At 73.2% G+C, this 55,769-nt stretch carries 50 protein-coding genes and 1 pseudogene (2 of these 51 running past the window's edge); 22 read left to right on the top strand and 29 right to left on the bottom strand.

The window, feature by feature from the left end; all coding sequences use genetic code 11:
- The 3 genes in view from ACZ3X1_RS01880 to ACZ3X1_RS01870 are tightly spaced (each overlapping or abutting the next) and all read left to right on the top strand, a layout consistent with a single transcriptional unit that may run on beyond the window.
- Positions 1-617, top strand: the 3' portion of a protein-coding gene (locus ACZ3X1_RS01880) for an ABC transporter substrate-binding protein (protein WP_356814938.1). 379 nt of this gene lie to the left of the window's left edge; only the last 617 of its 996 coding nucleotides appear in the window; the start codon falls outside the window, past its left edge; the stop codon is at positions 615-617.
- The gene (locus ACZ3X1_RS01875; protein ID WP_467275624.1) at positions 614-1,642 is read left to right on the top strand and encodes a FecCD family ABC transporter permease; all 1,029 of its coding nucleotides are present in this window, start codon (positions 614-616) and stop codon (positions 1,640-1,642) included. The genes ACZ3X1_RS01880 and ACZ3X1_RS01875 overlap by 4 nt, the downstream gene beginning before the upstream one ends.
- Positions 1,639-2,448 (top strand): ABC transporter ATP-binding protein, encoded by an 810-nt coding sequence (locus ACZ3X1_RS01870; RefSeq protein WP_356814940.1) that lies wholly within the window; start codon positions 1,639-1,641, stop codon positions 2,446-2,448. The genes ACZ3X1_RS01875 and ACZ3X1_RS01870 overlap by 4 nt, the downstream gene beginning before the upstream one ends.
- Here the strand turns inward: ACZ3X1_RS01870 and ACZ3X1_RS01865 are convergent.
- The 9 genes from ACZ3X1_RS01865 to ACZ3X1_RS01825 all read right to left on the bottom strand — a co-directional run bounded on the left by ACZ3X1_RS01865 (position 2,418) and on the right by ACZ3X1_RS01825 (position 13,062).
- Positions 2,418-2,822 (bottom strand): VOC family protein, encoded by a 405-nt coding sequence (locus ACZ3X1_RS01865; protein WP_356814941.1) that lies wholly within the window; start codon positions 2,820-2,822, stop codon positions 2,418-2,420. The two genes, ACZ3X1_RS01870 and ACZ3X1_RS01865, sit on opposite strands and share 31 nt — an antisense overlap.
- Positions 2,823-3,048: 226 nt before the next feature.
- Entirely contained in the window at positions 3,049-4,677 is a 1,629-nt protein-coding gene (locus ACZ3X1_RS01860; RefSeq protein ID WP_467275621.1) for a N,N-dimethylformamidase beta subunit family domain-containing protein, read from the bottom strand.
- A 145-nt stretch (positions 4,678-4,822) separates the two neighbouring features.
- Entirely contained in the window at positions 4,823-6,643 is a 1,821-nt protein-coding gene (locus ACZ3X1_RS01855) for an alpha/beta fold hydrolase (RefSeq protein WP_467275619.1), read from the bottom strand.
- A 504-nt stretch (positions 6,644-7,147) separates the two neighbouring features.
- Entirely contained in the window at positions 7,148-7,786 is a 639-nt protein-coding gene (locus tag ACZ3X1_RS01850) for a hypothetical protein (protein WP_467275617.1), read from the bottom strand.
- Positions 7,787-7,892: 106 nt separating this feature from the next.
- The gene (locus ACZ3X1_RS01845) at positions 7,893-8,333 is read right to left on the bottom strand and encodes a hypothetical protein (RefSeq protein WP_467275615.1); all 441 of its coding nucleotides are present in this window, start codon (positions 8,331-8,333) and stop codon (positions 7,893-7,895) included.
- 533 nt (positions 8,334-8,866) lie between these two features.
- Entirely contained in the window at positions 8,867-9,688 is an 822-nt protein-coding gene (locus tag ACZ3X1_RS01840) for a DUF2637 domain-containing protein (RefSeq protein ID WP_467275613.1), read from the bottom strand.
- Between the two features lie 2,139 nt (positions 9,689-11,827).
- On the bottom strand, positions 11,828-12,148 hold the full coding sequence (locus ACZ3X1_RS01835; RefSeq protein WP_356814948.1) for a peptidase inhibitor family I36 protein: 321 nt from the start codon (positions 12,146-12,148) through the stop codon (positions 11,828-11,830).
- Positions 12,149-12,340: 192 nt separating this feature from the next.
- Positions 12,341-12,577 carry a helix-turn-helix domain-containing protein gene (locus ACZ3X1_RS01830; RefSeq protein ID WP_467275610.1) on the bottom strand — a complete coding sequence of 79 codons (237 nt, stop codon included), beginning with the start codon at positions 12,575-12,577 and terminating at the stop codon, positions 12,341-12,343.
- Positions 12,577-13,062, bottom strand: a complete 486-nt coding sequence (locus ACZ3X1_RS01825; RefSeq protein WP_467275608.1) for a DUF2975 domain-containing protein — start codon at positions 13,060-13,062, stop codon at positions 12,577-12,579. The genes ACZ3X1_RS01830 and ACZ3X1_RS01825 overlap by 1 nt, the downstream gene beginning before the upstream one ends.
- Before the next feature lie 597 nt (positions 13,063-13,659).
- On the opposite strand from ACZ3X1_RS01825, the gene ACZ3X1_RS01820 reads away from it, so the two are divergent.
- The gene (locus tag ACZ3X1_RS01820) at positions 13,660-14,166 is read left to right on the top strand and encodes an allene oxide cyclase barrel-like domain-containing protein (protein ID WP_467275606.1); all 507 of its coding nucleotides are present in this window, start codon (positions 13,660-13,662) and stop codon (positions 14,164-14,166) included.
- Between the two features lie 358 nt (positions 14,167-14,524).
- On the opposite strand, the gene ACZ3X1_RS01815 is transcribed toward ACZ3X1_RS01820, so the two are convergent.
- The 3 genes from ACZ3X1_RS01815 to ACZ3X1_RS01805 all read right to left on the bottom strand — a co-directional run bounded on the left by ACZ3X1_RS01815 (position 14,525) and on the right by ACZ3X1_RS01805 (position 15,730).
- On the bottom strand, positions 14,525-14,716 hold the full coding sequence (locus tag ACZ3X1_RS01815) for a hypothetical protein (protein ID WP_467275604.1): 192 nt from the start codon (positions 14,714-14,716) through the stop codon (positions 14,525-14,527).
- Positions 14,717-14,883: 167 nt separating this feature from the next.
- On the bottom strand, positions 14,884-15,333 hold the full coding sequence (locus tag ACZ3X1_RS01810; protein WP_356814952.1) for a PRC-barrel domain-containing protein: 450 nt from the start codon (positions 15,331-15,333) through the stop codon (positions 14,884-14,886).
- A gap of 223 nt (positions 15,334-15,556) precedes the next feature.
- Complete coding sequence (locus tag ACZ3X1_RS01805) at positions 15,557-15,730, bottom strand: CsbD family protein (protein ID WP_356814953.1); 174 nt, start codon at positions 15,728-15,730, stop codon at positions 15,557-15,559.
- Positions 15,731-15,961: 231 nt separating this feature from the next.
- Between ACZ3X1_RS01805 and ACZ3X1_RS01800 the strand changes: the two genes are divergently transcribed.
- A complete protein-coding gene (locus tag ACZ3X1_RS01800; protein ID WP_356814954.1) occupies positions 15,962-16,219 on the top strand; it encodes a hypothetical protein in 258 nt (85 codons plus the stop codon).
- Here the strand turns inward: ACZ3X1_RS01800 and ACZ3X1_RS01795 are convergent.
- Together ACZ3X1_RS01795 and ACZ3X1_RS01790 are read right to left on the bottom strand one after the other, a co-directional pair.
- Positions 16,203-16,616 (bottom strand): TraR/DksA family transcriptional regulator, encoded by a 414-nt coding sequence (locus ACZ3X1_RS01795; protein ID WP_467275600.1) that lies wholly within the window; start codon positions 16,614-16,616, stop codon positions 16,203-16,205. The genes ACZ3X1_RS01800 and ACZ3X1_RS01795 overlap by 17 nt on opposite strands.
- 539 nt (positions 16,617-17,155) lie before the next feature.
- On the bottom strand, positions 17,156-17,434 hold the full coding sequence (locus ACZ3X1_RS01790) for a GlsB/YeaQ/YmgE family stress response membrane protein (protein ID WP_356814956.1): 279 nt from the start codon (positions 17,432-17,434) through the stop codon (positions 17,156-17,158).
- Positions 17,435-17,768: 334 nt separating this feature from the next.
- On the opposite strand from ACZ3X1_RS01790, the gene ACZ3X1_RS01785 reads away from it, so the two are divergent.
- The gene (locus ACZ3X1_RS01785; protein WP_356814957.1) at positions 17,769-18,719 is read left to right on the top strand and encodes an aldo/keto reductase; all 951 of its coding nucleotides are present in this window, start codon (positions 17,769-17,771) and stop codon (positions 18,717-18,719) included.
- Positions 18,720-18,819: 100 nt separating this feature from the next.
- On the opposite strand, the gene ACZ3X1_RS01780 is transcribed toward ACZ3X1_RS01785, so the two are convergent.
- Complete coding sequence (locus tag ACZ3X1_RS01780) at positions 18,820-19,692, bottom strand: ABC transporter permease (protein WP_362631583.1); 873 nt, start codon at positions 19,690-19,692, stop codon at positions 18,820-18,822.
- On the bottom strand, positions 19,689-22,502 hold the full coding sequence (locus tag ACZ3X1_RS01775) for an alpha/beta fold hydrolase (protein ID WP_467275597.1): 2,814 nt from the start codon (positions 22,500-22,502) through the stop codon (positions 19,689-19,691). Before ACZ3X1_RS01775 ends, ACZ3X1_RS01780 begins: the two co-directional genes overlap by 4 nt.
- 185 nt (positions 22,503-22,687) lie before the next feature.
- Here ACZ3X1_RS01775 and ACZ3X1_RS01770 point away from each other — a divergent pair, with 185 nt between their 5' ends.
- The 6 genes from ACZ3X1_RS01770 to ACZ3X1_RS01745 all read left to right on the top strand — a co-directional run bounded on the left by ACZ3X1_RS01770 (position 22,688) and on the right by ACZ3X1_RS01745 (position 27,609).
- Positions 22,688-24,223, top strand: coding sequence for an ATP-dependent DNA ligase (locus ACZ3X1_RS01770; RefSeq protein WP_467275596.1), 1,536 nt, complete (start codon positions 22,688-22,690; stop codon positions 24,221-24,223).
- Positions 24,224-24,461: 238 nt separating this feature from the next.
- Positions 24,462-25,085, top strand: coding sequence for an HPP family protein (locus ACZ3X1_RS01765; RefSeq protein ID WP_467275594.1), 624 nt, complete (start codon positions 24,462-24,464; stop codon positions 25,083-25,085).
- An 82-nt stretch (positions 25,086-25,167) separates the two neighbouring features.
- Positions 25,168-25,800, top strand: a complete 633-nt coding sequence (locus ACZ3X1_RS01760) for a helix-turn-helix domain-containing protein (RefSeq protein WP_362631591.1) — start codon at positions 25,168-25,170, stop codon at positions 25,798-25,800.
- Positions 25,801-25,815: 15 nt separating this feature from the next.
- Positions 25,816-25,980, top strand: a complete 165-nt coding sequence (locus ACZ3X1_RS01755) for a DUF6126 family protein (RefSeq protein WP_167751146.1) — start codon at positions 25,816-25,818, stop codon at positions 25,978-25,980.
- A 70-nt stretch (positions 25,981-26,050) separates the two neighbouring features.
- Entirely contained in the window at positions 26,051-27,133 is a 1,083-nt protein-coding gene (locus ACZ3X1_RS01750; RefSeq protein ID WP_467275592.1) for an NAD(P)H-dependent amine dehydrogenase family protein, read from the top strand.
- A complete protein-coding gene (locus tag ACZ3X1_RS01745) occupies positions 27,130-27,609 on the top strand; it encodes a carboxymuconolactone decarboxylase family protein (RefSeq protein ID WP_356815503.1) in 480 nt (159 codons plus the stop codon). The genes ACZ3X1_RS01750 and ACZ3X1_RS01745 overlap by 4 nt, the downstream gene beginning before the upstream one ends.
- Before the next feature lie 97 nt (positions 27,610-27,706).
- Here ACZ3X1_RS01745 and ACZ3X1_RS01740 read toward each other — a convergent pair whose 3' ends face one another.
- The 3 genes from ACZ3X1_RS01740 to ACZ3X1_RS01730 all read right to left on the bottom strand — a co-directional run bounded on the left by ACZ3X1_RS01740 (position 27,707) and on the right by ACZ3X1_RS01730 (position 31,159).
- Positions 27,707-29,359 carry a GMC oxidoreductase gene (locus ACZ3X1_RS01740; RefSeq protein ID WP_467275590.1) on the bottom strand — a complete coding sequence of 551 codons (1,653 nt, stop codon included), beginning with the start codon at positions 29,357-29,359 and terminating at the stop codon, positions 27,707-27,709.
- A gap of 91 nt (positions 29,360-29,450) precedes the next feature.
- On the bottom strand, positions 29,451-29,636 hold the full coding sequence (locus ACZ3X1_RS01735; RefSeq protein WP_467276284.1) for a DUF6629 family protein: 186 nt from the start codon (positions 29,634-29,636) through the stop codon (positions 29,451-29,453).
- On the bottom strand, positions 29,633-31,159 hold the full coding sequence (locus ACZ3X1_RS01730; protein ID WP_467275588.1) for an MFS transporter: 1,527 nt from the start codon (positions 31,157-31,159) through the stop codon (positions 29,633-29,635). The genes ACZ3X1_RS01735 and ACZ3X1_RS01730 overlap by 4 nt, the downstream gene beginning before the upstream one ends.
- 179 nt (positions 31,160-31,338) lie before the next feature.
- Between ACZ3X1_RS01730 and ACZ3X1_RS01725 the strand changes: the two genes are divergently transcribed.
- The 4 genes from ACZ3X1_RS01725 (at position 31,339) to ACZ3X1_RS01710 (ending at position 38,811) form a co-directional block, all read left to right on the top strand.
- A complete protein-coding gene (locus ACZ3X1_RS01725) occupies positions 31,339-34,947 on the top strand; it encodes a S8 family serine peptidase (RefSeq protein WP_467275586.1) in 3,609 nt (1,202 codons plus the stop codon).
- 147 nt (positions 34,948-35,094) lie between these two features.
- Complete coding sequence (locus ACZ3X1_RS01720) at positions 35,095-35,997, top strand: hypothetical protein (RefSeq protein WP_467275584.1); 903 nt, start codon at positions 35,095-35,097, stop codon at positions 35,995-35,997.
- Between the two features lie 136 nt (positions 35,998-36,133).
- Positions 36,134-37,759: a cytochrome P450 gene (locus tag ACZ3X1_RS01715; RefSeq protein ID WP_467275582.1), complete on the top strand. Its 1,626-nt coding sequence runs from the start codon at positions 36,134-36,136 to the stop codon at positions 37,757-37,759.
- A gap of 89 nt (positions 37,760-37,848) precedes the next feature.
- A complete protein-coding gene (locus ACZ3X1_RS01710) occupies positions 37,849-38,811 on the top strand; it encodes a hypothetical protein (RefSeq protein ID WP_467275581.1) in 963 nt (320 codons plus the stop codon).
- A gap of 16 nt (positions 38,812-38,827) precedes the next feature.
- Here ACZ3X1_RS01710 and ACZ3X1_RS01705 read toward each other — a convergent pair.
- Together ACZ3X1_RS01705 and ACZ3X1_RS01700 are read right to left on the bottom strand one after the other, a co-directional pair.
- Positions 38,828-39,547: pseudogene (locus ACZ3X1_RS01705) on the bottom strand (GntT/GntP/DsdX family permease); the annotation flags it as partial.
- A gap of 9 nt (positions 39,548-39,556) precedes the next feature.
- Positions 39,557-40,078 (bottom strand): gluconokinase, encoded by a 522-nt coding sequence (locus ACZ3X1_RS01700; protein WP_356816028.1) that lies wholly within the window; start codon positions 40,076-40,078, stop codon positions 39,557-39,559.
- 128 nt (positions 40,079-40,206) lie between these two features.
- Here ACZ3X1_RS01700 and ACZ3X1_RS01695 point away from each other — a divergent pair, with 128 nt between their 5' ends.
- Together ACZ3X1_RS01695 and ACZ3X1_RS01690 are read left to right on the top strand one after the other, a co-directional pair.
- Entirely contained in the window at positions 40,207-40,929 is a 723-nt protein-coding gene (locus ACZ3X1_RS01695) for a FadR/GntR family transcriptional regulator (protein ID WP_467275579.1), read from the top strand.
- A 172-nt stretch (positions 40,930-41,101) separates the two neighbouring features.
- Positions 41,102-41,449: a hypothetical protein gene (locus ACZ3X1_RS01690; protein ID WP_356816027.1), complete on the top strand. Its 348-nt coding sequence runs from the start codon at positions 41,102-41,104 to the stop codon at positions 41,447-41,449.
- Positions 41,450-41,530: 81 nt separating this feature from the next.
- Here the strand turns inward: ACZ3X1_RS01690 and ACZ3X1_RS01685 are convergent, their stop codons facing one another.
- Both ACZ3X1_RS01685 and ACZ3X1_RS01680 read right to left on the bottom strand, forming a co-directional pair.
- The gene (locus ACZ3X1_RS01685) at positions 41,531-41,917 is read right to left on the bottom strand and encodes a VOC family protein (RefSeq protein WP_356815947.1); all 387 of its coding nucleotides are present in this window, start codon (positions 41,915-41,917) and stop codon (positions 41,531-41,533) included.
- 7 nt (positions 41,918-41,924) lie between these two features.
- Complete coding sequence (locus ACZ3X1_RS01680; protein ID WP_362631616.1) at positions 41,925-43,838, bottom strand: ABC transporter ATP-binding protein; 1,914 nt, start codon at positions 43,836-43,838, stop codon at positions 41,925-41,927.
- 169 nt (positions 43,839-44,007) lie between these two features.
- On the opposite strand from ACZ3X1_RS01680, the gene ACZ3X1_RS01675 reads away from it, so the two are divergent.
- On the top strand, positions 44,008-46,062 hold the full coding sequence (locus ACZ3X1_RS01675) for an AMP-binding protein (protein WP_467275575.1): 2,055 nt from the start codon (positions 44,008-44,010) through the stop codon (positions 46,060-46,062).
- A 14-nt stretch (positions 46,063-46,076) separates the two neighbouring features.
- On the opposite strand, the gene ACZ3X1_RS01670 is transcribed toward ACZ3X1_RS01675, so the two are convergent.
- Positions 46,077-47,924, bottom strand: a complete 1,848-nt coding sequence (locus ACZ3X1_RS01670) for a GNAT family N-acetyltransferase (RefSeq protein WP_467275574.1) — start codon at positions 47,922-47,924, stop codon at positions 46,077-46,079.
- Positions 47,925-48,017: 93 nt separating this feature from the next.
- Here ACZ3X1_RS01670 and ACZ3X1_RS01665 point away from each other — a divergent pair, with 93 nt between their 5' ends.
- A complete protein-coding gene (locus tag ACZ3X1_RS01665) occupies positions 48,018-48,440 on the top strand; it encodes a DUF350 domain-containing protein (RefSeq protein WP_356815906.1) in 423 nt (140 codons plus the stop codon).
- 141 nt (positions 48,441-48,581) lie between these two features.
- Here the strand turns inward: ACZ3X1_RS01665 and ACZ3X1_RS01660 are convergent, their stop codons facing one another.
- The 4 genes from ACZ3X1_RS01660 to ACZ3X1_RS01645 form a co-directional block, all read right to left on the bottom strand.
- Positions 48,582-49,823: an acyltransferase family protein gene (locus ACZ3X1_RS01660; protein ID WP_467275572.1), complete on the bottom strand. Its 1,242-nt coding sequence runs from the start codon at positions 49,821-49,823 to the stop codon at positions 48,582-48,584.
- The gene (locus ACZ3X1_RS01655) at positions 49,820-50,908 is read right to left on the bottom strand and encodes an alpha/beta hydrolase (RefSeq protein WP_467275570.1); all 1,089 of its coding nucleotides are present in this window, start codon (positions 50,906-50,908) and stop codon (positions 49,820-49,822) included. The genes ACZ3X1_RS01660 and ACZ3X1_RS01655 overlap by 4 nt, the downstream gene beginning before the upstream one ends.
- Before the next feature lie 131 nt (positions 50,909-51,039).
- Positions 51,040-51,720, bottom strand: a complete 681-nt coding sequence (locus ACZ3X1_RS01650; protein WP_356815909.1) for a response regulator transcription factor — start codon at positions 51,718-51,720, stop codon at positions 51,040-51,042.
- On the bottom strand, positions 51,717-53,132 hold the full coding sequence (locus ACZ3X1_RS01645) for a sensor histidine kinase (RefSeq protein ID WP_467275568.1): 1,416 nt from the start codon (positions 53,130-53,132) through the stop codon (positions 51,717-51,719). Before ACZ3X1_RS01645 ends, ACZ3X1_RS01650 begins: the two co-directional genes overlap by 4 nt.
- Positions 53,133-53,215: 83 nt before the next feature.
- Here ACZ3X1_RS01645 and ACZ3X1_RS01640 point away from each other — a divergent pair, with 83 nt between their 5' ends.
- Entirely contained in the window at positions 53,216-54,163 is a 948-nt protein-coding gene (locus ACZ3X1_RS01640; protein ID WP_467275566.1) for an AEC family transporter, read from the top strand.
- An 80-nt stretch (positions 54,164-54,243) separates the two neighbouring features.
- The gene (locus tag ACZ3X1_RS01635) at positions 54,244-54,636 is read left to right on the top strand and encodes a hypothetical protein (protein WP_362631630.1); all 393 of its coding nucleotides are present in this window, start codon (positions 54,244-54,246) and stop codon (positions 54,634-54,636) included.
- On the opposite strand, the gene ACZ3X1_RS01630 is transcribed toward ACZ3X1_RS01635, so the two are convergent.
- Positions 54,590-55,769, bottom strand: the 3' portion of a protein-coding gene (locus tag ACZ3X1_RS01630) for a trypsin-like peptidase domain-containing protein (protein WP_467275564.1). The gene runs 17 nt beyond the window's last position; 1,180 of the gene's 1,197 nt are visible here — the last part of the coding sequence; the start codon falls outside the window, past its right edge; it ends in the stop codon at positions 54,590-54,592. The genes ACZ3X1_RS01635 and ACZ3X1_RS01630 overlap by 47 nt on opposite strands.

The following is a 55,769-nucleotide window of genomic DNA, read 5'->3' as shown; positions in this document are numbered from 1 at the left end:
ACGGCGGCTATGCCAGCGCCTTCGACAAGACGCAGGGCCGCGACCGCGAGGGGCTCGCCACGTCCGGCATCAACTCCCGCCTCAACGTGGAGTACTGCACCGAGGGGACCGTCGGCCTCGACCAGCTGAAGACCGAGATCACCGAAGTCGCGCGGACCTTCGGCGTGCCCGAGCGCGGCGCGAAGCTGATCGAGGACGAGCAGCGCCGCATCGACGCCGTGACCAGCCGCGTTCAGGACAAGCCCCGGCCGACCGTCTTCGCCTACGACTCCGGTGAGGCCTCCGCCTCCACCTCCGGCGGCAACGGCATAGGCAACGAGATCATCTCCCTCTCCGGCGGCACGAACGTCTTCGCCGACCTCAAGGACACCTTCGGCGACGTCGCCTGGGAGAAGGTCATCGAGCGCAAGCCGGAAGTCGTCCTCATCTACGACTACGGCGGCACCACGGTGGAGGCCAAGAAGCAGCGCCTGCTGAACGACCCGGCCCTCGCCGACGTGCCCGCCGTCAAGAACCGGCGGTTCGTCGTCCTGCCGCTCTCCTCCGTCGTCCTCGGTGTCCGGGTGGCGGACGCCGTGGAGGCGCTGGGCGGCCAGCTCCACCCGAACGCCGCGTGAGGCTCCGGACCGGGGCGGTCCTCGCGGTCCTCGCCGCCGCGCTCGCCGTCTCGGCGATCGCCGGCCTGGCGCTGGGCCCCGTACGGATCGCCCCCGACCGGGTCTTCGACATCGTCCTCGGCGGTCTGACGGGGAACCGGCCCACCGGAGCCTTCGCCTCCATCGTGTGGGACGTGCGCATGCCGAGGCTCCTGCTCGGCGCCGTCGTGGGAGCCGGACTCGCCGTGGCGGGCACCGTGCTCCAGGCACTCGTACGCAACCAGCTCGCCGACCCCTTCCTCCTCGGGGCCTCCTCCGGGGCCTCCGCCGGAGCCGTCCTCGTGATCGTCTTCGGCACGGCCGCGGCCGGCTTCGGCATGGGCGTGCCGCTGGCCGCCTTCACGGGTTCCATGGCCGCGCTCGTCGCCGTCTACGCCATGGCCCGCCGCGGCGGCACCATGACCACCGGCCGGCTCATCCTGGCCGGCGTGGCCGTCCAGTACATCCTGTCCGCCTTCACCAGCCTCGTCCTCGTGCTCGCCGCGCACCCCGACCAGATCCGCTCCGTGCTCTTCTGGACCCTCGGCGGACTCGGCGGGGCGCGCTGGGACGAACTGGCCCTGCCCACCGTCGCGCTGCTCGCCGGCGGCGCACTGCTCCTCGCCCTCGCCCGGCCGCTCGACCTGCTCCTCGCCGGGGAGGAGGGCGCGCACACCCTGGGCCTGGACACCGGACGCTTCCGCGCCGCCGTGTTCGTCCTGACCTCACTCGTCATCGGCGTGCTCGTCGCCTGCAGCGGGGCGATCGGCTTCGTCGGGCTGATGGTCCCGCACGCCGCCCGGATGGTCGTGGGCGCCGGACACCGGGCACTGCTGCCGGTCGCGGCGCTCGGCGGTGCGGTGTTCCTGATCCTGGCCGACCTGGTCGCCCGTACGGCCGCCGCCCCCGAGGAGATACCGGTTGGTGTGGTCACCGCCCTCGTCGGAGGGCCCTTCTTCCTCTGGATGCTGCGCCGCTCCGGCCGTACCGAAGGGGTGACGGGATGACGGCAGGGACCGGACCGGTCCGGCCGGTGGAACTCGCCGTCGAGGGAGTGCGCTACGAGACCGACGGGCACACCCTGCTGCACGGGATCGACCTCACCGCCCGGCCCGGCGAGACGGTGGGGGTGGTCGGCCCCAACGGCAGCGGCAAGACCACCCTGCTGCGCTGCGTCTACGGCACCCTGCGGGCGACCGCCGGCCGGGTGCTGCTGGACGGCGCGGACGCGGGCGCGCTCACCGTCAAGGAACGGGCGCGGCGCGTGGCGGTGGTGCCGCAGGACGCGAGCGGCACCTTCGGCCTGACCGTGCGCGAGGTCGTCGCGATGGGGCGCAGCCCGCACAAGCGCTTCTGGGAGCAGGACGGTCCGGACGACGTACGGCGCGTCACCGGGGCCCTGGAGACCGTGGGCGCCGGCCCCTTCGCGGCCCGCCGCTTCGACGAGTTGTCCGGGGGCGAACGGCAACGCGTGCTGGTGGCCCGGGCCCTCGTCCAGGACCCGGGACTGCTCGCCCTCGACGAGCCGACCAACCACCTGGACATCCGCTACCAGCTGGAGGTCCTCGGCCTGGTCCGGGCGCTGCCCGCGACCAGCCTGCTCGTCCTGCACGACCTCAACCTCGCCGCCGCCTTCTGCGACCGGCTGTACGTCCTGTCGGGCGGCCGCGTCCTGGCCTCCGGGCCGCCGGGGGAGGTGCTCACCGAGGAACTGCTGGCCGAGGTGTACGGGGTGCGCGCCCGGGTCGGGGTCCACCCCGACACGGGCGCGCCCAACGTGGTCTACCTGCCGGTCGCGGCGGGCTCCTGGTAGCCGTAGGGGCGTGTGATGATCTCCATCCCGTGCCCCGCGGGGTCCGTGAAGTAGACGCCGCGGCCCCCGTCGTTGTGGTTGATTTCGCCGGGGAGCCTGCCGTGCGGGTCGGCGAAGTACGCGACGCCCGCCGAGCGGATCTTCCCGAACGCCACGTCGAACTCCTCCTCGGAGAGGAGGAAGGCGTAGTGCTGCGGGGTGATGGACTCGGCCGGGAGGGTGGCGAAGTCCAGGGTGACGCCGTTGGCGGTGACGACGGGGATGAACGGCCCCCACTCGGCCCCGACCTCCAGGCCGAGGACGTGCGCCAGGAACTCGGCGGACTCCCGGTTGTCACGGGAGTGGACGATCGTGTGGTTCAGCTGTACGGACATGGGTGAATGCCTCCGGAAGGCACCTCACGGGCACCTCCATGCCTCACCCGGTCGGTGACCGACACGCGATGCCGTGCTCGCGATCATAGGCCGTGTCGTCAAAGTCCCGCCTGGCCTTCGGGCGGTCGACGCTGCTTTGACGACACTCCCCAGGCACCGGGCCGGGGCGGGGCCAAGCGCCTTCCGCGTGCGCGCCGCCCCGGGCGCCGCCCGGTTCCCCTAGGGGTCAGGACTTCCCGTACACCGCCTTGACGTTGTCCTGCGCCGGATGCGACCGGCCGGCCGGGCCCGCCGCGAACACCCGCAGGAGGTTCTCCGTCACCCGGGTGGTCAGCGCCCCGGACCGCGCGTCGAGCCCGTGGTTGCGTCCGCTGCGGCCGTCGCCCGTCGCGTCCAGCGCCTCCACCCACCGCATCGTGCCGGTCGCGAAGACCCCCGCGCCGCTCGGCACCGAGTAGTAGGCGGTGTCCTGGTGGCTGGGGCGGCCCTCGCACACCACGGGTGAGTGGGCCAGTATCTCGATCGGCCGGGGCGTCGTGAAACCGGTGTCGACCTTGTCGTACTCCACGCCCACGAGGTGTTCGAAACGGTCGCCCGCCTTCGCGCCCGTACCCTCGAACAGCCAGTGGCCGGGGTTGGTCACCACGTACGGGGCGTCCACCGGATAGCCGTCGTAGATCACACCGAGCAGGGAGCTCTCCGGGTCGGCACCGGGAGCGGAGCGGAAGTCCAGCGTCGCGGGATGGCCCCGCTTGAAGCCCGGGTCCTGTTCGTAGGAGGACTTGTAGCAGACCAGGGTCCGGTCCGGCCCCAGCTCGGAGGCCTCCAGCCGGATCCGGCGGAAGCAGCAGTTCGCGCCCAGGATCGCGATGTTGGTTCCGGCGTCGCGGGCGGCCGTGAAGTGGGCGCGCTGTTCCGGCGACCAGTACTCGTCGTGCCCGAGCGAGAGCACCGCCGCGGCTCCCTCCAGGAGCCGCTTCTCCCGCGCCACGTCCGTGGTGGTCGCGTAGGCGAGGGGTATGCCGAGCCGTTCGGCCAGGGCGATCAGAGGGGCCTCGTACACCAGGAACAGGCCCGCGCCGTCGTCGTACTCGTACGGCCGGTCGAAGGAGACGGAGAGGGAGCGCGAGGCGTAGCCGCCGCTGGGGCCGTCGTAACTGCCGTAGCCGCCCCAGCGGTTGTAGGCCTGCCAGGTGGCGACCGCGTTGACGACGACGGTACGCCCGGCCGTCGCCGCCGACCGGACGGTGACCGGCACGAAACGCTGGCCGCCCTCGCCGCCCTGCGCGTCGAGGCGCAGCAGGTAGCTGCCCTCCGGCCAGTCCTTCGTCTCGACCGTGGTGGTGCGGGACCAGCGCGTGCGGACCATCCGGGTGTCGGAGTCGACGGTGTGCTCCGGCTGCCGCACCCCGGGCAGGGCCTCCGAGCGCCACACCAGCCGGGCGCGGGCGCCGCCGTACCAGCCCATCCGGTAGGCGGAGACGGTGAACCGGGGCGCGGTCGTCGACACGTACAACCCGAAGGACTCGCCGGGGAGCACGCTGACCCTGTCGGCGAAGCCCTCGACGGCCCGGGCCGGACCGGCCTTCGTCACGGCCCAGTCGGCATGGCCGGCGCGGGCGTTCTCGGCCTTCACGTCGAAGCCGTGGCCTCCCGGCGCCGACGGCTTGCCGTCCGGTGCCGGGGCTCCGTTCTTCCCGTCGGCGCCGCGGTCGCCGACGTCGTCCCCGTCCCCCTTCGCGCAGCCGGCCACCGCGCCGAGTCCCGCGGCCGTCGCGGCGCCGGTCGCGATCGCGAGGAACCGCCGCCTGCCCGCGCCGTCGCCGGCCGGCCCCGCTATGTGCTCCTGATCCATGAGGGGCACGCTATGTCACGCTTCGCGCTCCGCCTCCACCGCCCCGACCCTGCTGACCTGGTGATGTGCGGTCGGCGGGCCGGGACGGCGTCGGGGGCGCGGGAGCGGGGCGGGCGTGTCGGGCCGGCCCGCTCCCGCCCGGCGACTACCCGAGGGGCAGTTCCAGCTGGGCGACGCTGTCGTCGGCCGAGGTGATCGTGGTGGTGCTGCCGTCGGTGTTCGCGTCGGAGTAGAGCCGGTCCTCGCTGTTCACGACCAGCATGAGCCGGTGGTTCGGGGCGAGGTCGTAACCGGCGGCCTGGAGCTGCCAGGCGACCTGGCGGTCCTCACCGGGGGAGAGCTCCCGCAGGGTGAAGGGCTCGTGCGTGATGATGCGGGCCGTGTCGTCGGGGCCGACGTCGAACAGGTAGGCCACGAGGGTCGTGGCGGCGCAGGAGCTGCGGACGTTCAGGGTGAGCCGCGGCACGCCGCGGATGCGGCGGGCCGTCTGGAGCGGGCCGCTGCTCCACACGGCGAGGTGCGTGCGGTCGAAGGTGCTGGTGAAGTACGTCTTGGGGTTGCCGTTCCATTCCGCCTGGCCCGTCGTGATGACGGCGTCCACGGCGGTGGCGGAGGTGAGCTGCCCGGCGGTGAACTCCCTCTTCCAGCCCGTCTCCGGCGCGGTGCCGAGGCCGCCGTCGCGGCGGTCCGTCGCGCCGGCGGTGAGGTACCAGCATTCGGTGGAGGTGGTGACGTCCGCCCAGGACCGTGCGGGCTCGCGGACCGCAGGTTCGATGATGACGTCCTGTCCCGACTCCGGGTCGGGCTTGGTCTTGTACGTGAACATGATCTGGCTGCTGACCGGCTCCCACCCGGGAACGCCGTTCGGGGCCCCGAGGATGTGGTGGTCGAGCCAGGCGAAGGCCTCCTCGACGGGCAGGTTCGGCCCGCTGAAGGGGATGGTGAGGCCGGCGCCCTCCGGCGCGGCGTGGTCGCCGATCCAGAGGTTGAGCCGCTTGGGGACCGTCAGCCGCTCGAAGTGCGCGATGGCCTGGTTGGCCGGGAACAGCGTCTCGTGCCAGGTGTTGGAGATGAACGTGGGAACGCCGCGGGCGTTGGTCCGGTCGGCGTACGACGACGGGGAGCGCTCCTTGCCCCACGCCACCACCTTGTCGAGGTTCTCGCCGGCCAGGAAGTCCTTCAGCATCTGCTGGGTGGCCGGGTCGAACTTCCTCTCGATCGGGCCGCCGGTGAAGTCGATCAGCTTCTGGACCGCCTCCAGGTGCCTGGTGTCGTTCTGGTAGAGGCTGTCGGCCAGGTCGCCCCACGTGCTCAGGGCGACGACCGCGTCCACGCGGGCCGCCGGGTCGTGCGCCGCGACCAGCTGGCTGATGCCCGACCCGTAGGACTCGCCCAGGAAAGCGACCTTGCTCGGGTTGAAGTGCCGCTCGGCGTAGTCGATGACGGTGGAGCCGTCGGTCCAGTCCGAGGGGCCGCCCACCTGGATCGTGCCCCCGGAGGTCCATGGCGCGTCGAGGTAGCCGCCGTCCGGCAGGGCGGAGGTGAGGCCGATGCCGCGAGGGGTGTAGGCCAGCACGTGGTACCCGCGCAGCGCCAGCTGGAGGTACGCGTACTCGAAGAGGATCCAGCCGAAGGGGGTCCAGCCCGCCGGCACGATCACCACGGGGCGGGGCTCCGAGGTGGTGAGCTTGATCGTGTGCGCGGAGAGCTTCACCCCGTCGTCGGCGGTGATGCGGGGGAAGCCGAAGGTCGCCTTCTGCCGGACCTGTTCCGTGAGCTTCTGGAGGTCGGGGGTGAGCAGCGGCGTCTCGGCCGTGCCGTTCAGCGTGGCGACCAGAGCCTCGGCGATGTTGACGGCGGCCGGGTCGATGGCGGTGGCCGAGCTGTAGATGCCGTGCCCGGCGATCCGGTTCAACTGTGGCGCGGTGACAGGGGTGATCGGGTTGTCGTCCTGCGAGTGGCTCACGGAGGGGTCCTCTCGAAATCGCCGACCGGGTGTGCCGGTCGGTGCCGTGGGGGCACCCGTTCTAACCCGGCCGGGACACGCCACAGGGCATATCAGGACATCTGCGCTCTTGGTGGAGGTCGGCGGGCTTCACCCGTCCAGACGGTTTGAACGCACCCGGCCGTCCTGGGCCGCGGAGAACGATCAGCGTCCGCCGCCGGGTGATCGGATACGGTCCCCGAGGGGCCGGGAGTGATCGACTTGATCCGGTCCCAGCCGTGCCGCAGAACGGGGGAGAGGGCCTCCCGCAGCGCACTCGGGCGTTCTAGGCTGACCCTTTGTCGTTTCCGAACACCAACCGGTCGCGGTGGTGCACGAGATGGCGCACTGCGGCGTAGGTGAACGATTCAGCACAGGAGGGGCCGGCTACGCCAAGAACGAGATCGCCGTCCTCGAACTGGAGCGCCCCGGCTCCCCCTGCGCGCCCACCGGGACCTCGGCCGCACCACGGTCGTCACCCTCTGGTCAACGCCATGTGGGCTCCGGCCCGTCAGGGGGCTCTGTGCGTTCGACGGTGGAGTGCACCCGTACCAGTGCGGGTGACGCGGGGGCCGACGCGAAGCCGAAGCGGACGGGCGGGACGACGGGGGCCGGGGCGCCGAGGTCGGTGCCGTCGAAGGAGGCCCGGGCGGCGGTGATCGGCCACAGGCCGCCTGTCGCGTACCACTGGCGGCATCCGGGGCGCGAACTGCCCCGGGTCCGTACGCCGGCCATCAGGCGGGCGGGCACGTCGGTCGCGGCCGCCCACAACGGCCGGCGGGCGAGCGGCCGGGGGACGGCCCGCAGGGCCAAGCCGAGCACTCCCTGCCGCCCGACCCGGAAGCGCAGCTGGAGAGGGCCCGCCGTGACGTCCCACCGGCCCTCACGGATCCGTACGTCCACCGGGTCCGTTCGGACCTCGTCGAAGTGGTAGACGCCGGCGATGTACTCGGCCGTGCGGGTGGTGGGGGCGATCAGCGTGCGCCAGCCGTCGGCGCGCTCCAGCATCACGTCGCTGAACGGCCCGAAGGGCGACCGCGGCCAGTGGCCCACGACCACACGCGTGCCCGAGCCCGTCCCGACGGCGGCGATCCAGCCGTCGAACGTCAGCCGTTCGCGTCCCACGCCCCACGGGTACCCCGCGACACGGCCGCGCACACTGGAGCTGCCGCATGCGCTGTTCGCGGCGGTTCACAGCCGGCCGAAGCCAAGGCCGTCAGCGCGCGGGGCTTCAGTGGGCCAGCGATGCCCTTCGGTCCACGCAGGCTGGATGCCCGGGGGTGTCGCGCACGGCAAGGAGGAACGCGGCGATGGGGTCCGGTACGGGCGGGACTTCGGCGCGCAGAATCCGGTAGCCGTCGACTTCGACGCCGTGGACGGCGGGCTGTCGCTGCAGCCCTTCCTGAAGCCGTTCCACCGTGCTGGCCCTCCGACGACATCGCAGGGCGTCGGCACCCGCGGCGACGACTTCGGCGAGCCGGTTGGCGAAGTCCGCGTTGCATCCTCCGAGCCGGACGAAGCCGTGGCCTGCCACCGGCCCGTCGTTGCTCAGGGAGGGGAGGGTCAGGTCTGCGAGCGCGAGCGCCGCCCGAAGGTTGGTGACAGCATCCTCGCCGGCCTGGTAGGCGGCGTCCTGGCGCCGCTTGTACTGGACTCGCTCTGCGTGGGTCATTTCGTACATGCTGCTGACCTTTCGTGACGGGAGTGGAGGGGAGTGGAGTGGAGGGCAAGGGAGGGGAGGCTCCGGAGCGCGTTGTGCCCTCGGTTCAGCGAGGTGTGGCCTTCCGCCCGGCGTGTCGGGCCCGCATGGGCTCGCGACGGGGCACGGGCGGGTAGACCGTAGGACTGAGTCTGCGTGCGGCCCGTGACCATCGGTTTGGATCTTCGTTTCAAAGGTGCAGGCGAACACCCCTTTGACGTGTGGGAAGGACCGGGTTGGCAAGGGAGTTGGCGACTGCTACCGCCTTTGTTCTCCGCGGTCGCCGCCCTTGGGATGCTCGGCCCTCCGACGGGGGCCCACCGAGTCCTGTGCACAAGACGATTGAAGAACCCCGAGGCTGTTCCCCTGCCGTCGGCACGACATCGACCGTTGTGGGGGTACCCGGGTGCCACCTCGCCCGTCACGGGAGTCGCAATCCATCGCCCTGGCCGAGAACCGCAGCTCTGACCTGCGTCGCAGCCGGCACCGCCGCGTCCGTGGGGCCGTCATGCGCCGTACCCGAATCTGTGACCGCCGGACGGAGGCTGGGCAGCAGTCCTCTTTCCTGCCATGAGGTAGCCGGGCGGGACGCCTTCCGGGCCGCGCCCGCCGGTGGTCGTCCGGCCGAGCGCGGAGGCGGGCAGGTTCCGGTGACGTGGCGAGGACTGGCGCGGCGGCCGCGTGAGGGTGATCTGGCGGACCAGCTGCTGGAAGCAGGCCAGCGCGGCGACGGCTGGAAGGGCGGACGCCGTTCCAGCCGCGATCGTTCTGGGTGCCTGGGCAACGCACAGGAGCGTGGCCAGGGTGGAGAACAGCAGAACGATGGACCAGGAATGCAGGGCGCGGCGCTGGTGCAGCGCGGATCTGAGGATGGAGAGGGAAGCGACCATCCAGGGGCCGTAGATCAGCAGGGGCCACCAGCTGCCCACTTCGCGTGCCGTATGGAGTCCGGCGCTCTGGCGCAGGGTTTCGCAGATGGCCAGGCCGCTGAGGATGCTCACCACGGCGGCGATGACGGCGACCAGCACGGCGGTGAACAGGCTGCCCGTTCGCAGCAGGGTCACGACCGGCGGCTTCGACGGGCTCCGGCGGTGCCCCCTGGAGGTCTGTCCGGGCGGCCGCTCGACGGGGGTGTGCTTCAGCCCGGCGACGAGCCCCATGGCGCTGACCGTGTCAGGCGCGGTGTCGAAGCCGACACGGTTGAAGGACTCCGGCCCCCGGGGCGAAGCGCTCTCCTGGAGGAGGATGGCGAGCTCTTCCGCCGGATCCCACGGACGCTCCTGCTCACCGGGCCCGTCGAACGGCTGCCCGGGGGAGTGGCGCTGCACATGGTCCGGCTGAGGCCAGAAGGCGGTGTCGTCCGGTTGGGGATGGGGGGCGTGGAGGTCCGGCGATCCGTACGGCTCAAACACGGGAGCTGCCGCCTGCACGTCGGTCGCCTGGCATCGTGGACCGGTCGATGTTCCCCGACCGCCGGTCGAAGTCGATCTGGATCATGCTCATCGTATGGAGGAAGTCCTCAAGGATCGAGGAAGAGTAGCTCAGGTCGACCGCCAGGCTGTCTTGTTCCAACGTCGCGTTCGCGGTCTCGCCGCAGTCGGTGGGACGCGGAGTGAAAGTCCACTTTCCGATCTGAGTGGGCCCGGCCTCTGAGCTGCCTCCCTGTCCGTCTCTTTCCGCGGGCCTGCGGAAGGAGATGGGGAGCTTTGCGGTTGTCATATGCCGTAAACGCCGTTGATGTTGGTCAGGGTGTGGGCCATTCGGGTGGTGGTGGCAGATGATTGCATGTTTCCTGCCGCTTATCGGATCTGCGAATACAACAGGAGAAGCAGTTGCGTCCCGCTGCGCCGCAGTTCAGGGCGCCATGGCGCGGGCCGCAGCGGACCCGAATGCGTCGCCCCGTCGCCCCTGATCGCACGTTCGCCGGCACTCGCGGCCGAGCCCTGCCGCCGAATCCAGCGGCTTCGCTTGCCTCGCATCAGGCGGTCGCACGCCCCTGCGTGAGCGCGGCTTTCGGCCCTGGTGGCTGCTGAGGCGGCTGTCGGACACCTCTCTCGGGACCACCCCCACATCGACCGACCATCATCAAAAACGCTGAGATGCCAAGGCCTGCAGATTGCTGCGCATGGCTGCAATCAGACGGGAGGGCGCAACTCTGCATATGCCTCTGCGTTATGCCCCACGATCGCGGGGCTCCGATCACGTGGGCCCTGGAACCGTCAGCCTTCGAAAGGACCGGCTATGGGGGACATTCTCCTGTGGATCGTGCTGATCTCGACCGCACTGGGCACAGGTTGCACCGCATGGACGTCATCAGGGGCCGGCCGCCTGTGGCGCGTGGACGCCCTTGAGTTGCAGCGTCAGCAACGCTTCAGGCGCGTCCTGGCCTGCCATGTGGACGCTGTCCGGCTGTCTCCCCGGCGAGTGGCTGCCCCGGTACCGCGGGGAGGGGAGCCCGCCGGTGCCTCGGCATGCATGTGTGCGGATCCGCTCCCGGGTGGCAAGGAGCCGGACGACCACTCTTCACGCGAGACCTCTGCGTCGGCATCCCTCCACGCCGTCGGCTGACCCCGCTCGCCGAACCACTTCGTCATGCCGGCGCCGGGAAGAGGTCGGATACCGCCGCATCCGGCAGAAACACCGGCAATTCACGCGCGGGCCGTCACCTAAGAAACCCCGGCAATCTGTACATTGCTGGCTTTCGTCGCGATATTGAGGTCGCGTCAAAGCGGTGCGGCTTGTCTAATTCATGTTCGACAGATCTCCGTTCTGCATGCCTGGGTGAATTCGGGAAGTGTCAAAAATAAAAGAATTATCATCTACATAGAGATCCCCGTCCGAAATTCGCAAGGGGCTGCCACCCTTCCCTGGAGTGCCTCCCTGGCGGCAAGGTCAGCACTCGCGCCCCGCCCGATCGGGGAGGGGTGTTTCGCAGCCAGCCGACGATGTCGGAGATTGTAGGGTCATATGGATTTTCCACGAGAAGGGTTGCGCGGGCATGGCACCTTACGGTGACCGATCCGATCGCGGCCCGCGGTCGTCCGCCCTGCGCCGTGTCCTGCTTGCAGCGGCACGTCGCGGAAACACTGTGAGGGCGGCGCTGATGCGGGTGGTACGCCGCTTCGCTCAAGGGGGCGGTGGTGGGTGCATTGCCTCGAGCTGGATGAAAATATGCTCGGAGCGGGTGCGTGAGGATGAATACAGGGCGGGCTTCTCCCTGTCCTCCCCGCATGCAGCGAGCGCCGCGAGCGACCTCCACGAATGTCCGTGGTGCCTCTCCCTCGGAAATCCCGGTATCGACGGCCGGGCCGACGCTGACGGGCCCTGACGGGTGACGGCGCCTGAGACCTGAGAGAGGCCTGTGGTGCACCGGGCTCAGTGCCAGGCGCTGCCGACGTTCGCGGGCCGGCCCGCTCGAAGGCGAGCTTCGCCTTCGAGCGGGCCGGTGGACAAGCCGACTGGCGGGCCTACTCCTCCCAGGTGACCCTGACCACGGTGTCGTTGGAGTCCGACGGCTCCTCGAGCCTCTCGCCGGCCTTCAGGACACGTTCGGTCCGGCCGATCAGGATCGCGTTGCTGTCCGTCCGGTTCCACCACGCCGAGACGTTCTTGGCCATGTTGCCCCCACCGGGAAGCGGCAGCTGCGCCAGGTCCACGTCATAGCCGGCACCGATTCCGTAACCGGGCCCCTTCCGGTTGTAGTCCCGGTACAGGCCGAGCGTCTTGGGCGGACACTCCGCACCGTCAGGGGTGATCGCGACGACGCCGGCAGGCAGCTGAGTGCTCATGGCTCTCTCCGTTCCTCGAGCCAGCCGGTGTCTCCGGCTGGGCAGGTGGCGACAACGTTCCACAGCCCGCCCGCACCGGCGGCATCCATCCGGAGCCTGATCGTTCCTGCAATGAACATGACCACCCGTACGGTCCAGTCATCAGCCCGGCAGGGCGGGACGCGGGTCCGCCGGGCCGACGCCGGCGGCGGCTCAGAGCCCTGCCCCCTCCTGCGTCGCGGCGTCCTCGGCCTCCCAGCGGAGCAGGTCGCCCGGCTGGCACTCCAGGACCTCGCAGAGGGCGGCGAGCGTCGCGAAGCGCACTGCCTTGGCGCGGCCGTTCTTGAGTACCGCCAGGTTCGCCGGAGTGATCCCCACCCGGTCCGCGAGCTCGCCCACGGACATCTTCCGCCTGGCCAGCATCACGTCGATGTCGACGGCGATGGGCATCAGATCACCTCGTCCAGCTCGGCCCGCATCTGCGCCGCTTCGCCGTCGCGCGCGACGGCCTGGGCGAGCAGCATCCGCAGGACCAGCACGATGAGGGCGACCCCCAGGATGGCCAGGCCGATCCCGCCCATGATCACGGTGACGCCCGGGTCCTCCCGCTGGCCGGGGGCGTTGACGGCTGTGACCGCGAACCACAACAGCGCGGCCGCCGTGACCGCCCAGATCACGCCGTCCACGTAGCGGAACGCCGCGTGCGAGAACACGGTTCCGCGTCGCACCATCGTCACCAGCCGCCATACGCAGACCAGGGCGACCTGGGCCGACACCATGCCCAGGATGGTGATCACGCGCAGCGGGGCCAGCGGGAGCGACCCGTCCTCCGGGTCGTGTCCCAACGCCCACACCATAGAGGCCTGTACGAACACGGTGCCGACGAGCACCACCGTGAGAACGGCGCGCAGCGCGCGCACTGTCAGTTTCCCCATGACCCATCCCTCCATCGACTTGCGATGGAAATCTATCGACTATCGATAGGTTGGACAAGGGGTTGGGGTGACGGGCCGCGGTCCGGCCGGACGGCCGCACGGTGGTGACGAGGGCAATCGCCGTCCCCCTTCCGCTCCGACTCGCTGACGACTGGGTGTCCAGCCCCGACAACCACCGCCCCACCGTCCTCACCGGCCACGCGACCCCGTACCGGCCGTGGCTTCGGCCCAGGCGGCGACACCCTGGCAACCGGCGGCAACGACTTCACCAGCCGGGGTGCGGGACACCGCCTGAACAGCGTCACCGTCCGCATCTGCGACGCGCGTACCCCCGGATCGGCCGAACCCCATGGGCACAGCACTTCCCGGGGGTCGGCTTCGGGCCACTCTGCCCGGCCACTCGTGCGGAGCCGGTCCGACACTGTCCGGGCCGACGCCCCGGCGCGTACGGCGGGCCGCGCTGTCCTGAGAGCGCCGGCTGGTCCGATCGGTCGGATCTGCTGGTGGTTCGCGCCGTGACGCTCCGGGCGGCCGCGGACCCGAGGCTATGAATGGGTCGCTTCACCGTCCACGAGCGTCAATCCCAGGAGCCAGTTGATGCGCCCCATCAGAGCAGCCTCTCTCGGCACGACCACCGCCCTGGTTGCCCTCCTCGCCTGTGCCCCCGTCGTGTCGGCCGCGGCGGACACCGACCCCGCCCCCAAGAAGGACCGGGACCGGGTCATCGTCCTCACCGGTCGGCTCGCCGAGCAGTCGCGCTTCCCCGTCAACCCCGGCGGCGCCCCCGCCCAGGGTGACCGGACCGTCTTCCGCTCGGTCCTCTTCGACCAGGACGGCAAGGAGGTCGGCGAGACCGGCGGTACCTGCACCACCACCCGGGTCGCCAACGGGGGAGCGGAGGAGTGCGCCGTGACGTACGTCCTGCCGGGCGGGCAGCTCACCGTGCAGGGGATGGTCTTCGGGCACCTCGTCCCGGGTCCTCCGCCGTCGTTCGACAACGCGATCACCGGCGGCACGGGCAAGTTCGACCGGGCCCGGGGCTCGGTCCACGCGGACACCATCGCCACGGGCACGAGGCGCTTCACCATCGACCTCGAGCGCTGACCCCACCCCGTCCCGGCCGGTCAGCGGGCCCTCCTTAGGCGCCCGCTCACCGGTGCGGGATGAGCGCGGTGATCAACTTTGAGGCACGCGGGCGTAGGGGTAAGGGGTGAGTGGCAAGTGTTGCGCGACGTCATGACTCCCAGTCCCCGAGCCCTACTTGCAGGCCCCTTGCGGACGACCTGCCGAGGCATGACCGGCGCTCGGCGGCCGCGCTGCCGTCACACGGGCGCCGTCGCCCGCTGACAGCACCGGGCGCCCCGTCGCTCCGGCAGACCTGCTGCGCGGTGACGGTGACGGCGAACGGGCCGTCAGCGCGGAGGGCGACGGGGAACGGGGCGCCCTGGGAGGCGTCGGGGTGTCAGTCGTTGGAGCCGACGGTGTTGTCGTGGCCGGCGTCGAAGACGTCGTCACCGGCGACCTGGGACCAGTCGCCGAAGACGATGGTGAACGACGGATGCGGCTGGTAGTCCACGGTCACGTCGGCGCTCGCGGCACCGGCGGTACCGAAGGCGCCGGCGCCGGCGGCAAGGGCGGTCAGAAGGAAGCGCATGCTGCACCTCTCTGCGGAAGGGCAAGGGAACGCCCACGCTTAAGACCCCCGGACCACCGATGGTTCCTGACCGGCCGATGCGGCCCCGAGCCTCATCCGATCGGCGCCCCCACCGGCACCCGAGCCGTACGGCACGGCCGGCGCGGTGCGGCGTACCGGTCCGCGGATCACCGCCCCGGTTGCACCTGCTGCAGGCGGGACACCGCCTGCTCCTGACCGGCCGTGCCCTCGCGAATGGTCTGCGCCCGGTCCATGACCGCCCAGCCCGCCCCCCCTTCCGCATTCACCTCGTCGCGCGCGTCACGCACGCCGTAGTGCCTGTAGAGCTCCGCTTCCTCCGACACGGACAGGACGCTTCCACAGTCCAGGGCCGCACAGGGAGCGTGCTCGATCATCGTCACCGGATACGGGACGACCAGGCGCCCGTTCTGCAGGTCCGCCTGTCGCAACGGGACGAACACCCCGCCCAGTCCGGACGCCCGATCGATGATCCGCACCCACTCGGGCCTGCCGGTGGTGTCGTCCACCAGGATGTACTCCACCAGCCCCAGGCGCTGCCCCTGGTCCGTGAAAGCCGTGGAACCTTCCATGGCCGCGATCTGCTCCTGCGTGATCACTGATGCTCCTCACCCCTGCCGCGTGCTCTGTCGTCCCGCGGCTACCCAGCCGGGCCGAGGTGAAGCACGCACGAGGCGGCGCGGCCCTTCCTCTCTCGCTGGGGGGCGTTCCCGTGGTCGGCGGACACGCGGCCGGGCCCCGACCCAGGGGGAGGGGTCGGGGCCCGGCCGAGTCGATGCGACGGTTCGCGGCGGACCGCTGACCGCTGACCGCTGACCGTGGTCAGCGGCGGAAGGCGTCCTTGACGTCTTCCTTGGCGTGGCGGGTCTTGCCCTTGGCCTGCTCGGCCTGTCCCTCCGCCGTCATGCGCTCGTTGCCGACGGCTCGGCCGACGGTCTCCTTGGCCTTGCCCTTCGCCTGCTCGGCGTGGGCCTTGCTCTTCTCAGTGCCCGACATCGGGGACCTCCTCGTTGTTGTACCGGCTTGGTCGTGAACGCTCTCCTGCTCCCGATCGCCGCCCGTAAACCCCGCCGCATCGGGCCACCGGCATGTTCTCGTGCCGCCGCGGGCCCGCAGTGGCGTCCGGCGTCCGGACGGGCTACTCCGCCGGGTGCGGGCGGTCGGTGGCTTCGATACTGGCCGCCGGACCCCCCGACGGCGGGGCGTGCTGACGAAAGGAGTACCGGCATGAACTCACCAATGGCCGCGGAGACCGGGTGCCAGCTGATGAAGCGCCTCGCGAAGGACCTCAAGGAGAGCATCAAGAAGGGCGAGAAGCACGCGGACGAGGTCGAGGGAAGGATCGCCCAACTGGAGGCGCAGGCGAATCCGGACCAAGGCCAGATCACCGCCTTGAAGCAGACGCTGGAAGTGATCAGGAAGAAGATCGAGGACGAGCGCACGTCGCTGTCGGATCTGGAGGACGTGATCAGCGAGAACTGCTGAGCCGCCCTCCAGATCGCCGGGCGCAGCGGACGCAGGTGGTGGCCGCCGGGCGGATCTCCAGGCGTTCGGGCGCGATGGTGCCGCCGCAGCCCTCGCAGCGCCCGTACTGCCCGCGTTCGAGTCGTTGCAGTGCCCGGTCCAGCTCTTCGAGGTGTTCGCGCGCCTGGGCCATCAGGGCGGCCACGTGAGCCCGCTCGAAGGCGGTGGTGCCGCCCTCGGGGTCGTGCTCGTCATCGACCGCGACCAGCGCGTTGGCCGCGACGATACCGTCGAAGTCGCGGCTCAGCGCGGCCGCCCGCGCGAGGGTGTCGGCGCGGTCGGCCGCGAGTCGTGCGCGGACGGCCGAGGAGGCGGACGGGTCGGGCTCGTCATGGCCGTACCGGGATGCATCACCCATGCTGCGACAACGCCGATCCACGCTGCCCCATTCCCCCGCGCCCGGCCCCGGGCCGCCGGTCGCTCGTGGTGCAGCCCCCGGCCACGTCTGCCGCCGGGGGGAGTCCTCGTGACGGACGAGCCGTCCTCGCCGAAGGTGATGCGGTCGCAGCCGTTGCGGTGCAGGCGGCTGACCAAGGCCAGGCTCTGCGTTCGCCTCGCAGTGGCCGACCGGGTCCGCGACCGACTCCGACACCACGGTCAAGGCCGCGCAGTGCACCACTGCGGAGATGTCCGGGTGCTCCGAGAAGATGCGGTCGATCAGCGCGCCGCCCGCGATGAGGTGAACTCCCTGCGCCCGGGTACGAGGTTGTCGAGGCTTCCCGGTCGTTCAAGCCCCAGCGGACGACCGCACCCCGGGCCAGCGGTGCACAACGCGACCGACCGGGGTGCCACCCCGCCCGTCCCGGCGGGTGCGAGTGAACGGTTCACGACGATGGGGCCACAGCCTCCAGGCTGTGGCCCCATCGGTGCGACTGCGGCGGGATGCCGGCGCGTCGCTCAGGCGTGGCGGTGATGGTGCTTGTTGCCGGTGAGCAGACGGTAGACGGCGAGAAGGAGGACGGAGCCGATGATGGCCGCGATCCAGGTGGAGAGGTCGAAGAAGCCGTCGATGGAGTCGACGCCGAAAATGACCTTCCCGAGCCAGCCGCCGAGCAGGCCGCCCGCGATGCCGATGAGCATCGTGATGATGATTCCGCCCGGGTCCTTGCCCGGCATGAGTGCCTTGGCGATGAAGCCCGCGAGCAGTCCGATCAGGATCCAGGCAATGATGCCCATGCGCTTCTCCAACCTCATGAAGTGAGCCGGTGTTGACGCTCGTCTTCACCGTTCCGAGGTTTCCAAACGTCCGGATCCTTTGATCAACGCCTGCGCAGGCCGTCCACCGTGGGTCAGGAGACGACGAGGTTCGGCACTTTCGAAGCCTGGGTGCGGCCCAGGCCCTTGCCCCGGCACGGTCCGCCACACACAGACCGTGCCGCCGCGAACGGTCGGGCGAATCCGACCGTCGCGCCTTCGCCCGGCCGCCCTCCGATCCGCTCGGGCTGGCAGTATGCAGTGGGGGCGAGGCTCCCTTGATCGTGTGTCAGTCGAGTCGGAGGAACGAAAACGCATGCGCTATCTCCCGCTGGGCAGTTCAGGTCTGCAGGTGTCCGCCGTCGGCCTCGGCTGCAACAACTTCGGCGGCCGTCTCGACGCCCAGGCCACCCGGTCCGTCGTCGACGCCGCCTTGGAGGCGGGCGTCACCCTGCTCGACACCGCCGACATCTACGGCGGCGGTGGCGGCTCGGAGCGGTACCTCGGGCAAGCCTTGAAGGGCCGGCGCGACCAGGTCGTCCTCGCCACCAAGTTCGGCTACGACGGCGTCGACATGAAGTACGGGCCCGCCGCCGGCTCCCGCGGCAGCCGCGCCTACATCCGGCGCGCCGTCGAGGAGTCCCTGCGCCGGCTCGAAACCGACCACATAGACCTGCTCCAGCTGCACAGCCACGACCCGGCCACCCCCGTCGCCGAGACGCTGGCCGCGCTCACCGAGCTCGTCGCCGAGGGCAAGGTCCGCTACATCGGACACTCCAACTTCACCGGCTGGCAGCTGGCCGAAGCCGCACACGTCGCCCGCGAGACGGGCGCCGTCCCCTTCGTGTCCGCGCAGAACGAGTGGTCGCTGCTGGAGCGGTCGGCCGAGCGCGAGCTGGTCCCGGCCGCCCGGCACTACGGCGTCGGTGTACTCCCGTACTACCCGCTCGCCAACGGCCTGCTGACCGGCAAGATCCGCCGGGGCGCTCCCGTCCCGGCCGGCTCCCGCCTCGAGGGCAGGAGCTCCTACCTCACCGAGGAGCGCCTCGACGTGGTCGAGGCGCTGGCCGCGATCGCCGAGAAGCACGACCGCACCGTCCTCGAACTGGCCATCGGCTGGCTCTCGGCCCAGCCCGGCTGCGCCTCCGTCATCGCCGGCGCCACCTCCGCCGAGCAGATCCGCGCGAACGCGGCCGCCGGCGAACTCCCGCTGGACGCGGACCTGCTCGCCGAGATCGACGCGATCGCGCCGGGCGTCCCGGCGTAGGGGCCGCAAACGCCGACGAGCGCTCCCCGCACCCCCGCAGGGGCATGAGGAGCGCTCGTGGCGCGCGCACTCGGGCCGGCGGGCCGACCCGTCCGCCGCCTCAGGACACGATGTCCTTGCGGGAGAAGCCGCGGAAGGCCAGGGCGAAGAGCACCAGCGCGTACGACACCGACACCACCGCCCCCTTCACCATGCCGCCCCACTCCAGCTGGGGCTGCAAGGCGTCCGCCCACGCGAACTGCCAGTGCGCCGGCAGGAAGTCGCGCCACGAGCCGAGCGCCGTCACCGCGTCCAGCACGTTGCCGACGATCGTCAGGCCGACCGCGCCCCCCACCGCGCCCAGCGGTGCGTCCGTCCGCGTGGACAGCCAGAACGCCAGCCCCGCCGTGACCAGCTGCGAGACGAAGACGAAGGCCACCGCCAGCGCGAGCCGCGGCACCGTGTCGCCGGCCGCCAGCGCGCCGCCCGCCGGCAGCTTCAGCGGCCCCCACCCGTAGGCCACCGTGCCCGCCGCCAGCGCCACCACCGGCAGCAGCACCATCGCCGCCAGGCTGAAGCCCAGCGCCACCACCAGCTTGCTCCACAGCAGCCGCGCCCGCGGCACCGGTGACGCCAGCAGATAGCGCAGCGAGGACCAGCTCGCCTCCGACGCCACGGTGTCCCCGCAGAACAGCGCCACCGGCACCACCAGCAGGAAACCGGCCGACACGAACAGACAGGTCGCGGCGAAGTTCGCGCCCGAGGCCGTGGCCGTGTCGATCAGGGTGATCCGGCCGTTCCCGCCACCCCTGCGGTCAGGGCCGCCGCCCACCGCGAACGCGATGATCATGATGAAGGGCAGTGCGGCCAGCACCCCGCCCATCACCAGCGTCCGCCGCCGGCGCCACTGCCGCAGCGCCTCCACGCGCAGCGGCAGCGTACGGCTCGCCCGGTAGCCGGGCGCCACCTCCCGCGCCGTCGTCGCCGTACTCACGCCGCACCTCCGATCAGGGTGAGGAACGCGTCCTCCAGCCTCCGGTGCGGCCCCACTCCGGTCACCGGCACCTCCAGCCGCACGAGTTCGGCGATCAGCCCGGCGGCCGTCGCGCCTTCGAGCCGTACGAGCAGTCCGTCGTCCACGGCCACCACGGACCCCACCCCTTCCAGTGCCGCCACCTTCTCGACGGCCACCTCGTCCACCGGCTCGGCCAGGGTCACCAGCAGGGTGTCCCCGCCGCCGGTGATCTCGGCGACCTCCCCCGCCGCCACCCGCTGCCCGCGGTCCATGACCACCAGGTGCGTGCACGACTGCTCCACCTCCGACAGCAGGTGGCTGGAGACGATGACGGTCCGCCCGCCGGCCGCGTAGCGGATCATCACGTCCCGCATCTCGCGGATCTGCGGCGGGTCCAGACCGTTCGTCGGCTCGTCCAGGATCAGCAGGTCGGGCATCCCCAGCATCGCCTGCGCGATCGCGAGCCGCTGCCGCATGCCCTGCGAGTACGTGCGCACCGCGCGCTCCAGCGCGTCGCCGAGCCCCGCGATCTCCAGGGCCTCCGCCATGTGCGCGTCCTCCGCCGGGCGGCCGGTGGCCTGCCAGTACAGCTCCAGGTTGGCGCGGCCCGTCAGGTGCGGCAGGAAGCCCGCACCCTCCACGAAGGCCCCGACCCGCGACAGGACCGGAGCCCCGGCCCGTACCGCGTGCCCGAACACCCGGATGTCACCGGCGTCCGGCGAGATCAGCCCCATCAGCATGCGCAGCGTGGTGGTCTTCCCGGCGCCGTTGGGCCCGAGCAGCCCCAGCACCTGCCCCTTCTCCACCCGGAACGACAGGTCCCGTACGGCGTACCGGTCCTGCGCCTTCGCGTACCGCTTCGTCAGTCCCGTGATCTCCAACGGTACGTCGGCCAGCGCCGGGTCCGGCTGCGGTGCGCCGGCCCGTGCCCGCGCGCCGCTCCTGCCCGGCCCGCGCAGCCCCAGCAACGCGGCCGCGAGTACCGCCGCGCCCAGCGGCAGCCCCCAGGTCCAGGCGGGCAGCCCCGCCGTGGCGGTCCGCACGCGCGGGGCGACGGGCACCGCCAGGGGGCCTTCCACCGCGACCGTGTAGGCGGCCGACGCGGCCGGACTCGCGTAGCCCAGGTCCGTGGCGGCGACCACGAGGCGCAGGCGGTGTCCGGCCGCGACGGAATGGTCGATCGCGGGCAGCCTCAGCCGTACGGTCGCACCCTGTTGCGCGTTCTCCACCCGCAGCGGGGCGACCAGCTGGGAGGGCAGCACCTGCTGCCGCCCGTCGGGCCCGACGTCGTACACCTTGCCGAACAGCACGGCCGAACCGTCCGCAGCCGTCGACCTCACCTCCAGGGTTACGGTCGGGGTCCCGGTGATCCGGAGGTCCTCGGTCAGCGGCGCCGACTCGAAGCGGGCGTTCTGCCCGGGGAAGTCCAGCGAGAGCCCGGCCCCGAAGGAGGCCAGCTGCCCGCCGACACCGGGCAGGGAGGACAGCGCGGGAGGTGCGCCGCCCGCCGGGTTGACGAAGGTCTGCTCGCGTCCCGTCAGGGCGAACTCCCGCGGGGCGGAGGCCAGCCCGGGGTAGCGCTCGCCGCTCGCCCCGCGCAGAATCACCTCGCCGTCGGTGGAGTCGATCCCGCCGGAGCGCGAGACCCGGAAGACCGGGCCGGTTTCCGCGCCCTCGTCGCCCTTGAGGTGGCGGTCGAACCAGGCGGCCACGCGGGCCTGAACCCGGTCCGCCTCGCGCATGCCGCCGTCGTGTCCGCCGGCCGCCCAGTCCACCGACACGGGCGTGCCGTTGGCCGCGATGGCCGCGGCCATCGCATCGGCCTGGTCCAGCGGGAAGAGGGAGTCGTCCTGGCCCTGCACGATGAGCGCCGGCACCTTGATCCGGTCGGCGACCGCCGACGGACTGCGCTGTTCCAGCAGGGTGCGGGCCTCGGCATCGGGCTTCCCGGCCACGGCGACGCGTTCGTACATCGCGCACAGCTCGGGGGTGAACTTCCCGCAGCCGGCACCGACCGGGGCGGCGTCCTGCGGACCGGACGCGGACCCCGTCGAGGACCCGGCGCCGGTCTCCGGCCGTCCGGTCCCCGCCTCGGGGCGTCCGGTCCCGGTGTTCGGCGGTGTGTCCTGGGGTGCGGTCCCGGCCTGCTGCATCCCGCCGGCCGAGCCGGTGGTGAAGAAGATGCCGGACCACAGCTTCTTGAAGACGCCGCCCGGGAAGAGGGAGTCCGCGAGGTTCCAGTACGCGATCTCCGGGGCGATCGCGTCGACGCGACGGTCGTGACCGGCCGCCAGCAGCGAGACAGCCCCGCCGTAGGAGGCTCCGGACACGCCGACGCGCGGGTCGCCGTCCGCGTCGAGGCGCACCTCGGGCCGGGCCGCGAGCCAGTCGACGAGCCGGGAGACGTCCTTGACCTCGTGCTCGGGGTCGTTCAGCCCGATCCGGCCGCCGGAGCGGCCGAAGCCGCGCGCAGACCAGGTCATGACGGCGTAGCCGTCGCGCGCCAGCCGTTCGGCCTGTTCACGGACGTCGTCCTTGCTCCCCCCGAAGCCGTGCCCGAGGAGTACGGCGGGACGTTTCGCCCCACCGCCCTCCCCGTCGCCCGCGACGAAGTAGGAGGTGTCGATGTCGGCGCCGGGCATGTTCAGGACCTGGTCCCGGCGGTGCACGGCGGGCGCGTCGCCGGACGCGGACGAGGCCGTCCACGTACCGGCCCCCGCCACGACGGCCAGCGCGGCGGCGCCCGCGAGCAGGCGGTCTCGGCGGCGCCGGGGCATACGGAGCTTCATACGGGCACCCTAAGGGCCCGTCGGCCGGCCTCCGAGCACCCACAGGCGGAACTCCCGACCTTCTCAGGTACCAGGCCGCCGCCCGCGCGTACCGCACCCGCGGTACGAGTGCCCCACCCGTCCACCGCACCGGCGGTACGGGCGTCCGACCTGCGCGGCGCCCCGTACAGCGGGAGGATGGCCGCATGCTGCTGGCCGAGGTCGCCCGTGTGTCCCGGGAAGTCGCCGCCACTTCCGCCCGGTCCCGCAAGACCGCGCTGCTCGCGGAACTGTTCGCCGCGGCTCCCCCCGAGGAGGCCGGGCTGGTCATCTCCTACCTCTCCGGACGCCTCCCGCAGGGCCGTCCCGGCATCGGCTGGCGCACTCTGGGCCAGGAGATCGCACCGGCACCCGAGCCCACCCTCACCGTCCGCGACGTCGACGCGGCGGTGAGCGGACTCGTCGCGGAGGCCGGCGCCGGGTCCGCCGCCCGGCGCAGCGGGATCGTCGCCGGTCTGCTCGGCGCGGCCACCGGGGCCGAGCAGGCCTTCCTGCGCAGCCTGCTGTCCGGCGAGGTACGCCAGGGCGCCCTCGACGCGGTGGCCCTGGACGGCGTGGCCGCGGCCGCCGGAGTACCCGCCGCCGAGCTGCGCCGCGCGGTGATGCTGGACGGCTCCCTGCCGCGGGTGGCCGAGGCGGTGCTGGCCGACGGCCCCGCGGCGCTGCGCGCCGTGACCCTTCGGGTCGGGCGGCCCGTACAGCCGATGCTGGCGGGTACGGCCCCATCGGTCACCGAGGCACTGGCGGCGCTCGGCCCGTGCGCGGTGGAGGAGAAGCTCGACGGGATCCGCGTACAGGTCCACCGAGAGGGGGACGACGTACGGGTCTACACGCGCTCTCTCGACGAGATCACCGGGCGGCTGCCGGAAGTGGCGGACCTCGCCCGCGCGCTGCCGGGGGAGCGGTTCATCCTCGACGGGGAGGTCATCGGGCAGACGGCGGACGGCCGCCCGGTCCCCTTCCAGGAGATCGCGAGCCGGGTCGGCTCCCGGGTGGACGTGGACGCCGCCCGGCGGACGCTCCCGGTGGTCCCCTACTTCTTCGACGTCCTGGCCGTCGGCGACGACGTCCTCCTCGACCTCCCGGTCCGCGAGCGGTACGCGGCCCTCGCCGCCCTCGTGCCCGAGAGCGCCCGGGTCGGCCGCCTGGAGGTGCGGGACCCGGCGGCGCAGGAGGCCGAGGCCGTGCAGTTCTGGGCCGAGACCCTGCGCCGCGGTCACGAGGGCGTGGTGGTCAAGGGCCTGGAATCGGCCTACGCGGCCGGTCGGCGCGGCAAGCACTGGCTGAAGGTGAAACCGGTGCACACCCTGGACCTGGTCGTGCTCGCCGCCGAATGGGGCCACGGGCGGCGCACGGGACTGCTCTCGAACCTTCACTTGGGGGCGCGGGCCGCCGACGGCACCTACGCCATGCTCGGCAAGACCTTCAAGGGCCTCACGGACGAGATGCTGCGCTGGCAGACGGAGGCGCTGCGCGCGCTCGCCACCTCGGACGACGGGTTCACCGTACGGGTCCGGCCCGAACTGGTGGTGGAGATCGCCTACGACGGCCTGCAGCGCTCGACGCGCTATCCGGCCGGAGTGGCCCTGCGCTTCGCGCGGGTGGTGAGGCACCGCCCGGACAAGGCGGCGGAGCAGGCCGACACCGTCGAGACGGTCCTGGCCCAGGGGAACGCCCTCTGAGGGCAGCCGGCGAAGGGCCGGCGGCCTGTGGAGAGCGGACCACGGAACCGTCATAGGGCCGCGATAGACCGGCGGTGCAGGGTGGCTGTCCACGTGCCGGCCCGTGACGGCAGGCACGCACCACGACGGCCCGCTCCGTCCTTTCCGCCGACCGCGACCGCGAGGGCGATCGCGACGGCGACGGCAACCGCCGTGACCGTGACTGTGACCGTGATCCGCCGTGCCAGGAGCCGCCATCGTGGACCTCGACTCCGTGCTGACCCGCCGGCCGTTACCCGGCCTCGCACCGCCCCGCGACGACGCACCGCCCCGCGACGACGCACCGCCCCGCGACGACGCACCGCCCCGCGACGACGCACCGCCCCCGAAGGGGTCCGGGCGCCTCCTCCACCGTGCCCGGACCGCCGTGGTCGGGGCCCTCCCCGGAACCGGTGCGGTCGCCGGCGTCCTCCTCGCCCTCGCCGCCGTCGGCGCGATGATCCGCGAACCGGTCCTCATACCGTCCCTGGCCGCGAGCGCCGCCGTCCTCCACCACACCCCCACCCTGCCCACGGCCCAGCCCCGGACCGTCGTCGTCGCCCACCTCCTCGGTGCCGCGGCCGGCTACGCGGTCCTCGCCGCAGCGCCGAGCAGCCCCTGGAGCGCGGCACTTGCGGGAGGGCTCACCTTCGCCGCCACGAGCCTCGCCCGGACCCCGCACTCGCCCGCCTGCGCCACCGCCGTGGTCGTCGTGCTGCAGACTCCGGCAGCCGCGCGGTTCGTCCCCCTGCTGCTCGGCGCCACGCTGATGCTCGTCCTCGGCGCTCTCGCCGCCTCCCGCCTGCACGGGGCAGCGCCGCGGTACCCCGTCCGCTGGTGGTAGCGGCAGAGCCGCATGCCACGGTGATTTGCCTCAGAGGTAAGCAGGTTTGCCAGGAGGGCAAGATTCTGGCTCAATCGGGGACATGAACACCGGTCCCGCCCCCGGCTCGGAAGACGCCGCCGACGAGCTGCCCGCCGTGGCGCCGCAGCTGCGCGAGCTGCGCCGCCGCGCCGGTCTCACCCTCGAGGCCGCCGCCGCCCGGGCCAGGCTCTCGCCCGCCCACCTGTCCCGGCTGGAGACCGGTCGGCGCCAGCCTTCGCTGCCGCTGCTACTGGGGCTCGCCCGCACCTACGGTACGACGGTCTCCGAGCTGCTCGGCGAGACCTCCGCCGTCGCCGATCCCATCGTACGGGCCGGCGGTCCGGGAGCCCGCGAGGCCGACGGCTGGACGTACTGGCAGGCGGGCGGCGCCGGGCGCGGGATGCAGGCGCTGCGCGTGCACGTCCCGCACGGCCGCGGTCCGGACGACCTGGTCCGCGTCCATCCCGGTGAGGAATGGCTGTACGTACTGGACGGCCGGCTGCGCCTGCACCTGGGCGAGGCCGAACACCTGTTGGAGCCGGGGGACAGCGCCCACTTCGACTCCCTCACCCCGCATCGGATCGGGGCGGCCTCCTCCGGCGGGGCCGACCTGCTGTTCGTCCACACCCTGCTCCAGAGCAGCCTCGCCGGGCTGTGCCTCGGCGGGGCCACGACCACCACGCACCACCGATAGGCGAGGAGCCCACCCATGACCCCCGTGCCCCCCGCGGACGAGCCCGTCGGCGTACGCGCGCGCTTCGAGGCCAAGTTTCCGCGCGGCCTGATCATCCGGCTGATCGCCTACCTCTTCGTGGGCCACCTCTTCGCCTTCTTCGTCTACCTCCTCTTCGTCCTGGGTGGCCAGAACCAGTAGCCGCCCCGGCCGCGCGAGTTCGGACCGCGCGGCTATGGAAAGGTGCGGGGGCGATGGCTACCCTCCGCGCATGATTCCCACGGTTGTCTGGGGTACCGGCAACGTCGGCCGTCTGGCCATCCGCGCCGTCGCGGCCCATCCCGCGCTGAAACTGTCCGCAGTCATCGTCCACGATCCAGCCAAGGTCGGCCGCGACGCGGGCGAACTCGGCGGGCTTGACCGCCTGTTGGGGGTCGAGGCCACCGACGACGCCGCAGCGGTACTGGCCGGCCGTCCCAGGGCCGTGGTGTACGCCGCGTCCGGTGACGTCCGGCCCGACGAGGCCCTCGCCGACATCACCCGTGCGATCCGGGCGGGCGCGGTCGTCGTCAGCCCGGCCCTCTACCCGCTGTACGACCACCGCAGCGCGCCGCCGGAGTTCCGCGACCCGGTGCTGGCGGCCGTGGCGGCGGGCGGCGGCTCGCTCTTCGCCTCCGGCGTCGACCCCGGCTGGGGCAACGACGTACTTCCCCTCCTGATCAGCGGACTCGGCACCACGATCGAGGCCATCCGCTGCCAGGAGATCTTCGACTACTCCACCTACGACCAGCCGGACTCCGTCCGCAACCTCGTCGGCATGGGCCACCCCATGGACTTCGAGCCGATGATGCTCATGCCCTCGATCCCGACGATGGTCTGGGGCGGCCAGATACGGATGATGGCCCGGGCGCTCGGCGTCGAACTCGACGAGATCCGTGAGACGTCGGAGCGCCGCGCCCTCGACACCACCGTGACCACCCGCAGCATGGGCGTGTTCGAGGCGGGCACCCAGGGCGCGATCCGCTTCGAGGTCCAGGGCATCGTCGCCGGCGAGCCGCGCATCGTCATCGAGCACGTCACCCGTATCCACGCCTCGTGCGCACCGGACTGGCCCCTGCCGCCGGACGGCGGCGCCGGCGCCCACCGCGTCGTCATCGAGGGCCGCCCCCGCATCGAGGTCACCGTCGAGGCCACCGACGAGGGCGAGAACCGCGCCGCGGGCGGCAACGCCACCGCCGTCGGCCGACTCGTCGGCGCCATCGACTGGCTCACCGAGGCGGAGCCCGGACTCTACGACGCCCTCGACGTCCCGCTGCGCCCCGCCACCGGCAGACTCGGAAGGAAACCGTCATGAGGATCGACATCCCCGAAGGCCAGCACCCGATCGAGTACGTGTGGGGCGACATGGTCCCCGGGATCGGCATGGCCGCCGCGAACTTCTCCCTGTCCGTGTACGCCCACACCACGCTGGGGCTGCGCGAGTTCGAGGCGGCCCGGCTGCGCGTCGCGCAGATCAACGGGTGCGTGTTCTGCCTGGACTGGCGCACCGAACGGGACGGGCAGAAAGTCGAGGAGGAGTTCGCCGACGCGGTCACCGAGTGGCGCACCACCGAGGCGTTCGACGAGCGCACCCGGCTGGCGGCGGAGTACGCCGAGCGGTACACCCTCGACCACCACGGGCTCGACGACGAGTTCTGGGACCGGATGACCGCGCGGTACAGCCAGCTGGAGATCGTGGAACTCACGATGAGCATCGGGTCCTGGCTCGCCTTCGGGCGGCTCAACCACGTGCTGGGCCTCGACAGCGTCTGCGTGCTGCCCGGGCACTGAGCCCGCAGGGCGCGGCGGAACGTGAAGAAGCGGAACGTGGAGAAGGGGCCGTTCGGCGCATCCGAACGGCCCCGGCCGCTGGGGGGAGGACGCGGCCCTACGAGAGGTCTGTGGCGATGATCTTCTCGATGTTGCGCTCGGCGAGCGCGGTGATGGTGACGAACGGGTTCACGCTGGCGTTTCCGGGGATCAGCGCGCCGTCGATCACGTACAGACCGGTGTAGCCGTGCAGACGGCCGTAGTTGTCGGTGGCCTTGCCGAGGACGGCGCCGCCGAGCGGATGGTAGGTGAGGGTGTCGTTCCAGATCTTGTTGCCGCCGAACAGGTCGGTCCGGTAGATCGTCCCCTCCTTCGAGTTGATCTTGTCGAAGATGGTCTTGGCCATGGTGATGGACGGCTGCTTCCAAGCCGTCTGCCAGCTCAGGTCGGCCTTGCCCGTCGCCGCGTTCCAGGTGAACTCGGCGCGGTTGGGGTTCTTCGTGATCGACAGGTAGAAGGAGGCGTAGGTCTCGATCCCGGTGGGCAGCGGGGCGACCTCGGCGAACGCGCCGCCGGCGTCCCAGTTGTCGATGCCGGAGCAGGGGATGGTCGACTGGAGCTTGCCGGTCGGGTCCCACATGTGGTTGGCGCGGCCGCACATGACGTTGCCGTTCTCGCCCCAGCCCTTGCCGACCTCGCCGTTGAGGTTCGGCAGTGCTCCGGTGGCCTTCAGCTTGACCAGGAGCTTGCTGGTGCCGACGCTGCCGGCCGCGAAGAACACCCGGTCGGCGGTCACGGTCTTGGTGGCCACGGTGTCGCCGGTGGTGTTGAGCTGGTCGATGGCGACCGTGTAGCCGCCGCCCGCGGCGGGGGAGACCGTGGTGACCTTGTGCAGCGGCGAGACGGTGACCCTGCCGGTCGCCCTGGCCCGCGCGAGGTAGGTCTGGACGAGGGACTTCTTGCCGGCGTTGTTGCCGTAGAGGATCTCGCCGGCCAGGGCGGACTTGGTGGCGGTGCCCGCGGCCTCCCGCTTCATGTAGTCCCAGTCGTACACGTCCGGCACGAAGGTCCAGGCGAAGCCGGACCGCTGGGCGTGCTTGCGGCCGACCCGGGAGAACTGGTAGCAGTCGGCGGTGTCGAACCAGGCAGGGTCGACCATCCCGACGCCCAGACCGGCGTTGGCCCTCGGGTAGTAGGTGTCGTACATCTCGTCGGCGTTCACCGACGGGAGGACGGCGGCGAAGTTCGCCCGCTTGGGCGTGACCGCCATGCCGCCGTTGACCAGCGAACCGCCGCCGACGCCGCGGCCCTGGTAGACCGTGATGCCGGCGAAGTCCTCGGCGTCCAGGACCCCCGTGTACGTGGGGACGTCCTTGTCGATCGGGAAGCCGAGGAAGTTGCTGAGCGGTGCCTTGGTCCGCGTGCGGAGCCAGAACGAGCGGTAGTCCGGACTGGTCACCTTCGGGAAGACCTTGCCGTCCGGTCCGGGGGTGTCCCAGTTCATGCCCATCTCGATCATCTGCACGTCCACTCCGGCCTGCGCCAGCCGCAGTGCCGCGACCGACCCGCCGTAGCCGGTGCCGATGACCAGGACCGGTACGCGGACGCCGTCAGCGATCGGTCCCGGTGCGGCGGCGGCCGCCGCCCGCGCCGCCGCGGGAGCGAGGTGACCGGCAAGGGCCACAGCCCCGATGACGGAACCTGTTCTACCTATGAATCCGCGGCGTGAAATGCCTTTGGAGCCTCTCTCAGGCAGGGTGTTGTCACCCATGTGACGTCCCTCACTCTCGATGGAATGGGAACGAGTTCTACTGCTGGGTGCGTGTGAAGTCACTACATACGTCTAGGTAACTTTCGGTCGATCAGCGGCCCGCGGCGGCCGGTTCCCGGCCCCGCCGTCGCGGTGCCGACCGCCACTGGTGCCCACAGGCGCCACCGGCAGGCGGCAGGCCGCGGGTCCGTCGTACGCGCGCCGCGCGCACGAGTCCGACGGCGGCGACGGCCGTGCCCGCCACCAGATCGGCGGTCGCGCTCCAGCACTGGTTCAGCCCGGCGTCGTACGGTCACCCTGCTCGCGGGGTTCGAGCGGCGGGGCCGACACCGCGCAGTACGTGCGGCACTGCGGGTGGCACGCCTTGGACACGGGGCTCCGTACGGTCGCCCAGGCCACGGCGGCACCGGCCAGGAACGACCCGGTGCACCAGAGCATGGCCCGCCCGAACGCGGCGTCGAACTGGGTCGCCGAGCGGTACGACTCGGGTCCCATCCCGGACAGCAGCGGCAGCGCCGCCACCGCGAGCAGCCCGGCGACGCGCGCCGCCGCGTTGTTGATGCCGCTGGCCAGTCCCGCCCGGCCGGGGTCCACCGAGGCCAGCACGGTGGACGTCAGCGGGGCGACCAGGGCCACCAGGCCCATGCCAATCACGACCATCGCGGGCAGCACGTCCTGTACGTAGGAGGCCGAGGGCCCCACCCGCAGCATCAGCAGCGTCCCCACCGCGCACAGCACCGGCCCCACCGTGAGCGGGACGCGTGGTCCGATCCGCTCCCCCAGCTCACCCGAGCGCGCCGACAGCAGGAGCATCAGAAGGGTCGTCGGCAGCATCGCGGCCCCGGCGGCCAGCGCCGAGTAGCCGGACACCACCTGGAGCTGGAGCACGACGAGGAAGAAGAACCCTCCGATGGCCGCGTACACGCACAGGGTGACGAGGTTGACCGCGGTGAACAGCCGGGACGCGAAGATGTCCGGAGGCACCATCGGGTCGGTCCGCCGCCGCTCCGTGTACACGAAGGCGGCGCCCAGCAGGACCCCGAGCACCGCCGCGACGGTCACCGCCGCCGATCCGGACCGGGCCTCGATCAGCGCGTAGGTGACCAGCCCCAGAGCGCCCGCGCCGAGTGCCGCGCCGGCCACGTCGAACCGCCCGTGCGCCTGCGGGTCCCGGGATTCCGGTACGTGCCGCAGGGCGACCGGCACGCACACCGCGGCCAGCGGAACGTTCAGCAGGAAGACCCACCGCCAGCCGGGCCCGTCCACCAGCCAGCCGCCGAGGAACGGCCCCACCGCGGCACCCACCCCGCCGAACCCCGACCACAGGCCGATCGCACGCCCTCTGTCCTCGGCGCGGATCGACGCCTGGATCAGGGCCAGGGAGCCGGGCGCCAGCAGCGCCCCGCCGATGCCCTGCAGGGCCCGGGCGGCGATCAGCACCCCGGCGTTCGGCGCGATGCCGCACAGAAGCGAGCCGACGGCGAACCACACCACACCGAGCGTGAAGATCCGGCGCCGGCCGAAGCGGTCACTCAGTGAGCCGCCGACCAGGATCAGCCCGGCCAGGGTGAGCAGATAGGCGTTCACCGTCCACTGGAGCACCGCCAGATCGGCGTCGAGGTCCTCCCCGATGCGCGGCAGCGCCACGTTCACCACGGTCCCGTCCAGCATGGCCATGGTCGAGCCGAGCACCGTGGTGAGCAGGATCCACCGGCCGCGCGCCGAGGCGAGCGGGACGGCGGGCTCGGGCGGGGTGCCGGGCTCGGGCGGGGTGTCAGGCGGCTCGGGGGGCACGGTCATGCCTTCAGGCTGGCGCGCCCGGCGCGGAAGGGCCACCGGGGCGCCGCGCCGGTCCGTGCGGCCGAGGACGGCTCATAAGGCCCTCTTGTAATGAGCATGACGCCTACTTCAGCATGACCCGCGCACGTCACGCGCACCCTTCCCGCACATCCCGCACACGGCGTACGAGGAGACAACACGTGGCCCAACGCGACAAGCGGTCCTCACGAGCCCTACGGCCCACAAGGCCGGGCCGGCCCGCACGGTCCTTACGCACGGCGCTCGCCGCCCTCACCTCGGTCCTGCTGCTCCCGGTCGGCGCGGGCGTCGCCGCGGCGGCACCGGATCCCGGCCCCGGCGCGCCGAGCGCGGCCGAGCGCAAGATCGAACCCAAGCTCCGCGCCCAGCTCGACGGCTCGGCCAAGGCCGTCTTCTGGGTCTACCTCGACAGCGCCGCCGACCTCACCGCCGCGGGGAAGCAGCAGACCCGCGCCGCCAAGGCCGAAACCGTGCTGAGGACGAAGAAGGACCACGCCGCGCGCAGCCAGGCCGACGTCATCAAGGCCCTGGAAGGCGCCGGGGCCGAGTACACCTCGTACTGGATCGTGAACGCCGTGCGCGTCGTCGGCGGCGAGAAGCTCGCCGGAACCCTCGCCCAGCGCCCGGAGGTGGCCCGGATCGACGCCGACGACAAGGTCGACCTCCCCAAGCCCACCGAGGGCAAGCGCGAGAAGGCCGTCGCCGACGCCGTCGAGTGGAACATCGACCGGATCAAGGCCCCGCAGGTGTGGGACCAGATCGGGGTCCGCGGCGAGGGCGTCGTCGTCGCCAACATCGACAGCGGCGTCGACTTCACGCACCCGGCCGTGGCCGACCGGTACCGGGGCAAGAACGCGGACGGCAGCTACTCCCACGCCTACAACTGGTTCGATCCGGCGGGCGTGTGCGCGGGCGCCGCACCGTGCGACAACAACGACCACGGCACCCACACCATGGGCACGATGGTCGGCGACGACGGCGGCGCCAACAAGATCGGCGTCGCCCCCGGCGCCCGGTGGATCGCCGCCAAGGGCTGCGAGTCCAACTCCTGCTCCGAGGCCTCCCTGCTCGCCTCCGGCCAGTGGATCGTCGCCCCGACCGACCTGAACGGGCAGAACCCGCGCCCCGACCTGGCCCCGCACATCGTCAACAACTCCTGGGGCGGCACGGGCGGCGACGCCTGGTACCAGCAGATCGTCGACACCTGGCGGGCCGCCGGCATCTTCCCGGCGTTCTCCAACGGCAACGCCGGACCCGGCTGCTCCACCAGCGGCTCACCGGGTGACTACGCCAGCTCCTACAGCTCCGGCGCCTTCGACATCAACAACGCGATCGCGTCCTTCTCCTCGCGCGGCGCCGGCCCCGGCGGCATCGTCAAGCCGAACATCTCCGCTCCGGGCGTGAACGTCCGCTCCTCCGTCCCCGGCGGCGCGTACGAGGCCTTCTCCGGCACCTCCATGGCCTCGCCGCACACCGCGGCCGCCGTGGCCCTGCTGTGGTCCGCCGCCCCGTCCCTCGAAGGCGACATCGCGCAGACCGAGTCCCTCCTGGACGGCACCGCCCTGGACACCGACAGCAGCCAGTGCGGTGGCAACGCCGCCGACAACAACGTCTTCGGCGAAGGCCGGCTCGACGTCCTCGCCGCCGTCAACGCCGCCCCGCGCGGCGCGATCGGCGCCCTCGGCGGCACCGTCCGCTCCGGCGGCCAGCCGCTCGCGGGCGTGAAGGTCACCGCCGACGGCCCGATCGACCGTACGACCACCACGGCGGCCGACGGCAGCTACACCTTCCCGGCCCTCTCGGTGGGCGAGTACACCCTGACCGCCGCCAAGTTCGGCTACGGGCAGCAGACAGCGACCGCCACCGTGACCGAGAACGCCACCGCCACCGGCGACTTCACCCTCACCCAGGCGGCCTCCGGCAAGGTCACCGGCACCGTCGCCTCGGCCTCCGGGCCGGCCGCGGGGGCCGCCGTCACCATCGCCGACACCCCGGTCACCGCGACCGCCGACGCACAGGGCCGCTTCGAGGCCACCCTGCCACACGGCACCTACCGGGTGAACGCCACCCACGCCTCCCGCTGCCTCGGCGCCGGCACGGCGGAGGTCACCGTCGGCGGTGACACCACCGTCACCGTGAACCTGCCCGAGCGCACCGACGGCTACGGCTACGCCTGCGCCACCGCAGGCGACCGGCCGTACCCGGCGGGCAGCCGGCAGCTCGCGCTCACCGGCGACAACACCACCGAACGGGTCGACCTGCCCTTCCCGCTGCCGCTGTACGGCAAGACGTACGCCCAGGCCTGGATCGGCACGAACGGCACGGTCAGCTTCGGAGGAAACCACACCGGCGACATCAACGGGGACCTCCCGAGCACGGCCACGCCCAACGCCTCCCTCTACCCCTTCTGGGACGACCTGGTCGTCGGCGCGGCGGGCAGCGGCTCCGGCGTCTTCACCGCGGTCACCGGCACCGCCCCGCACCGCAGCTACGTGATCGAGTGGCGCGAGGTGGCCCACTGGTCGGCGCAGGCCGAGAAGTTCTCCTTCTCCGCGGCGATCGGCGAGGACGGCACCGTCACCTACTCCTACAAGGGCACCGGCGGCACCGGCATCAAGGGCGGCTCCACGGCCACGGTCGGCGTGGAGAACGCCACCGGAACCGACGCCTTCAAGTACTCCTTCAACACCCCGGTCATCACCGACGGCCTGTCCATCGCCTTCCGCACCACCAAGAGCGGCGTGGTGGCCGGCCGGGTGCTCGACGCCAACGACGGCAACGGCGTCGCCGGGGCCACGGTGACCGTCGGCACCGGCGACACCGCGGTGTCGGCGACCACGGCGGTGGACGGCGGGTACGTCGTCCAGAGCCCCTCCGGCTCGCGGACCGTCTCCCTCGCGGCGGCGCAGTACGAGCCCGCCACGGCCGCGGTGGAGGTCAAGGCCGCCGACGTCACGACGGTGACGCGGTCCCTGCGCACCGGCAAGGTGACGGCGTCGCAGCCGGCTCTGGAGGTCGTGCTCCCGGCCGGCCAGCAACGGACCCGGACCCTGGACCTCACCAACCCGGGCCTCGGCACGGCGTTCACGGTGTCCGAGGACGCGGCCTGGTTGACGGCCACACCCGCCGGCGGCGACCTGCCGACGGGCGGGAAGGCCCCGGTCACCCTCTCGGTCGACACGACCGGACTGGCTCCCGGCACGGTCCTCACCGCCGACCTGAAGATTGCTTCCACGAGCGGCCGCACCCCGGTGCTCACCGTCCCGGTCAAGGTCGTCGTCCCGCGCTACCAGGTCGGCCTGGACGCGGGCTCCGGCTACGGCTCCACCGACGCACTCGGCGACGCCTGGTCCCCGGACCGCAAGTACACGGCGGGCTCCTACGGGTACCAGGGCAACGGCACCGTCCAGTCCACCGGCCGCACCATCGCCGGCACGGACGAGCAGCGGCTCTTCCGCAGCGCCCGTGAGGGCATGTACGAGTACCGCTTCGACAACGTGCCGAACGGCACCTACACGGTGGAACTCGGCTTCGCGGAGCTCTCCTCCACCAAGCCGAACAAGCGGGTCTTCGACGTCCTCGCCGAGGGCACGCAGGTCCTGCCCTCCCTCGACATCGCGCTGGAGGCGGGCACCTACAAGGCCCTGACCCGCACGTACACGGTCACGGTCACGGACGGGGTGCTCAACGTCCGCTTCGTGACGCACTCCGGATTCGGCGAACCCCTGCTGAACACCCTCCGGGTGACCGACCGCCCCGACAAGAGCTGACGCGGTGAGGGGGCGGGGTGCCGACCGGCCCCGCCCCCTCCTTCCGGTCCGGGGTCCCGGGCCTTTCCGGCCCATTCGGGTGGCGGGACCGGCCGATTCGCACGACCTGCCACGGGCCGGTGGCCCGGGTCGTTAGCGTGAGCGACCATGACGCTCCTGAGCGACCAGGCAGACGCCGTCCGAGCCCTCGTGGAGTCCGCCGATCCCGGAGCGGTGTGGGCCGTCGGCGGACCCGACGGCCCACAGGCGTGTTCGGACGGCGCGGACGAGGTCTTCGACGTCGGCGGCCTCACCGCCGTCCTCGCCCTGTGGCCGGCGGTCGGGACCCTCGTCGACGAGGGCGCGCTGCGGCTGCACACCCCGCTGGCCGCGTACGGCGACGAGGCCGCGTCGGGCACCCCCGCCGGGACGACCGCCCACCACCTCCTCACCCGCCCCGGTGGCACGGCCGCTCTCACCCGCCTCGTCGAACACCTCGCCGGCAGCACCCTCGCCGAGGTCGCGGCCGCACGTGTCTGGAACCCGCTGGGCATGACCCGCACCCGCCTCGCCGACGGCACCCTCCGCGCGCCCCTCGCCGACCTCGCCCTCTTCCTGAGGCACCTCCTTCGTCCGAGTGCCCCGAGTGCCCCGAGTGCCCCGACTGCCCCAAGTGCCCCGACTGCCCCAAGGGCCGGGGGCGCCGCGGGTGCCGCCAGTGCCGTGGGTGCCGCGGGTGCCGCGAGTGCCGCGAACGAGACGAACGACCCGGACCACGCGTCCGGCCCGCAGCCCCTCACCCGCGCCTGGACGGCCGAGTCCCTCCGCATCCGCACGGGCGAACTCACCCCCGCCCGCGGGCTCCTCTGGCACCCCGCCCCGCACGGCGTCTGGACCCACCACGCCCCGACCGACCCGGGCCCCGCCGTCTGGATCTCCCCCCGCCACCACCGGTGGGCGGTCCTCCTCCCGGCCGCCGTCGGCCCGCTGCGCACCACCTTCCGCGAGGCGGTCTTCGCCCCGCACGGACCGGCCCGGCGCAGCACGCCGAACGGGGTCCCCCTGGCGTAGGCCGTGTCGTGTCGATCGCCGCCGGATCGACGACGAGACACGGCCTGGCCCTCGGGGCGCGCGCTCAGCGGACGGGACGTACGGTGATGCCGATGTCACCGACCGTTGTCGTCGTTCCCGCCGCGGAGGTACACGGATGCGTACGGTCCAAGGGGCCGCCCTCGACGGGCTCAAGGCCCGGGTACGGGCCCTCGCGGAACGGACCGGGCTCCCGGTGCGGTCCACGCGGGGCCAGGCCGGTTCGCACGCCGGACCGGCCGCCCGGCCGCGCCCCACGGAGCGGGCCGGCCGGTCACTGCGGGGCGGGGCGCCGCTCGCGGACCCCGCTCCGGCCGTGCCGCCGTTCGGCGCGCAGGACCCCGGCCGGCGGACGGTGAAGGAACCGCTCCGGCGGACGGCCGTCGCCGCGCCGACCGGCCCCGCCGCGGCCCTCGCGCCCGCCGGGACCCCCGCCGCCGCGGCCACCGTGTTCGCCTCCCTCGGCGCCCTGCTCACCGCCGCCGGCCGGCCGCGATCCCGCCGCCGGCCGGGCGAGGTCCGCGCCTCCGCCGCCACGCTCCGCGCCCTGCGCGCACGCCACGGGGACGCGCCCGCGCTCGTACGCACCCGGTCCGGCCAGACGGTCCTCGTCCTCCTCGACCCGCTGGACCTGCGCCGCTTCTACGCCGAACCCCTCAGCGTCCTCGCGGCCGACCCGCCCCAGAAGTGCCGGGGCCTGAGTACGCACGAGCCCGGCGGGAACGGCGACGCCCCCGGCTGCGCCCGCGGTGAACAGCGCCCGGAACGGCGGCGGATGAGCGCCGACGTGCTGGCCGCGGGCCTGCCCGTCCACCCCGCCGCCGGCCCGATCCTCACGGTCGTCGCCGAGGAGGCCCGGCACCTGACCGCCGCAGGCACCCTCGAACTCGCCCGCGCCCGGCACGCCGTGAACCGGGCCGCCCGGCGGATCGTCCTGGGCGACCCGGCCGCCGAGGACGACGAACTCGCCGGATGGCTCACCCAGCTGCGCGCCGAGGACGGGCGCCCGCGCGGCAGCCGGACACGCGCCGCACGGTCGGTGCACGACAAGGCCCGCGCACGCATCGGGGGGTACGTCCGGCACGCTGGCGACGACACCCTCGCCGGCCGCGCCGTCCGCCACGCCGGCCCCGTGGACACCACCGATCCCGACGGCGCCGTCGACCCCGCCGACGAGGCCCGGCTGTGGCTCCTGGCGATGGACGCCGTGCCCGACACACTGCTGCGCACGCTGCTCCTGCTGGGCGCGCACCCCTGCGAACAGGACGCGGCCGCCGCCGAAGCGTCCGCCGAGGTCGCCGCCGGTCCGGCCCGGGGCGAACTGCCCAGGCTGCGGGCCTGCGTCCGCGAGTCGCTGCGCCTGTACCCGGTGGTGCCGGACCTGATCCGCGTCACCCGCGGCGAGACCGAATGGCGGGGAGTGCGCCACCCGGCCGGCACCGCCGTGCTCCTGCCCGCCGCGTTCCACCAGCGCGACCCCGAACGGGTCCCGGCCGCCCATGTCTTCGTACCGGGCCGGTGGAAGAACCCCGGCGCCGACCGGGACATCCGGATGGCACCCTTCAGCCACGGCGGCGGCCGCTGCCCCGGCGATCAGCTCGGGCTCATGATCACGGCCGCCTTCTGCGCCGAGGTGCTGCGCGGACACCGGATCACGGGCGCCCGGCCGGTCCTGGACCCGGTCGGACCGCTGCCCATGACGCTCGACCCGCACGGAGTCCGGCTCACCCTCACCCGCCGCTGACCGGGTCGTGGCGCCGGCGCCGCCACACCCGGACCACGTGCCCTGCCGTCCACGCCCTCAGATCCCTGCCGAACCCCCACGAGGAACCCATGTCCGACGCCGCGACCTCCGCGTCCACCGCCCCGGACGTCGACAAGCTCGATGCCCCGTGCCGCGCCCTTGCCGAGGCCGCCGACGCGGTCGGCGAGGCCGCCCGCTACGCCTCCGGCCTCGCCTTCGGTACCCGCCTGCCCGCGGCGGCGCTGGCCAGGGGAGGCCGCAGCAGGCGCGGTTGGCGCACCCTGCTGCGTACCCTCACCGACCCGGCGGGCCTCGGCTGGGCCGCGCGCGGCCGGGGCGCGGCCCGCGCCGGCCGCCTCGCGGGGGTCCTGGCCGGCCGGGAGAGCTTTGCCATCAGCATCGCCGTCTGCGGACTCAAGGCCAGGATCCGGGCCGCGAGCGCCGACCGCCCCGAACTCCTGGAGGACGCCGGCACCGCGGCGGTCCTGCGGGCCGTCGAAGCCGGCCGCCAGGCCGAGGCCGTCCGCCTGTTCCGCGCCATCATGCGCGAGAGGGGCGCCGAGCACGCCTTCTCCCTGCTGGCGCCTTCGTTCGCCGACATCCTCGCCTGGCACGCCCTGACCGACGCGAACCCCTTCAACGACCACGCCGGCTGGCAGGTCGCCACCGGCCGGGCCGAGACGGCCCGGCCGCTCCTCGGACTCGGCGCCGCCCTGTGGGCCTTCTGCGACCGCGGCTCCGGTCTGCCCGTACGGCCCCCGGCGGAGCCGGTCCCCGAACACGGGCCCGTCCGGCGCCGCGTCGCGGACCGGCCGCCCCGCACCCCCCGGCCGCTCAGGCCGGCAGCGCGGCCCCCGGGCGGGAGCCTGCGCGACCACGCCGCCGCGCTGCGCGCGCACGCGGTCCGGCTGCGCGGGGCCGCGGCCTGGTCACCGGGATGGAAGGGCGGGGAGACCGAAGCCCTGCGCGCCGAGGTCGAGAACCTCGCGGCCCGCTGCGCGACGGCCGCGGGCGGTCTCGCCCTCGCCTCCGCCCAACTGCGGGATCCGTGACGGCCGGCGAGTGAGGACGCGCTCTGGTGAAGCCGGCCGCCCGGCCGAGGGCGAACATGCCCGTGAGCACCGCCGTGAGCAGCGCGATCAGCGGGGCCCCGGGCAGCAACACGGTGGACGCGGTCGCCCCGGACCGCGGGCGGTGCTCCGCGCCGTCCGTCGGGCGTGCTCGGACGATCGTGTCCTCCGGCACCGTGCCGTCCAACCACCGGGCCGCGTACCGGGAGAACAGCGGCCCGGTGATGATCACGGTCGGGATCGCGACGACCACACCGAGCGCGAGGGACGCCCAGGTGCGCGTGGAGCGCTCGATCGCGACGAGGGGCGCGGGGTGCGGCGGTATCAGCCCGTGCATCACGGACGGGCCGGCCGGCGCCGGGATGCCGATGCGCATCAGGGAGTAGTTCCCCCGCTCGGCCCCGAGCGGCACCACCGGGAACAGCAGGCGATGAGCACCATCGCCCGGGGCATGGCCCGGCCCCTGGCCCGTGCAAGGACGTTGTCCACGATCGACCGTGGCGCCGAGTCCGGCGGTGAAGCTCGCGACGGTCTTGGCCAGGGGCGCGCCCGCGAAGACGCCGAGGGCCGGCGAGCCGACCGCCAGGGCCGGGAAGGCGTGCAGTTTCAGGCGGGTGATGAGCAGGACGACGAGTGCGAGGGCGGTGAGGACGGCGATCTTGAGCCGGGTGTTGCCGGCCGAGGTGATCGGCGCGGTGCCGGACCACCGGATCACGATGACGTTCCCTCAGTTCTCGGCGGCGCAGAGCCGGCGCAGCGCGGCCAGGGCCCGTTCGGTGACTTCCTCCGGAGAACCGGACACGTCGACCGCGACGCCGAACTCGTCGTCCTGGAGCGGCTCCAGCGTGGCGAACTGCGATGCCAGCAGGGTGGTGGGCATGAAGTGGCCCTTGCGCGCCGCCATCCGCTCCCCGATCAGAGTGCGTTCGCCGGTGAGGTGCACGAAGGCGGCCCGGGGGGCCGCGGCACGCAGCCGGTCGCGGTAGGCGCGCTTGAGCGAGGACGCGGCGATCACCCCGCCGCACGTCCCGGCGCGGTTGCGGATCCACTCGCCCACGGCGTCCAGCCAGGGCCACCGGTCCGCGTCGTCCAGGGGGTGGCCGGCCGCCATCTTGGCGACGTTGGCCGCCGGGTGGAAGGCGTCGCCCTCCGCGTAGGGAAGGCCGAGCCGTTCCGCGAGCAGCCGGCCCACGGTCGTCTTGCCCGTGCCGGCCACGCCCATCACCACAATGACGCGCTGCGTGCTCACGTCCACCTCGCCGTCCTCGTCGACATCGGTTCGTGCTGCACCACTGAAGCGCATTAAATAGTACGTATTCAAGCCTCGCGTCGAAAACGTCATATCTTCTGCCGGGGGCGTCCCCGTACGCTTGCGCCATGACCACCGAAGGCGCCGAAAGCGGTTCAGGGCCGGGCCTGCACTCCCATGTGCTGGACACCTTCGGCCTCGCGATCGCCGCGGGCGAGTACCCGCCCGGCAGCGTCCTGCGCACGGACGAGATCGCCGAACGCTTCGACGCCTCCCGCACCGTGGTGCGCGAGGTCGTCCGGGTCCTGGAGTCGATGCACCTGGTCGAGTCCCGCCGCCGGGTCGGCGTCACCGTGCGCCCGGCCGACGCGTGGAACGTCTACGACCCACGGGTGATCCGCTGGCGGCTCGCCGGCCCCGACCGGCCCCGGCAGCTGCGCTCCCTCACCGTGCTGCGCTCCGCCATCGAACCGGTGGCGGCCGGGCTCGCCGCGACCCTGGCCACACCGCAGCACTGCGCCGACCTCACTGCGGCGGCCCTCGGCATGGTCCGCACCTCGCGCGGCCACCAGCTCGAGGACTACCTGCGGTACGACATCGCCTTCCACCGCGTCGTGCTGAACGCCTCCGGGAACGAGATGTTCGCCCGGCTCGGGGATGTCGTCGCGGAGGTCCTGACGGGGCGTACCGAACACGAGGTGATGTTCCACGACCCCGACCCCGCCGCCGTCACCCTGCACGTCCAGGTGGCCGAGGCGGTCCGCGAGGGCGACGCCGCCCGGGCCGAGGCACTGACCCGGCGGATCGCGGTGGGCGCGCTGGAGGAACTGGACGTCCTGCTCGCCCCGTAGGCGGCTGCGTCAGCCGCAGCCGGCCCGCCGCGCCGGCGACGCCGGGCAGGTTCCGGAACCACAGCGGCCTGCAGCACCGGGGCCCGTGGGGGCTTGGGGGATAATGTCCGCGAACGGCACAAGCAGTGGAGACGCCGGGTCACATGGTGGTCCGGCAGGAGAGGGAGCCCCGATGGACGTGCAGCACTTCGAGCGGATCACCGCATTCATCGAGGCGCGGCTCACCCCGCTGTTCGACGCGGGGACGGGGAGCGATCGAGGCTTCTCGATGGACGACACCTCGCGCGCCCTGCGCGCGCTGCGCAACTCCGTGTTGGAGGCCTCGGCCATCAAGGGCCTCATCGAGAAGCGGGAAGCCGCCGAGCCCGCCATGCGCCGCGTGATCGACCAGTCCGTCGAGCACAACTGGGACGTGCTGCGCGGTATCGCCCGCCAGTGGGAGGACCACGCCGACTTCCGCCACGAGTTCAAGCACCACGCCTGGGAGCTCGACCACCACCACGCCGCCGCGGAGGCCTGATCGCGCCGGACGCCGTCGCACGGTGCTCCCCGCACCGTGCGACGCGGCGTCCCGCCCGGCGCCGGCCGCGGTCGGCGGACATCACGCCCCGGATTCCGCCGACTTGCGCGGGGTGGTCTGCTGGACCGCCCAGCCGTTCCCGTCCGGGTCCGAGAAGTAGACGAACGAGCCCCACGGGAGGTCCTGGATCTCCGTCACCTCGACCCCCCGGCCGCGCAGGTCCTCGTAGGCCTCCTCGATGTCGGTGACGACGACCTGCATGTTGTCGAGGGCTCCCGGGGTCATCCGGGTGAGGCCCCTGCCGATCGCGATCGAGCAGGCCGACCCCGGCGGGGTCAGCTGGACGAAGCGGATGTCCTCGCTGACGGTGACGTCGTGGTCGGCGTTGAAGCCGATCTTCTCGTAGAAGGCCTTGGCCCGGTCCACATCGGTAACGGGGACGGCGACGAGTTCCAGTTTGATGTCCATCACAGCATCATGCGCCCCGGACCGGTGCCGCGCCGCCGGATTCCATGCCGGCGGGCGTGTCCGCCGCGGCGAACTGCGTACGGTACAGCTCCTCGTACCGGCCGCCCGCGGCCAGCAGCTCGGTGTGCGTGCCCCGTTCCACGATCCGGCCGTCCTCGACCACGAGGATCAGGTCGGCCGCCTGCACGGTCGACAGACGGTGCGCGATGACCACGGCGGTCCGGCCCGCCAGGGCCTCGCCCAGGGCCTCCTGCACCGCCGCCTCCGACGTGGAGTCCAGGTGTGCGGTCGCCTCGTCGAGGACCACGACCCGCTGCCGTGCCAGTAGCAGCCGGGCGATCGTCAGCCGCTGCCGCTCCCCGCCCGACAGCCGGTAACCGCGCTCCCCGACCACCGTGTCCAGCCCGTCCGGCAGGGAGGCGACGAGGCCGTCCAGCCGGGACCTGCGCAGGGCCTCCCAGATGTCCTCCTCGGTGGCGTCCGGGCGGGCCAGCAGCAGGTTGGCCCGTACCGACTCGTGGAAGAGGTGTCCGTCCTGGGTGACCATGCCGAGCGTCTCACGGATCGAATCGGCCGTCAGGTCCCGTACGTCGACCCCGCCGAGCCGGACCGTCCCCGCGTCCGCGTCGTACAGCCGCGGCAGCAGCTGCGCGATGGTGGACTTGCCGGCGCCGGACGAGCCCACCAGGGCCACCATCTGGCCGGGCTCGGCACGGAAGGACACCTCGTGCAGGACCTGCGTACCGCCCCGGGCGTCGAGGACGGCGACCTCCTCCAGCGACGCGAGGGAGACCTTGTCGGCGGCCGGGTAGCCGAAGGACACCCGGTCGAACTCGACGGCCACGGGCCCCTCCGGCACCGGGCGGGCTTCCGGCTTCTGCGTGATGAGGGGCTTCAGGTCGAGGATCTCGAAGACCCGCTCGAAGCTCACCATCGCGCTCATCACCTCGACGCGGGCCCCGGCGAGAGCGGTCAGCGGGGCGTACAGCCGGGTCAGGAGCAGGGCGAGCGCGACGACGGAACCGGCGTCCAGGGTCCCGCGCAGGGCGTAGTACCCGCCGAGTCCGTAGACGAGCGCGAGGGCCAGGGCCGAGACCAGGGTGAGGGCCGTGATGAACGCCGACTGGGCCATCGCCGTACGGATCCCGATGTCCCGTACCCGCGCCGCCCGGACCGCGAACTCCGCGGACTCGTCGGCGGGCCGGCCGAACAGCTTGACCAGCGTCGCGCCGGGCGCCGAGAACCGCTCGGTCATCTGCGTGCCCATCGCGGCGTTCAGCGCGGAGGCCTCCCGCTGCATCGCCGCCATCCGCGCCCCCATCCGGCGGGCCGGCAGCACGAACACGGGCAGCAGCACCAGTGCCAGCAGGGTGATCTGCCAGGAGATGCTCAGCATCACGGCGAGGGTCAGCAGGAGGGTCACGGTGTTGGCGACCACGCCCGACAGGGTGTTGCTGAACGCCCGCTGGGCGCCGATGACGTCGTTGTTGAGGCGGCTGACGAGGGCGCCGGTCCGGGTCCGGGTGAAGAAGGCGACCGGCATCCGCTGCACGTGGTCGAAGACCGCCGTCCGCAGATCCAGGATCAGCCCCTCGCCGAGGGTGGCGGAGAGCCGGCGGGCCAGCAGCCCGAGCCCGGCCTCCGCGACCGCGATCAGCGCGATGAGCAGGGCGAGCCGCGTCACCGTGGCGCCGTCCCGGCCGTCCACGACGGCGGTGACGACCCGGCTGGCGAGCACCGGGGTGGCCACCGCCAGCAGGGCGGTCACCACGCTCAGCAGGAGGAAGAGAACGAGCCCGCGGCGGTGCGGGCGGGCGAACGCGGCCACGCGGCGCAGACCGGCCCGGGAGAGGGGGCGACGGTCCTGCTGGGCGTTGATCGCGCTGTGCAGCGAGGTCCAAGCGGTGACTTCCATGTCCATGACCCGAACGCTAGGACCTCAACCAAAGTAGAGGTCAAGGGTTCGGCTCCGGACCCCCCGACCGGGGGACCGCCGGGGGTACAGGAGGAGCCGCCTCCGGCAACTTCGGTGGACAGCAGGCGATTTCGAAGGCTCCTCCGTTGTCGGTACCCGGTGGCATCATCGGTTCATGACGCAGGGATCCGAGTCCGTCCGCTTCACCAAGGGCACCACCGACACCGTCCTGCACCACTTCGAACGCTGGGCGCGCGACACGCCCGAGGCCCCCGCCCTCATCGCCGGCTCGAAGAACCGGCTCCCGTACGGGGTGCTCGACGCCCGCGCCAACCGGCTGGCGCACCACCTGCTCGCCTGCGGCCTGCCGCCCGGCGGTCTCGTCGCCATCGGCACCAGCCGGCCCGCCGAACTCGTCGTCGGCATCCTCGCCGTCCTGAAGGCCGGCGGGGTCTATGCCGTCGTCGACGCCGAAACGCCCCGCACCGGCCGCCGACAACTCGCCGCCCTCCAGCCCTCGGCGCCCTTCGCGCTGCTCACCCACACGCCCCACCGGGCCGCCCTCGACACCGCCAGGGGCCTGCGCGCGATCCGGACCGACGAGGCCGCCACCGAGATCGCCTCCCGACCCGCCTACGCACCGGACCTCGCGGAGACGGCCGGCGGAGCCGCAGCGCCGGCCGGCGCGGCCGTCCTGTTCACGGCGAGCGCCGAACCGCGCCCCGTACCCGTCGGCCACGCCCTGCTGCTCGCCGCCCACTCGGGCTGGAGCGAGCTGGCCCGGCCGACCCCGCAGGACCGGCACCTCATCACCGCGCGGCCGGACGTCACCGCCTTCGCCGCCGGCTGGACCCGGGCCCTGTGCACGGGCGGTGGCCTCGTCCTGCCCCCGGGTCCCTCCTGGCCGTCCGGGAACCCGCAGCAGGTCCGCACGGCGGTCGACGTCCAGAAGGTCACCGTCCTGCACACGGATCCGGCCGGCATCGCCGCGCTGGTGGTCGACGGCCCCAGACCCACCGCCGCGGACCGCAGGACCGGCCCCCGGCCGCTGCGCTCGCTCCGGCTGGCCACCGTCAGCGGTGACCGCCTCCACCTCGACGAACTGGACGCCCTGCACATGCGGTTGCGCCCCGGCGTAAGGGTCCTCAACGTCTACGGGCTCACCGAGACGGCCGGAGTGGGTACCTGCTTCGAACTTCCGCAGCTGCAGGCCCCCGTCGGCGAACCGGAACGCCTCTCACTGCTGGGCACCCCCTTCGCGGGATGCCAGGTCCACCTGCGGGGCGGGGAGATACGCCTCACCCCGCCCGGCGGCGGTGACGCGATACCCACCGGCGACCTCGGCGTCCTGCGTCCCGACGGCCTGCTGGAGTTCGCCGGCCGGATCCGCGACCGGATCCCCCTCCACGGAGGCTCCTTCGACCCCCATGCCGTCGAGGCGGCGATCCGCACCCACCCGGGCATCGGCGCGGCCATCGTCGCCGGCGTCGACAAGGACGGGGAGCGGCGGCTCGTCGCCTACGTGACCCCGCCGCCCGGCGACCCGGCCTGGGACGCCTCAGCGCCGCTGCCCGACATCCACGGGCTGCGCAACCACCTCTCGGGCGTCGTCCTCAAGGAGGTGTCCCCGACCGTCCTCATCCGGCTCCGGGCACTGCCGCGCAACCGGGCCGGCCAGGAGGACCGCTCGGCCCTGCCGCTGCCCACCCAGCCCGTCTCCGAACGGCCCGCCGTCCACGGGAGCAAGTACGGCCGGGCATCCGCCGCCGTCGCAGATTCCGACGGCGGCCGTCTCGTCGGCGCAGGGTGCCTGACGCTCGTCGTCGCCTTCCTCACCCTGCTGTTCACCCCCGTCGTGTGGCCCGGCTCCACCGACCTCACCGCGGTGCCCTACCCGTGGGCGGCGCTGTTCTTCCTCCTCTACGTGGCGGAGAGCCTGGCCTTCGGCGCGGGCCTCGCCTTCCTGTTCACCGGGTACCGCCTGATCGAACGCCGCGAACGCGGCAGGCCCCCGGGCCGCATCCGGGCCGTCCACCTCGCGGCGAGCTACCTGCTGCTGGCCTGGTGGCCCCAGGACAACGCCTACCGGCTGGCGGCCAAACAGGACTGGCCCCTCCAGGCCCTCCTCGTCTACGCCTTCAACATCCCCCTGATGATCGCCGGCCTCGTCCTGGCCGTCCACGTGGCCCGCAAGCCGGACTCGCCCTTCGACTTCGAAGACAAGGACTGACCTCCACCGGGCCGTCAGAGCCGTCCCCCGGCCCGCCGAGCGGGACCCGGGGGCCGGTCGGCCGGCTCGAAGAGGTCGAACATCGCGCCGACGGCCGCCGCCTCGGAGCGGACCAGCGCCTCCGCCGCGTCCAGCGTCTCCAGGCTGCGCGCGGCCACCAGCACACCCAGCCAGGGCGCCGGATCGAAGGCGCCCGTCGGGATCGCGGGGACGAACACCGCCCCCAGTTCCGCGCACCCGCGGGCCAGGTCCGCGCACAGTTCGTCCAGCTGCGCCTCGGGCAGCCGGGCTCCGAGCTCCACCCGGTCGGCGATCCGTACGAGGTGCCCCGCGCCCCTCAGCGCGTCGAGCCGGGCCGCCACCATGAAGGCGATCGACGGCCCGGTCAGCCGCAGGTTCGTCTCGGTCGGCGCGAGCCGCCCCTCGGCATCCACCACGAAGTCCACGTCGAACCAGCCCCGGTAGCCGGACGCCGCCAGCTCCCGCCCCACCGCCGCACCGAAGGCGAGCAGCGGCTTGCAAGCCCACTCCGGCACGGCGCCCGGGCCCACCGTGGCTCCGCGATAGGCACCCGCCGTCACGTCCATCAGCGCAGCGCCGACCTCGTGGACCCGGCCGGCCGGGTCCACGAAACCGTCGTACGTCAGGTCGCGGGCCGCGCCCGGATCCGCCGGCCCTTCGACGAACTCCTCCACCAGCAGCGGTCCGCGCGGCAGCCGCCGCAGTACGGCGCGGGCGCCGCCCGCGGCCCGGACCTGCCCGGCGCTGACCACGGTCGTGCCCGAACCCCCGACACCGTGCTCCGATTTCAAGACGGTGCTCTCGCCGGCCCGCGCCCGTGTGGCCAGCAGCCGGGCCGCCGCCCACCGGCCGGCGGCCCGTACCTGTGCGGGGAGCACGATCCCGGGATGCCCGCCCTCCGCCAGGATCCGCTCGAACAGGTCGTGCGCCGCGGCCTTCGACTCGTAGCGCAGCTCCCCGGACCGCCACGGCCGCCCCGCGAGCAGCCCGAACGGCCGGGTGAGCCCCCACGGTACGAGCGGCTCCCCGGCCCCGGCCAGCCGCGCGGCCAGCGCCGGCCGGGCCCGTACCGCCTCGACGAGGCCGGACCCGCCATCCACCAGGCCGTCGTACACCTCGACCCCGGTCCAGCCGAGCTGCCGGCAGACGAGCTCGGTCCAGCCGGCGGGCACCGCCCGGGGCAGCACGAGAGCGGACGGGTAGGGGCTGTAGAAGGCGGCCAGGCAGGAGTAGTGGTGCGCGGCCGACTGCCCGAAATCCAGGGAGGAGTCGCCGAACTGCGCGTTGAACTCGGCGACGTTGCCGACGTGCACGGCCCGCCCGCCACCGGTCCAGGCCCGTGCCCAGCCGGCGAGCGGGGCCGGGGCCGCCTCGAACCGCACCAGGGTCCCGGCCTGCGCCATGGGCCCCTTCGCCGCGGTCGGCGTGGTCATTGCGGTCGGCGTGGTCGCCGCGACCGCGCCCATCGCCCGGTAGAAGCCGGCCGCATGCGGATCCGAGTCGATGACCAGCCGGCGCACCCCCTGCTCCACGGCCCGGCGCAGCACGTCCCGGTACAGGATCCGCCCCACGCCCTGCCCGATGGCGGAGGGCTCCACGAAGAGCAGCCCGAGCGTCGCCAGCGGGGCGCCCCCCTCCAGGGAGGCGAGCCCGAGGACCGCCCCCTCCGGGTCCTCGGCCACCACGATCCGGCGTGCCGTCACCTCGTCCGGCCGGATCCGCAGTTCCGGAGCGCACGCGGCCAGGAAGCCGGCGTCGTATCCCCAGTGCGCCTTGGACCGCATCACCAGCCCGGTCAGGGCCTCCGCCTCGGCCGCCCGCGCGGCCCTGACCTTTACCATTCGCTGACCTCCCCATGGTCTGCCGGAAGGCCGTGCGATAGATTCGGCCTCCCCACGACACATATTTTCCCATCACCGGAGACAGGCTTCTCAATGAGCGACATCATCAACGGACTTGGCCGCACCAGTGCCTACGGCGCCCTGGGCCTGGTCCTGCTGATCCTCGGCATCGTCCTCGTGGACGTGCTGACGCCCGGGAAGCTCCCGAAGCAGATCTGGGAGGAGCGCAACCGCAACGCGGCCCTCTTCCTCAGCTCCGCGCTCCTCGGGATCGGCGGCATCGTCTTCACCTCGATCTGGACCACTTACGACGACTTCGGCAAGGGCCTGGCGTCGACGGCGGCCTTCGGCCTCCTCGGCCTGGTCCTGATGGCGGTGGCCTTCCTGGTGCTCGACGTGGTGACCCCCGGCAAGCTCGGTGCCATCGTCGTCGACCCGGAGCCCCACCCGGCGGTCTGGGTCTCCGCCGCCTGCAACCTCGCCGTCGCCGCGATCGTCGCCGCATCGATCGCCTGACGCGGGAGCACCCGTACGCGTGGACAGCGCCGCTCCGTCAGGGGAGCGGCGCTCTCCGCGTACCCGGCCCGGTCCCATGGGTCGTGTCCGCAGATCCCGGCCGGCGCGGCGGGCGGCCGACGCTCGTTTTGGGGGCAGCCCTCAGGCCAGGCCCAGTGCGAACGCCCCGTAGCCCGCGGCGAGGAGGCCCGCCACCGTGCGGCGCACCGCCCGGCGCACAGCGCTCGCCCGCCGGCCCTCGACCGGTGGTGCCTCGAACCGCCGCGCGTACCGGGCGATCGCGGCCAGCAGCCCCGCGAACACCGGCATCCACGCCAGCCGCGCCACGATCCAGGCCAGGCTGTCCGGCGCCGTCGTCAGCCCGGCGACCCCGCCCGCGAACGAAGCGGGCACGGCAGCGGCCAGCATGGCCGTCTGGTGCCAGCACAGGATCGTCATCGCGCACAGGTTGACCGCCACCACCGGGGCCCACAGGGCAGGCCGGGCCAGCAGCCGAGCCAGCCGGTCCCGCAACAGGATCGCCGCACCCGACTGCGCCGAGGCCAGCGCGAGCACCAGCAGCGACGGCGGGTGCGAGTTGGTCCGCGCCGCACCCGGCACCCCCACCATCGACGCCGGATAGTGGAACACCGCCAACAGCGCGGCGAACAGCAGTGCCCCGCCGGCCAGCAGCAGCCAGGCCCCGCGCCGCTCGATGCGCCGCTCGCCCCAGGACACGCCCAGCTGGTACGCGAACAGCCAGCCCGGCAGGATGTTCAGCAGCGACAGCCAGGACGGCACCGACTCCGCGAGCGGCCCGTACCGCAGGAGGTCCACCACCGCGACCGAGGCGAGCAGCGGGACCGCCGCCCAGCCGCCGAGCCGGCGCGCCGCCCGCACGCAGTACGGCGTCAGCGCGGTGACCACCACGTACACCCCGACGAACCACAGCGGCTGGACGACCAGCTTCGCGCCGGTCCGCAGCGACGACTCCGGCACCCCGGCCGCGTACAGCACGGGCGCGGCCAGCGCCCACACCGCCGTCACGCCGAGCACGGGCCGCCCCAGACGTACGAGCCGGCCCTTCAGCCACGCGCCGGGCGACCCCGGGCGGCGACGGTAGGCGAGCGCCGAGGCGTAGCCGCCGACGAGGAAGAAGACGCCCAGCATCTGGAGCACCCAACTGGCCGGCGCCCACCCGCCGAAGGCCGACAGGGGGCTGGCGTTGTGCAGGCCGCCGTCCGCGTCGAGCGTGAAGCCGCCGAGCAGCCAGTGGCCGGTCGGCACGGCCAGCAGCGCCAGAGCGCGCAGCCCGTCGACCGCCCGGTCGCGGTGGGCGGGGGTCTGGCGGTCGATCCGCTCGGCGGCCTTCCGCAGCGGTGCCAGGACGGTGGGGCCGCTCATCGGACCTCTCCCTTCGCGATCGCGGCGAAGGCCGCGAGGGACTGCGTGCCGGGTGTGAAGTAGCCCGCGTGGCCGCGTACGTCGGCGGCGGGCACCCGGCGGGCGCCGAAGGCCGCGGAGGTGGGGTCGGCGCCGTGGCCGACCCCGGCGAAGCTGACGTTCGGGACGTCCGCGATCCAGTCCGAGGGGCCCCTGGCCGCCCAGACGCGTGCGCCGGTGCGCAGGGCGTCGGCGGTGTCCGCCCGCATGCCGGGAGATCCGAGGGCCACGATGTCGGAGGCGTCGGTGTGCCGGGCCGCCAGCCCGCAGACCACCGAGCCGTAGCTGTGGCAGAACAGCGCCGGGTCGGGTGCGCCGACCGCGTCGAGGCCGGCGGTGAAGCGGGCCAGCCGCGGTGCCCCGGCGGCGGCCAGCCGGCCGTCGGCCGCGTCGAGGCCCACGCCGACCGGGGTGGTGTACCCGGTCCACGCGATGAGGGCCACCGAAGCGTCGGTCGGCGAACCCCCGGTCGCCGAAGCGCCGGTCGCCGAACCCCCGGTCGCCGTGAGCAGCGCCCGGGCCATGCCGACCGGGCCGGTGTGCGGTGCGCGCAGGGCGTCGTAGGAGGTGGCGTCGTTGTCGGAGCCGGGCACGATCACCGAGACGTGCGCGGCGTGCTCCAGGTCCCCGAAGACCTCGGCCACCTGGCCCCGGCCGCGCGGGTCGAAGGCCAGGATCCGCCGGTCCGGAGCGGCCAGGGACGCGTACCGCGCCTCACCCGTGGCGGCGGCGGCGAGCCGGTTCGCCTCGTACCGCAGGGGGACCGGCGCTCCGTCCAGGTTGCCCACCACCAGCGGGTGGGTCCGTACGAGTGCGGAGCGCGCCGCGTCGTCCAGCCCGTCGAAGAACCGGGCCACCTCGTGCGGCGTCGCCGTCGCCGGATCGGGCAGCGCCCGGCCGTGCGCCGTGTCGGCCCGCCAGGCGGCGGTGCCCGGCGGCGGCCCGGTGACCGCCGACTGGCTCTCGCCCGAGGCCCATCCGGCGGTCCCCCCGACGACGGTCACCGCCAGTGCGGCCGTGACCAGCGTCCTTCCGAAGCGGCGCATGCCCCTTCTCCTCTCGTCGTGACGAGGGGGAAGGTAGGAAGACGGCACCGGCGCGTACGTCGGACCGTGGAGCCAAGTCGGATGTCATACCCCGGTAGGGGGTGGAGGAGACGGCCCGGCGGCCGGTGGGATCAGGCCGAGTCGCCCGGGCGCACCAGGCCCGCCTCGTAGGCGAAGACCACGGCCTGGGCCCGGTCCCGCAGGTCGAGCTTGGCCAGCACCCGCCCGATGTGCGTCTTCACCGTCTGCTCCGCCAGCACCAGGTGACCCGCGATCTCCTGGTTCGACAGCCCGCGCGCGATCAGCTCCAGCACCTCGGTCTCGCGCGGCGTCAGACCGTTCAGCCGCAGCGCCGGGTCCTTGCGCGGCGCCGGCCGCTGCTGGACGAAGTCCGCGATCAGCCGCCGCGTCACCGACGGCGCGAGCAGCGCCTCGCCCGAGGCGACGACCCGTACCGCCGCTATCAAGTCGGCGGGCGGGGCGTCCTTGAGCAGGAAGCCGGAGGCCCCGGCGCGCAGCGCCTCGTACACGTAGTCGTCGATGTCGAAGGTGGTCAGCATCAGCACCTTCGGCCGGTGCACCACCCCGGGCGGCGGGGCGAGGATCTCCCGGGCCGCCGTCAGGCCGTCCATCTCCGGCATCCGTACGTCCATCAGCACCACGTCGGGGTGCGTGGAGCGGGACACCCGCACCCCCTGGCGCCCGTCGGGGGCCTCGCCCACCACGTCGATGTCGGCCTGCGCCGACAGCAGCGCGGCGAACCCCGCCCGCACCATGGCCTGGTCGTCGACGATGACCACGCGGATGGTCAACTGCGCTCCTCATTCATGTCGTCGGTGCCGTCCGTGTCGGCGGAACCGGCACCGGCGCGCAACGGCAGGCGCGCGGCGACCCGGAAACCCCCGTCGGGCAGGTGCCCGGTGTCCAGCGTCCCGCCGGTCAACCGTACGCGCTCGCGCATGCCCACGAGGCCGTGCCCCGTGCCCGGACCGTCCGGCTCCACCACCGCGTCCCGGGCCGCGGGACCGTTGACGACGAGCACGAGAACCTCGTCGTCGACCGTCACCGACACCCGGGTGGACGCGCCCGGCGCGTGCCGCACCACGTTGGCGAGGGCCTCCTGCACGATCCGGTACGCAGACAGGTCCACCGCGGGCGGCGCCGCCCGCGCCGCGCCGGCCGCCAGCGACAGCTCCACCGGCTGGCCCGCCCGTACGGTCGCCTCCACCAGCTGCTGCAGCCGGCCGATCCCCGGCTGCGGACCCCGCTCGCCGTCGCCGCCGTCGCCGCCCGCGCCACCCGCCCCGTCCGGGGCCCGCAGCACGGTCAGCAGCCGCCGCATCTCGCCGAGGGACTGCCGCGCGCCTGCCGCGATCGCCGCGAACTCCTCCTGCACCGGCTCCGGCATGCCCGGCAGCCGGTAGGGCGCCGAATCGGCCTGCACAGTGATCACCGACATGTGGTGGGCCACCACGTCGTGCAACTCGCGCGCGATCCGGGCGCGTTCCTCCAGCAGGGTGCGCCGCGACCGCTCGGCCTCGCTGATGCTCTCCTGTTCGGCGATCCGCTGGCGCGCGTCGCCCAGACCGCGCAGCGCACCCGTCAGGGCCAGCACGACGCCGACGAGTACGAAGAGCAGCGCGGCGGTGTTCATGGTGTCCGCCGGCTGGAAGAAGCCGAGCACCGCACCGAGCGCACCGGTCACCAGCCACACGGCGACCAGGGTCCGGATGGACTCGCGCAGTCCGAGGCAGGCCATCAGCACCAGGTAGCCGACCACGGCCATCGGCGTCCACGGCCAGGAGTGTCCGGCGACCTTGTCGGCCTGGGTCAGCAGGACCGCGCCGAGGGTGTCCGCGACCAGGACGAGGAGCCAGGCCGGCAGCGGCCGGGTCACGGAGAGGAGCAGGGGCACGGTCTGCGCCACCCCGAGCGCGCCCGCCCAACCGCCGTCCATTCCGTAGTCGTCGCTCAGCACGACGATCGTCGTCGGCAGCAGCGAGAGCACCACGATGCCGACCAGGACGTACGGCAGTGCCCGCTGCCAGGCCTTGGGGGCCTGCGCGAACAGCGGCTGGGCCGCCCCGGCCGGGGTACGCAGGGCCGCGGCGAGCTGCGCCGGGGCGCCGGGCCCCCGGGTCCGGCCGCCGGGCCGCGCGGCCGGTCGCCCGGCCGGCCGACCGCCGAGTCCGCTTCCGGTCCGTGCGCGGGGTGTGTCGCTCATGATCGCACCAGCCTATGCGCCGCCCGGCCCGGACGGGCGCAGGGGTAGGGTGCACAGCAGTCGATCATGGGGGAGACGTTCGCATGGGCGGGGCGGCGGCGCTGGAGAAGCTGGTGCCGGTGCTGCTGGCCTTCGGCGGCGGAGTCCTCCTCGCGCGCCGCAAGGTCGTCCCGGCCGAGGCCTCCAAGGTCTTCTCCGACTACGCCTTCCTCTTCGCCATGCCCTGCTACCTCTTCGGGAACATCTACGCCAGCGACCTCGCCGCCCTGTTCAACTGGCGGGCGATAGCCGGGTACGCGGCGGCCGCGGCGGTCGCCGTGGCGGTCGTGGCCGTGGCGGCGGTGGCCCGCGGCCGGCGGGAGCCCCGCGCCGTGGCACTGCGCGTGATGGCCGGAGTCCAGGTGAACACCGCCTACTTCGCCGTCCCGGTGTTCATCACCGTCTTCGGGACGGCCGCCCCGATCTTCCCGATCCTGCTCTTCCAGGTCTGCGTACTGTCCCTGGTCGTCATCGCCCTCATGGAACTGGGCCGCGCGGGCCCCGCCGAGGGCGGCCCGGGCCGACGCCTGTCCCGGGCCGTCGGGGCCTCGCTCGCCACCCCGCTGGTCCTCGCCTGCAACGCGGGGATCCTGCTCAACCTGCTGTCGGTGCGGGTCCCGGCCGTGGCCCTGGACGGAGCCGCCTTCGTCGGGAACAGCGCCTCGCCGGTCGCCCTGTTCGCCCTCGGCCTCCACCTCGGCGGCGTCGGCCTCCACCTGCGGGGCACGACGCGCGAGGAGCTGGCCCTGATCGGGTTCAAGTGCCTGGCGTTCCCGCTGCTGGCGTGGGCGGTGTGCGGGCTGCTGTTCGGGGTGCGGGGCGACTGGCTGGCGTACCTCGTACTGATCGCGGCCATGCCGACCCCGCAGAACCTGTTCATCTTCGCCCAGCGCTACGACGTGGGCGTGGACCTCTCCGCCTCGGTAGTGATCAAGACCTCCCTCCTGTCGCTGGTGCTGCTGCCCCTCTGGCTCCAGACGGTCGCCGGCTGAGCGTTCGCCGCCCGGGTGGACGGCACGACCCGGCGGCAACGGGTACGTACCCCCGGGCGGGACCGGCTCGTTGAACCGGCATGGAACTGCCGACCATCGCGGCGCCGGGCGTCGGGGAACGGGCCGACGCCGCGGCCGATGCCGCCTGCCACCTCTACGACACCGTCGCGCCCTGGGGCCCCGGGGCGCCGGGAGGGTGGAGCCGGACCGCGGCCGAGGACGCCGCCGAGGCGATCGAGACCACCGCGTACGCCCTCGCCTCCGTCGCCCCGGGCGCCGAGGTGGTCCTCGCGCCCGTCCACGCGGCCCTGGCCGACCTGCGCCGCCGGCTCGGCCTCGCGCCCGCCGAGCTGCTGACCGGCGACGGGTTCCCGGCGGTCCCGCGTACGGTCGGCAACCCGCGTCGGACCCGGTGGGTGCGCGCGCTCACGGCGCCTTCGCCCCGGCAACCGCCTTCTCGTACAACTTCCTGATGTCCGTGCCGAAGTACGAACTGTACGAGACGTCGGACGTGTCCCCGCCCGTCTTCCAGCCGCCGATCACGCCCACCACGTCGCCGGTCCCGGTGCGGCCGTCGAGCCGCAGCAGGAAGGGGCCCCCGCTGGTGCCGCCCGGGTAGCCGGTGCAGGCGATCCGCAGGAACGAGCCCGGGATCCGGGCGTCGGTGCTGGTGTACTTCGTCGTCCGGTTGACGCACAGGCGCGGCCGGGCGGCGGTGGACGGGTGCCCGATCAGCGTGGCCCGGGCGTGCGCGTAACCGGCGCCGGTGACCAGCCGGTTGCCGCCGACGACGTCCTGCACACGGAGCCCCTTGGCGCCGGGGCCGACCTGGGCGAAGGCCACGTCGAGGGCGGCCGCGCGGTTGACGCCCTGGGTGCGGTAGCGCTGGTCGATCCAGATCTTGGAGCGCCCGGCCGCCGTCCGCACCACCGGGAACATGCCGAACGGCCGCGGTGTGGCCCGCGTGTACTGCGGGACGAAGGCCACCTGCTGGGTGTCGGCGCCGAGCAGGCAGTGCGCGGCGCTGATGACGAGGTTGCGGCCGGGGGAGGCGACCACGCTCGCGGTGCAGAAGTAGGAACCGCTGCCCTTGACGAGGAACATCCGGCCGACGACCGGGAGGCCGCCGAAGTTCTGCCCGACGCCCGGGCCGGCGGCCGGGATCCGGGGGAGGGCCGGACGTACGGGCGCGGGCGCGGGGAGGATGCTCGGCGCCGGAACGGGCGCGGGCGCGGGCGCGGGCACGGTGGGGGCGATGGGGGTGGTGACGGGGGCGGTGGTGGACGGGGACGGCGTGGCCACCGGGGTCGGTTCCGGCGGCTCGACCGCCTGGAAGGGCGGGACCGGCGGGATCTGCACCGGGTCGGCGGGGAACTCCGGCGCCACGCCCGGTCCCGGCAGGAGGCCCGGTCCCGGCAGGACGCCCGGTCCGGGGGGAACGGGCGGCAGGGGGCGGGCCGACGCCATCCGCTCGGGCGTCCAGAAGGACTCCGCCTCGTGCGCCCCCCAGCGGCCCGCGGCCGCCGGAGCGGCCGCGGCGCTCCCCGCCCCGGCCGCGGGCAGCGGCCCCGCGGACACCAGCAGGGCGGCCACCGCCGCGGCCACC

The sequence above is a fragment of the Streptomyces sp. NPDC023541 genome (assembly GCF_055559995.1).
The sequence above is the reverse complement of the archived record's forward strand: the minus strand, read 5'-3'. Positions and strand labels throughout refer to the sequence as shown.

Excerpts from the sequence above, each read along its gene's own strand:
- ACZ3X1_RS01870 (WP_356814940.1), top strand. The coding sequence starts at position 1,639 with ATGACGGCAGGGACCGGACCGGTCCGGCCGGTGGAACTCGCCGTCGAG.
- ACZ3X1_RS01865 (WP_356814941.1), bottom strand. The coding sequence starts at position 2,822 with ATGTCCGTACAGCTGAACCACACGATCGTCCACTCCCGTGACAACCGG.
- ACZ3X1_RS01860 (WP_467275621.1), bottom strand. The coding sequence starts at position 4,677 with ATGGATCAGGAGCACATAGCGGGGCCGGCCGGCGACGGCGCGGGCAGG.
- ACZ3X1_RS01845 (WP_467275615.1), bottom strand. The coding sequence starts at position 8,333 with ATGACCCACGCAGAGCGAGTCCAGTACAAGCGGCGCCAGGACGCCGCC.
- ACZ3X1_RS01835 (WP_356814948.1), bottom strand. The coding sequence starts at position 12,148 with ATGAGCACTCAGCTGCCTGCCGGCGTCGTCGCGATCACCCCTGACGGT.
- ACZ3X1_RS01830 (WP_467275610.1), bottom strand. The coding sequence starts at position 12,577 with ATGCCCATCGCCGTCGACATCGACGTGATGCTGGCCAGGCGGAAGATG.
- ACZ3X1_RS01825 (WP_467275608.1), bottom strand. The coding sequence starts at position 13,062 with ATGGGGAAACTGACAGTGCGCGCGCTGCGCGCCGTTCTCACGGTGGTG.
- ACZ3X1_RS01820 (WP_467275606.1), top strand. The coding sequence starts at position 13,660 with ATGCGCCCCATCAGAGCAGCCTCTCTCGGCACGACCACCGCCCTGGTT.
- ACZ3X1_RS01815 (WP_467275604.1), bottom strand. The coding sequence starts at position 14,716 with ATGCGCTTCCTTCTGACCGCCCTTGCCGCCGGCGCCGGCGCCTTCGGT.
- ACZ3X1_RS01805 (WP_356814953.1), bottom strand. The coding sequence starts at position 15,730 with ATGTCGGGCACTGAGAAGAGCAAGGCCCACGCCGAGCAGGCGAAGGGC.
- ACZ3X1_RS01800 (WP_356814954.1), top strand. The coding sequence starts at position 15,962 with ATGAACTCACCAATGGCCGCGGAGACCGGGTGCCAGCTGATGAAGCGC.
- ACZ3X1_RS01795 (WP_467275600.1), bottom strand. The coding sequence starts at position 16,616 with ATGGGTGATGCATCCCGGTACGGCCATGACGAGCCCGACCCGTCCGCC.
- ACZ3X1_RS01790 (WP_356814956.1), bottom strand. The coding sequence starts at position 17,434 with ATGGGCATCATTGCCTGGATCCTGATCGGACTGCTCGCGGGCTTCATC.
- ACZ3X1_RS01785 (WP_356814957.1), top strand. The coding sequence starts at position 17,769 with ATGCGCTATCTCCCGCTGGGCAGTTCAGGTCTGCAGGTGTCCGCCGTC.
- ACZ3X1_RS01775 (WP_467275597.1), bottom strand. The coding sequence starts at position 22,502 with ATGAAGCTCCGTATGCCCCGGCGCCGCCGAGACCGCCTGCTCGCGGGC.
- ACZ3X1_RS01770 (WP_467275596.1), top strand. The coding sequence starts at position 22,688 with ATGCTGCTGGCCGAGGTCGCCCGTGTGTCCCGGGAAGTCGCCGCCACT.
- ACZ3X1_RS01760 (WP_362631591.1), top strand. The coding sequence starts at position 25,168 with ATGAACACCGGTCCCGCCCCCGGCTCGGAAGACGCCGCCGACGAGCTG.
- ACZ3X1_RS01755 (WP_167751146.1), top strand. The coding sequence starts at position 25,816 with ATGACCCCCGTGCCCCCCGCGGACGAGCCCGTCGGCGTACGCGCGCGC.
- ACZ3X1_RS01750 (WP_467275592.1), top strand. The coding sequence starts at position 26,051 with ATGATTCCCACGGTTGTCTGGGGTACCGGCAACGTCGGCCGTCTGGCC.
- ACZ3X1_RS01745 (WP_356815503.1), top strand. The coding sequence starts at position 27,130 with ATGAGGATCGACATCCCCGAAGGCCAGCACCCGATCGAGTACGTGTGG.
- ACZ3X1_RS01740 (WP_467275590.1), bottom strand. The coding sequence starts at position 29,359 with ATGGGTGACAACACCCTGCCTGAGAGAGGCTCCAAAGGCATTTCACGC.
- ACZ3X1_RS01730 (WP_467275588.1), bottom strand. The coding sequence starts at position 31,159 with ATGACCGTGCCCCCCGAGCCGCCTGACACCCCGCCCGAGCCCGGCACC.
- ACZ3X1_RS01720 (WP_467275584.1), top strand. The coding sequence starts at position 35,095 with ATGACGCTCCTGAGCGACCAGGCAGACGCCGTCCGAGCCCTCGTGGAG.
- ACZ3X1_RS01715 (WP_467275582.1), top strand. The coding sequence starts at position 36,134 with ATGCGTACGGTCCAAGGGGCCGCCCTCGACGGGCTCAAGGCCCGGGTA.
- ACZ3X1_RS01710 (WP_467275581.1), top strand. The coding sequence starts at position 37,849 with ATGTCCGACGCCGCGACCTCCGCGTCCACCGCCCCGGACGTCGACAAG.
- ACZ3X1_RS01695 (WP_467275579.1), top strand. The coding sequence starts at position 40,207 with ATGACCACCGAAGGCGCCGAAAGCGGTTCAGGGCCGGGCCTGCACTCC.
- ACZ3X1_RS01690 (WP_356816027.1), top strand. The coding sequence starts at position 41,102 with ATGGACGTGCAGCACTTCGAGCGGATCACCGCATTCATCGAGGCGCGG.
- ACZ3X1_RS01685 (WP_356815947.1), bottom strand. The coding sequence starts at position 41,917 with ATGGACATCAAACTGGAACTCGTCGCCGTCCCCGTTACCGATGTGGAC.
- ACZ3X1_RS01680 (WP_362631616.1), bottom strand. The coding sequence starts at position 43,838 with ATGGACATGGAAGTCACCGCTTGGACCTCGCTGCACAGCGCGATCAAC.
- ACZ3X1_RS01675 (WP_467275575.1), top strand. The coding sequence starts at position 44,008 with ATGACGCAGGGATCCGAGTCCGTCCGCTTCACCAAGGGCACCACCGAC.
- ACZ3X1_RS01670 (WP_467275574.1), bottom strand. The coding sequence starts at position 47,924 with ATGGTAAAGGTCAGGGCCGCGCGGGCGGCCGAGGCGGAGGCCCTGACC.
- ACZ3X1_RS01665 (WP_356815906.1), top strand. The coding sequence starts at position 48,018 with ATGAGCGACATCATCAACGGACTTGGCCGCACCAGTGCCTACGGCGCC.
- ACZ3X1_RS01660 (WP_467275572.1), bottom strand. The coding sequence starts at position 49,823 with ATGAGCGGCCCCACCGTCCTGGCACCGCTGCGGAAGGCCGCCGAGCGG.
- ACZ3X1_RS01655 (WP_467275570.1), bottom strand. The coding sequence starts at position 50,908 with ATGCGCCGCTTCGGAAGGACGCTGGTCACGGCCGCACTGGCGGTGACC.
- ACZ3X1_RS01645 (WP_467275568.1), bottom strand. The coding sequence starts at position 53,132 with ATGAGCGACACACCCCGCGCACGGACCGGAAGCGGACTCGGCGGTCGG.
- ACZ3X1_RS01640 (WP_467275566.1), top strand. The coding sequence starts at position 53,216 with ATGGGCGGGGCGGCGGCGCTGGAGAAGCTGGTGCCGGTGCTGCTGGCC.
- ACZ3X1_RS01635 (WP_362631630.1), top strand. The coding sequence starts at position 54,244 with ATGGAACTGCCGACCATCGCGGCGCCGGGCGTCGGGGAACGGGCCGAC.